The following is a 57671-nucleotide window of genomic DNA, read 5'->3' on the forward strand; positions in this document are numbered from 1 at the left end:
AGTACCTATCTGTCCCCGAATTCCGACTTTGACGGCTATATATTCTTCTATACGCTGGACGGTGAGCTTATAAACGGCTGGTTGTATAAGGGTGGAAAAGTAACAGGAGGGATTAACTTTTCAGGAGAAGGGCCAAGGACAAAGATATTGGTAGCCGCAGAGATGGTTGTCAGGTCATGCCATGGAATACAGGGTATGGCGGGAATTGAATGCGGGTGGGGTCCGGAAATCTATTATTATGATAACGGTGTTCCCTATGTGAATGGTAATCCGGGAGTTAATATTCAATATCCTTATATAGGTGGTGGAGGAAATGGTAGCAATACGGGTAATAATAAGCCCAAACTGCCGTTAAAGCCAACTCCTTTAGATAGGGATGCGGATAATATACCAGAGAAGCGTACCGATTGCAGCGGAAGTGCTACGCAGAATGCTAATGATGCGCAAAATGCTACGAAGAGTCCGGATGTACAAGTGGATATGAGCCTTCTCAAAACATATGCAGCAGGGAAAGATAATGAATGGGCTACGTTAATTGATTTTCAATCCAATAAGTATAAGACATCACAGTTGAAAGAAGGGAGTACCGGTTCTGTAAAACCGTATCCTAATACTAATACAGTATATGATGTACATACACATCCTAATGATACAAGGGAAGGGTATCGCAATCTTACCGGTTTTTCAATGGGGGATATTTATGGTGCTTTATATACAGGTGGGGATGCCTATTATTCTATCTATAAGGGTAGTATAGTTATAGCCTACGATGGTAGCGAATACCTGCTGGCAGTAAATGACCGCGCAAAAACACAAAAGTTTTGGGGTAATGATGCAAACAAAGAGTTGTTTAAATCTGGGGATAATACTTATTTCAAAGATCCAAAAATGAATACTGAGTATAGAGAGATAAGAAATAAATTGGAAGATAAAGGATTTTCTATAGACGATGCCAATGATTATGCCATGTCTTATCTGTTAGACAAGTATGACACCGGGCTAAAAATATCGAAGAAACAAAAAGGTGAAAGTAGTTTTAAAGAAATGAAAACAGAAAAGAGTACCACAACAAATGATTATAAACCAACAAAATGTCCATGATTATGAAAAAGATAATTTTAATAATAGCTTTTATTAGTATAAGTATGTTAGGGAAAGCACAATGTAATTTACCCTATAAACCTTTGTCAGCTTTTGGGACAGATACTACAGCCTTTATAATCTATAATTTTATGGATAGAGCAGACTTTTATAAGGGGAAAACACTAAAAGAGGTAACAAAGGACTTAGATATACCTATTAAATATTATGTACGAATAGACCTATCAAGAGGAACACTTTTTTCGGGAATTGGTATATATATTTATGATGATATTACTGTGTCTAAACTAATGGATAGTAACAAAGATTATAATGTGATTGATATCTATTGGGAAACTCCGATAAATGTTCTTCATCCGGACCACAAAAGACTTATAGGTATTAGCTGGAATAAAGCTTATGAATATCTGAAAGACATGAAGATTAAAAGGATAGAAGTAAGTATTCCAAGATACAGCAAATACTACGAAAAGTATAAACAGAAAGAAACAAAGTCCTACGACCCCAATAAAAGAAAAGAAGGAGATTGGTAGTATATTGTAATATTCTGAGGTAGGGCTTCGGCCCTGCCTGTTTAGGAAAGTTAAGTTATGAAAAAGATTATACTATTGTTATTATTGATAATAACATCATTAAGCGTAAAGTCCCAGTGTAATTTACCCTATAAACCTTTGTCAGCTTTTGGGACAGATACTACAGCCTTTATAATCTATAACTTTATGGATAGAGCAGACTGTTACAAAGGAAAAACATTAAAAGAGGTAACCAAAGATTTAGGAATGCCTGTTAAATATCATGCAAAAATATTATTATCCAGAGGAGCTCTTTTTTCAGGTATAAATATATATATATATGATGATATTACTGTGTCCAAATTGAGAGATAGTAATAAAGATTATAATGCAATAAGGATCTATTGGGAAAAAGAAATAAATATACTAGACCCGCAATATGACAAAGTCAGAATATCCGGTTGGAATAAAGGATTCTATGATTATGTAAAAGATATGCGAATTAAAGAATTGGAGGTAAGTATTCCAAGATACAGCAAATACTACGAAAAGTATAAACAGAAAAAGACAAAGTCCTACGACCCCAATAAAAGAAAAGAAGGAGTTTGGTAGTATATTGTAATATTCTGAGGTAGGGCTTCGGCCCTGCCTGTTTAGGAAAGTTAAGTTATGAGAAAGATTATATTATTGTTATTATTGATAATAACATCATTAAGTGTAAAGTCCCAGTGTGAATTACCCTATAAACCTTTGTCAGCTTTTGGGACAGATACTACAGCCTTTATAATCTATAATTTTATGGATAGAGCAGACTGTTATAAAGGGAAAACGGTGAAAGAAATAGAAAAAGACTTGCAGATACCGATTAAGGATTATGTTAATATAATAAGGAACGAATTTGCTGGACTAGGCCTTTGTATGTATAATTTAAATGAAAGATATAAAAAATGATGATGGAGACTATAATTATACAATATGTATTAATTGGGAAGATAGTATAGGTGTTACTAGTCCTAGATTTAGAACTTATCAAGAAAATAATGCGAAAAGGTCAGATAAGAAACCCAGATGGAAATTTATCGATTATGATTTTATTAAGGATCTGAAAATAAAAGATGTGTATGTTGATATACCCGGGGATAGTAAATACTATGAAAAATATAAAGAGTAAAAGAGAAAGTCTAGGATAAAAGGGGCTCGTTATTTTACCTTCTAAATAAAGAGGTCATGCACTCGTCCTTAGTGGTTTGGAATCAAAGAAGGGCGAATGTGTTAGGATCTCTAATCAGTGTAAACTTTATAAATAGAAAAAATGAAACAAAAATTATTATTGTATTTTGCCTTATCCATTTCATTTATGGCGCAGGGATTTTCACAGCAATTGGAAGTTACTTCCCGCTACGAAGGAAGGAATGTTGTTTTCGACGCAACATTCAATGGTTCTGGCTCCTATACTTTGGTCTTGTCATTCTCGGAGTTACAGGGGTACAAAAGTCTTTCAGGCCGTAAAGCTATTATCAACATTGCCCCGCCTTTTTCAGGTAATTCGATTTACAAACTGACAGAGATAGAAGGGTCTAGAGCTTCTACTTATCGTTATTCTTATCAGTATTTTCAGGGAAAATATAATGCTAAACCGGATATGGATTTTCCATATCTGCTTCCTGTAAAACCGGGAGAGAATGTCCGTACATTCTGGCTCGAAAACATAGAGGCGACACTAGGAAAGTCTGTTACTGACAAGATCTTGGGTGTAACTTTCAGCTACACTGGAGTCGATACGGTATATGCTATACGAAGCGGGCAGGTCGTACGTGTAGAGAACAGCACACGCGACAGGATAAAACCGGAGGCAGGCACTGTGTATTATGACGAACCCTCCCGGAGCCATATAGAGGTAGAGCATAAAGACGGAACTATTGCCCGGTATGTGTGTATGACGTCAGGAAAAAGTCTGCAGGAAGAGGGGGACAGGATAATTGCCGGACAGCCGCTTGCTGTTTTTACACAAAAGGATGATAATCAGGAAATGAAGGTGGGAATACATCTTTTCCGTTTGGGAAAGAAATTCGAGTATGAGGTGATTATGCCGAAATATTATACAGATAGCGGACTGATACAGCCTGAATACGGGAAAGAATATGTTGGTGCTTCTGCTAAAGAAATAGTGGAAAAAGAATTGACGAAAAAGGAGAAGAAAAATCTGAACTTGTAGATGTACCCTTCTTTATTTTATAACGGCTAGCCTTTTCTTCATCAATTTTCATTTACTTTATCTATGTATATAGCTGTTCGTTCTTTGAATTGAAAATCGGCGGAGCCAAATGTTGGATTTATAATTTAAAGATTTAATATTTAATGATTGATTAGGAAAATTAATGGAAAAGTGTAACCATTGTTACCTTCAGTGTAAAATATGTCAACTTTGTCAACTTTTTATTCTCTCCAACCTCTTAGATGGCCGGGGGGGACTCGAAAAACGGCTGACGCCTTCTGTAAGTTTAAATAGTTTCGTATATTTGTGAAAAACGTTATTATTATGAGATTACTATTAATCAGCAATTCGACCAATCCCGGAGAAGCTTATCTGGATTATCCGAAGTACAATATCAAAGAATTTTTAGGAGAGAAACCGGTTAAGGCATTGTTTATTCCCTATGCGGCAGTGACTTTCTCATATGATGAGTACGAAGAAAAAGTGAATAACCGTTTCAAAGAGATAGGACATAGTGTGGTTGGTATTCATCATTATGATGATCCGAAGAAAGCTGTGGAAGAAGCTGAAGCTATTATAGTCGGCGGTGGAAACACATGGAAGCTCGTTCGTATGATGCGTGATAACGGATTGATTGACCTTATTCATAAAAAGGTAAAGGCCGGAACTCCGTATGTCGGCTGGAGCGCGGGTTCGAATGTAGCTTGTCCTACGTTGCGCACAACGAATGATATGCCTATTATCGATCCTAAAGGTTTTGATGTAGCTAATTTAGTACCCTTCCAGATCAACCCTCATTATCTGGACGACCACCCTTCCAATCATGGAGGAGAGACAAGAGAGGTGCGTATAAATGAGTTTATTACCGAAAATCAGGAGGTATATGTTGTAGGGCTACGTGAGGGTACAATGCTTAATCTTGAAGGAGATATATTGAAGCTGATAGGAAAAAGGCCGGCCCGTATATTCAAATATGGTCAGGAGCCTCGGGAATTAACCGGGAAGGATGATTTCAGCTTCCTGTTAAGATAAGGATAATATAGTCTGGGGGATCAGTTCTGCTCCTCCAGACAAACCATAACAAAGTCCGGTTCCACTTTATAATAGGCTTTGAACTGATGCCCTGAGCCTGTACGGTATTCCGATGCTTCGAATATACCTTTCTGTCCGGGGATAAAATTTCCGACAAACAGATGTTCCCTGAAATCAATACTGTCCGCGTCCAGAAATTTGAACATAGCTTCTTTGGCTGACCAGTGCAGGAGGAGATGTACCAGTTCGTTATTCTTATCTATATATTCACCTTTGCCTATGACACGGCTTTGTACACGCTTTATCTTATCGGATATTTGTTCTATATCGAGTCCTATGGGTTTTTCTTTATTGATGGCTACAGCAACGAACTTTTTGGTATGGGATACGCTTATATGGAAGGACTTGTCTGTCAGGTAAGGTTTTCCCGACGGATTATAATATACCTGTTTTTCTTCACCGGATAGTTCTTTGATCAGCAGACGGGCAGACAGTATTTCCAAAACGCGGGATTCGGATTTGATAGAATATATGTTTTCAACCCAGTCGTGGTGCGACAAAGCCGATAGGAGCTCCTCCCTCGTCTCTTCTATCTTCCATACACCTATCAGTGTGGTTGCGGTTATATATTCCTTATAATAAAGCATTATGGCTTCAAAGGTAAAACTTTTTCCATCAACTCGGTAAAAATGGCTGCCATACGTTGTTGAATATATTTATCCTGTCCTTCGTAGGGATGCCAGCCAAATTCTTCTCCGTTAATCACCTCATTGTTATGGGCGTACAATATACTGTATTGCTTTCCGGTAACCGGATGCAAATGGTTTCGTGAAAAGCCTATGTATTTGTCGAATTTTACAATAGGAAAGCCCCATCTTTCTCCCAGCTTGCGGATTGCCGGATTGAATATGGTACGGGCATCGTGCCAGTGAGTGCACATGACGATTACAGCAGGCTTGCCGCTCTTTGAACCGTAGTATTTAGAGTTCTTGTCGAATTTCAGATTATAGCATTCTGTAATGTAGCGTTTGATTACATAATCGTATGCTGCCGCGTAGTTAGAGCGGTCGAACGGAACGGGATAATCCTTGTAATTTTGCTTGAGTCCGGCTGTATCGGCTACATTCTCGTCGTGAACATGCATGATAACGAATGCGTCTATGTCCTCAAGTTCTTGTTGCGTATATAATTCCCCTTTTGCCATCCGGTTTGCGGCATCGGCGATTGCTGTTCCTCCTATAGCTGTGTTGATCGGCTTTGCATTCAGTTGTTTACAAGCCAGTTCGAACCAACCGTTGTTAGATGAGGCAAAGGATGCTCCGGTCAATAAAATGGTATATTTGCTGTCAGATTTGCTATTTAAAGAATCTCCCTCTTTGTTTTGGCATTGTGTGTTTGAGAATGCCAAAAGAATGAATGACAGACAAAGCAATACTTTCTTCACTGTTGTTTGATTTAATTATGTGAGCGATAAAAATAGAAAAGGAGCTCTATTGTTATAAAACCCCTTTCCCAATATAGTTATTAAATATTAGTCAACGTATGCTAATACCTGATTCTTTTGAACCTTCGCGCCTTGCTTGGTTTCTATCTGGAGAATCTTACCGGAAGAAAGAGCTTTCACTTCTTCTATGCCATAGTAAGTCTGAACGAAACAAACAACATCACCTTCTTTTACTTCCGTACCGATAACAGGAGCAGTGGATACATCGTCTACGTCCACCTGCCAGATCACCTGACCGCTTACAGTAGCCTGGATTGGTTTTGCATCAGGATATTTCGCCTGGATAGCTTCTGCGTCGAATGCAGGAACTTCAACTACCTGACGTGTAACGATAATAGGGGCGCCGGCTTTTTCCTTCTGTTTCTCCAAATCTTCATTGAAACGTTCTTTAGCCAGACCGGACTTGTAGTCACGGTATTGACGGTCGTGCATCGCAAGTTCGAATAACTCTTCATCATCCTGACCGTAGTCCCATCCGTTGTCGTCCATTTCCTTGCGGTATGTATCCAACGCATCAGGATATTCGTCCTGAGGATTACCTGTATAGAATTCAAGATTCTTAGACTTGGCAAGAGCTATGATTTCATCATCCAGTTTGCCCGGAAGTGTACCGGTTTTACCAAGTATCATGTTCCAGCTGTCCTTGTCGATATTAGAGAAACGAGGTTGTCCCTGAGCCATTGCGAAGATGTTCATCAGTGCGATATTCTTCACATATTGGCTGAATGGTGTTACCAATGGCGGATAACCAAGCTTAGGCCATATATATTCTACTTCTTCGAATAGCTGAACCACAAGGTCGTTCAACGTTACTTCGGCTTTTCCATTGTTGCGAAGAGCCATATTGATAGCCGAATGCATTCCGCGAAGGTCAGCCATCATAGAGCCCATCATACCACCCGGAAGTCCACAACCTACAAGCAGAGAATTCAGGAACTTGTTTGAAGGGTCGATCCAGTATCCTAAGAAATCGTCGATGAAAGACTGTGTCAGGGCACGGGCTTCCATATATGCATTCATGTTGATATCAGGAACAGAGAAACCTGCATCTTTCAGCATAGCCTGTATTGTGATAACGTCAGGATGTACCATTCCCCATGCTAGAGGTTCGATAGCAGTATCCAGGTAATCAGCCCCTGCTCTTGCGACTTCGAGCATAGAAGCTACGGAAAATCCGGGGCCTGTATGTCCGTGGTATTCGATAGGGATATTCGGATGTCTGTCCTTTAATGCTTTTACAAGTTTGCCGAGAAAAGCAGGGCGTCCCACTCCGGCCATATCTTTTAAGCAAATTTCGTCTGCTCCGAAATCAATCAGTTTATCGGCGAAATTTACATAGTAATCAACAGTGTGAATCGGGGAATGTGTAATACAAAGGGCAGTCTGGGAAATCATGCCTGCTTCTTTTGCATATTTTACTGACAATTCCAGATTTCGGGGGTCGTTCAATCCGTCAAAAGAGCGGGAAATGTTTGTTCCCTGAGCGTGTTTTACTTTAAACATCAGGCGACGCACATCCTTCGGAACCGGATACATGCGCAGAGCATTCAGTCCGCGTTCGAGCATGTGAGTCTGTATTCCGACTTTGTTGAACGGTGCAGTCCATTCGCGAACCGCTCTATTCGGATTTTCACCATAAAGCAGGTTTACTTGTTCGAACGCACCACCGTTTGTTTCAACACGGGCAAAACAGCCCATATCGATGATTACAGGTGCAATTTGTGTTAATTGGTCAACACGCGGCTGGTACTTTCCGGATGACTGCCACATGTCACGATAAACGAGGCTAAATTTAATTTCTTTTCCCATGACTGTTTTTAGAGTTATATTGAAAAAGAGTAGCATAAAACGGCTTATGCAGACTCTAAAATCTATTAATTCATCAACTGTATATCAATCTATTGATTGCTTCACAAATTTAAGTTTTTATATCTGAATAAAAGAATAAAATAATTATTAAAATTATCAATTTGTCATAAAAAAAGCGTAATCTTTCCGTTTTTTGTCTGCTATCTATATAGGTTGCACAAAGAAGGTAAAAGTGAGCAGTCTTTTTGCTTGATAAATCTTATTTTTTGATCCGTAGGGGGCTGTAGTGAATAGAGAGGATAATTGCTATCTGGTTTTATTTCAGCTTACAGTATAGCTGTAGTTTGAAAAAGTAACAAAGGTAACAGAAACTAATTAAGAATTAAGAATGAAAAATTAATAATTAGCTTGTCATGCTGAGCAGAGCGAAGCATCTCGCCAGTTAACAGTGAATAGTCATCAGTCATCACTCGTATCTTGTCTACTCGTATCTCAAAAAAAGTAACAGTTTTTTCAGTGAACAGTTAACCGTCATCAGTTAACAACTGGTATCTCGTATCTTATCTACTTGTAACTATTCCCAAAAAAGTTACAGCTTTTACGCATTTTAATTATTGAATCCTTAAACATTAAATTTTTAAATCCTAAATCCAACACATCAAAGAGCTATAAGCTAGTAGCTAAAGGCTAATAACTTACTGTATAGATAAATTTTTTTAAAAAAATAATTTTCGTGTGGTTGCCTTAATTGAGGCGTGTAGTATACAAATAAAAAAGAGATTATAAATTTCTTTATAACCTCTTTTATTTTGATTTTCTATTTTGCTTAATTTCTTAACGCCTTATCCATTGCTGCTGCAGCTTTACGTCCGTCGCCCATGGCAAGGATTACGGTTGCTCCTCCGCGTACAATATCTCCTCCGGCATACACTTCAGGTAAGGCTGACTGCATCGTATCCTGATTGACTATAATTGTTCCCCATTTGGAAACTTCAAGGCCTTTGAATGTGGATGGGATTAATGGATTCGGTGAAACTCCCACACTGACAATTACCTGGTCTACATCGAACCACTCGGTTGCACCTTCGATAGCAACCGGTTTACGGCGACCCGAAGCATCAGGCTCACCCAGCTCCATCTTTTGAAGAAGCATACGCTGTACACGTCCGTTCTCGTCCCCTTCGTATCTGAGTGGATTGTGCAGGGTATGGAATATTATACCTTCCTCCTTGGCATGTTTCACTTCTTCGATACGTGCCGGCATTTCTTCTTCCGAACGACGATATACAATATATGCCTTTTCTGCGCCTAAGCGTTTTGCTGTACGTACGGCATCCATCGCTGTGTTTCCGGCTCCGATAACAGCAACTTTTTTGCCCATCTGCACAGGAGTGTCGCTTTCCGGATTTGAAGCGTCCATAAGGTTTACGCGTGTGAGGAATTCATTACAAGACATCACGCCGATAAGGTTTTCACCCGGGATATTCATAAAATTAGGTAATCCTGCACCACTGGCGGCGAATATTCCTTTGAATCCGTCGCTCAGTAAATCCTCACGGGAAATAGTTTTGCCTACGATACAGTTGTTGATGAATTTTACGCCCATTTCGCGAAGGACGTTTATCTCAACATCCACTATCTCGTTAGGAAGGCGGAATTCAGGTATACCATATTTTAATACGCCTCCGATCTCGTGTAATGCTTCGAATACAGTGACATCATATCCCAGTTTCGCCATATCTCCGGCAAAAGCCAGACCGGCAGGGCCTGATCCTACTACTGCGATTTTAATACCGTTGGCAGGGGCTAGTTCAGGTAAGGACATTTGTCCGCTTTCGCGTTCATAATCTGCAGCAAATCGTTCCAGATAACCGATAGCAACAGGCTCTTTTTTCATCTTTTGTATATAGATACATTTTGCTTCGCACTGTTTTTCCTGTGGACATACACGTCCGCAAACGGCCGGCAAAGCGCTGGTCTCTTTCAGCACTTTTGCAGCTTCGAGGAACTCTCCCCGCTCAATATTTTTAATAAATGAAGGTATCTGTATGTTAACCGGACAGCCTTCCATACATGTAGGGTTGGCACAATCGAGGCAGCGCGCAGCCTCAAACATTGCCTGCTCCTTTGTTAATCCCAGATTAACTTCTTCTTTCAATGAATGGCTTCTGTATTCGGCATCCAGCTCCGGCATGTGTACGCGCGGCCTCTCGCCACGCTCTTTGGCTTTCATGCCTCTGCGTAGTTCGTCTCTCCAGGGCTCGCTACGTCTTGCCTGTATGTTCTCTTGTTCTGTCATTTTTTTAGTTATAAGTTTTAAGTAATGTGTAATAAGTAACGGATGTGAAATGAAAGAAGTAAAACCCCTTCTTAGTCCTTTCAACTTTTTACTTAATACTTAATTGTATGCTTTCAATCTCATCAACATTTCATCGAAATCAACTTCGTGAGCATTGAATTCAGGGCCATCAACGCATACAAACTTGGTTTTACCTCCAACGGTGATGCGGCATGCACCACACATTCCTGTTCCATCGACCATTATGGTGTTTAAGGAGGCCATTGTAGGTATATTATATTTTTGAGTAAGAAGGGATACGAATTTCATCATAATGGCAGGTCCTATAGTTACGCACAGATCTACCTTCTCCCTATTGACTACCATCTCGATGCCGTTTGTAATCAATCCTTTATGTCCATACGAACCATCGTCTGTCATAACAATTACTTCATCAGAATACTCGGCGACCTGCTTTTCGAGGATTACCAGGTCTTTTGTACGCGCTGCTAGAACTGAGATCACTTTATTCCCGGCTTTTTTCATCGCTTCTATGATAGGCAGCATAGGAGCAATACCAACACCACCGCCTGCACATATTACGGTACCGTAATTTTCGATATGGGTAGCTTGTCCCAAAGGCCCTACAACATCTGTGATGTAATCACCTGTGTTGAGGTTGCAGATCTTTTTAGAAGATGCGCCTACAGCCTGTATAACTATAGTTATCGTACCCTTAGCCACATCAGAAGCGGCAATTGTGAGAGGAATACGCTCTCCTTTTTCGCCTACCCGTACAATTACAAAGTGTCCGGCTTTACGGCTTCGTGCTATCAGAGGTGCTTCTACCTCAAACTTTACTACATTTTCAGAGAAATACTCTTTGTCTACAATTTTATTCATTCCAGAATATTAGTTTAAGAGGAGACTTAAGGTCACGGACCTGTTCATCATTTTATTAAGTTTAAATACAAGAAGTAATTAGATTGAAAATGGATCATTAAATGTTTTCTTCTACTTATTCTTGATTTTATGGTTAGTTTTTTTAGTGTTATCAACAGTTTATCTTTTTACATGTTATATTAAAAAAATAGAGAATGGACTGTTAAAATGTCAAAATGCAGCCTTTTCATCGAAAAAATATGTGATTAGGGTTTAAAAGAATTCTTTTGTCAAGATATTTTTCAAACCTGACACGCAAAGTTACGACAAAGTTTATTTACTAAGTAATTATCTGCTATAAAATATCATATAATTTGTTAGTTTAAGTTTTTGTGGAAAAATTCGACAATATTTCCATAACCTTCTATTTCCAACTTTTTGCGAATAACGGACTTCTTCATCTGGATGGTATTGATACTGAATTCTAATATGACAGCTATTTCGTTATTACTAAGTCCGGCATATTCAAGGCAACATATACGGATTTCAATCTCGTCCAGTTGAGGATACTTTTTTCGGATTGTATCCGGAATGCCTTTATATAGCTGGTTCATTATATCGAATAGCTTATTCCAATCAAGGTTTTCCTGGTTGTAAACAATTTCGTTTACCTTTTTCAATAGTTTCTGTCCATGTTTCTTTTCTTCCCCTTTCAATTCTGTTTTAAGTAAAGCGACCTTCTTCAAGATGTCGAAGTGCTGGAATAGAACTTTTCTGAAGGAGTTTTCTTTCTCATCTATGTTATCGGCCATCTCCTGCATTTGAAATATTTTTAGATGAGCAGCAGCCAGTGCCGCTTTGTATTTAGCTCTCTTCCGGTAAAAAACTAAACCCATTATCAGAATAAGTATAAATAACAGGACTATAATAAGGAACACTATTCGTCTTTCGATGAGAAGACTGTTGTTCTCATTCTGTATCAGCTCGAAGTCATACTTTTTCTGGATATCAAGAATTATCTGGTTATTTGTGCCCTTGAGCATCTTTTTCAAGAGTGCAGCATATTCTTTATAATCGGTTAATGCCTGTTGATAGTTCTTGTCTTTTTCCGCAGTTTTAGCCAATAATTGAAAGAGTATTAATTTCAATGGATGGTTATCATGTCCCTTTATCAATGTAAGTGATTTATTGATATAGAATAATGTGGAGTCTTTGTTCTGCTCTTCATCGAATGAATAAGCTATGTTAAGATAGTTCCTTGCTACCTCTTCGTTGTCACTTAAGTAAGGTATGGAATGCCTGAAATAAGCTCTGGCCTGATCCCGTTCCCCAATGCTGCCGAGGGCAAAACCCATGTTTCGAATAATAAAGGCTTGTTCTGTAGAGTCATTGTGTACCTTGGCCAGAGATAAACCTTTGTTATAATAGTAAAAACTACTGTCCGTATTCCCTTTCATAAGCAGATTAGATCCTATTTTGTCATAGGCTATAATTTCATTTTTATATTTTCCTGCTTTATTGAAATACAGAATCGCTTGTCTGTATCTGATAATCGCTTCATCGCTTAAAAGCTGGTTTTGGTAGAGGTCTCCTATATAGAATTCTATCAGGCCTTTAAGAGCATTGTTGCTGCTCTCCTTTGCGTGGGTTTCTGCATTTAAGTAGGTGCTCATAGCCATCTGTGTGTTTCCCCGTGCAGCTAAAATATATCCGCTGTATAGAGAAGCGATAACTATATTTTCCATTTCACCTTTTTCTTCGTAATATCTCTTTGTCTCAAAGATCAGAGTGTCATTAGTTATGTCCTCCAATGCTTTGTCTTTGGCTTGGATATGCAGCAGAATATATTTGTTGTAGGCCTCTTTGTCCAGATTTTTAGGATCAATCCCGTTGTTGAGTATCTGTAGCGCCTCTTTCGGGTTTTGCTCTAAAAGGATTTCCGCCCTGCTTAGTGTTTCTTTTGCCTTATTTCCATTTAGATTACAAGCTGAAAACACCGTGCATAGTATGAAAATGAACCCCCAATTTTTATACATAATTTGAATCATTAGAAGCATAATTATTGAAAATGACTTCATAGTTAGCTAAAAAAAGGTTTCAAAACAAGAAATATAGTATAATTATTCTAAGAAAAAATCTATATAAAACAATATATTTGTAAATGTAATTATTTTATTATTAATTATATATAAAAAACAGGACTTGTAAAAATCTATATCATTCAAAAAAACATTGCATTTGTTTATTTCATCCATTAGTTTTGTATCAGACTTACAGAGAAAGACGACCTTGCAATTCCTTGTGGCTATGAGAAAGATTTATCTGTGTTTTTTGGTTTTGGTTGTTTCATTTATTATAAACACGTATATGTATTCGTTCAATAGTAAGAATAGTTATTACATCCTAAGTGTGAATGATGATGTTGACTGGGAAATTACAGTAAAGATCCTCACAGGATCCAATAGACCAAGGATGGCAGATGCCGGCAAGACTGTATCTCTGTTTAAGCCTGTACAGATTTATCGAAGCAATTTTGGTTTGAAGGTCAATCTGTTCATTTACGGAAAGATAAATATCAAGATTGTTGATAATACAGGTATGCCGGTTTATTTACGTCAATTCACACCGGATGGTGTTAATACTAAAGTTGAAATAAATACCTCCGGATGGAATAGTGGTAGTTATACTATTACTCTATCAGATGCAGCAGGAACAAATATTGCTGTCGGAGAATTCGATATACGTTAGGTTTATTAGGCAAAGATACTTTTCCCGCAAGACTTAGCTTACTTACAATTACAATTTATTATTGGGGAAGTCTTTTGCAACAGCTACTTGCAAATAGCTATGGAAAGGGTGAATCTGGACAGATTTGCCCTTTTACATTTTTAGAAAACGAAGCGTATCCAGCAATAGGAAAGGACGGCGATTATGATCCATAAGACTATACCAAGCAGAAATGTGTTGACTCCGGTTTCCTTTACCTCTTTCATGTTTATGGATGTTCCTATAAAAAACAATGAGACCATCATCCCTTTCTTTCCGAGCCAGCTGAGATGATCGTTAGTTTCGGCCATTCCCGGTATATAATTACCTATAATGATAGCAACTACGAATAGGAAGATGAACCAGGGGATATTTATCTTAGATGCTTTGTTTTTATTGAAGAATGCTATACACAAAGCTAAAGGAATGATCCATAATGTACGGGTAAGTTTTACTGTAGTACCTACCTGCAAGGCCTGTTCACCATATGCGGAGCAGGCTCCGACTACAGAGCTGGTGTCGTGGATGGCAATGGCGGCCCAATAGCCGAAATGTGTCTGGTCCATTTGTAGTAAATGCCCAATTACGGGAAATATAAATAGTCCCACAGCATTTAATACGAATATTACAGCCAGAGAAAAACTTATTTCGTTGTTTTTTGCGCCTAATACAGGTGCTATCGCTGCTATGGCGCTCCCTCCGCAAATAGCGGTTCCTCCCGAAATAAGCATAGTCGTATTTTTCTGTACCTGAAGAAATCTGCCGAGAATAATACCGCAAATCATGGTAACGGCGACAGAGACAACGGTGATTATAAATCCTGTTTTTCCGGTTTGCACAACATCGTGCACCGACATGGAAAATCCCATGCATACAATTGAAGCCTGTAGCAGATATTTTGTTAGTTTCCCTGTTTTCACTACCTCTTCCCCTTTGTAGAAGATAGCAAGCAATATGCCTATAAACAGGGCCAGAGGAGCAGAGAAGAATGGAAAAAGACAGCAGATAGGAATGATATAATATAATTTACCCAGATATTTTTGCATGATTTTATTCCTCCAGCATTTTTAGCGCTTTGTTTTCGCACTCAGTCATAAATTCGCGTTCACCGGGGCCTTTATCATTGATCCCGCACAAATGAAGGATTCCATGTATTATAATCCGGTGAATTTCTTCATCATAATTTGTCTCAAATTGTTCGGCATTGCTCTTTACCGTATCCAGGCTTATGAATATATCTCCGGAAATAATTTCGCCCTCGGTGTAGTCGAAAGTAATTATGTCCGTGTAGTAATCATGCTGTAAGTATTGATTGTTTATTTCCAGAATCTTTCTGTCGGAACAAAAAATGAAGGAAATATCCCCGACTCTTTTTTTATAAGAAGCCGCTACGGATTTTATCCAGTTTGTAGTCTCACGCTTTTCTATAGAGGGTAGTTTTACCTCTTCCGCCTGATATAATATAGCCATAACCGGTTTTTGATTAGAGAAATGATTCTACAAAGGTAAATTATATTAAGTAACTGTTTAAATTTTATTTGGTAAAATTTAAACAGTTATTCGTATCAGTTGTAGAAATTAAATATTCTATTGTTATCTATTTCGTCCCATCTGAACGTTCATTTTGGCATTGCCATTACCCGCAATAAACAGAATATTCGAATGTTTGTATAAGATAATCTCCTTTGCTGCGATTTGCAAAAGGTAACAACATTATCAGTAAACAGTCAACAGTTATCAGTAAACAATTAGAACTCCTTTATACTTATTACTCAATACTTATTACTTGCTAAAAGGTAACAAAAGTAACAGATATATCAATCAACAGTTAGCAGTTAACAATATCGTGGCTTGTCATGCTGAGAGAAACGAAGCATCTCGTCAGAGAGTAGTTAACAGCTTGTATCCCATGTCTTTCTCCAAAAAGGTAACAAAGGTAACAGTTTTTTCAGTGAACAGTTAACAGTCATCAGTTAACAACTGGTATCTCGTATCTTGTCTACTTGTAACTAAAAAAGTAACAAAAGTAACACTATTTACAGTAAACAGTCAACAACTGGTAAGATGTAAAACCTTTGCGTCTCTGCGTCTTTGCGTGAGACAAAATAAAGTATCTTGTAACCCGTAACTGTCCGCAGGGCGTAGTAACTTGTAACTTTCTCAAAAGGTAACAAAGGTAACAGCCTTTTCAGCTTTTAAAATTTTTTTATTCTTTCTTTTCCCCTTCGGGGGCCGGGGGCCTGTTCAATCTTTCAAAGAGCTATCAGCTAACCGTTATTAACTATTAGCTGTTACATATAGATAAATATCTTTTATATTCCTTGTGCTATACCTCACAAATTCTTGTAACTTTACAAGTTAATATGTTTCTTGACAGGTAAAATGACTGATTTTTCACAGACCGATATAAAGTTTTTAGCAGGGGTAGGTCCTAAAAAGGCCGAGATACTAAATAAAGAACTTAATGTGTTCTCGGTAGAAGACCTCCTCTATTACTTTCCCTATAAGTATATCGACCGCAGCCGCATCTATTTCATCCACGAAATAGATGGCAATATGCCCTACATACAACTCCGGGGTAGAATAACAGGCTTTGAAACACATGGCGAAAGACATAAAAAGCGACTTGTAGCTCACTTTACCGACGGTACGGGATACATAGATCTGGTTTGGTTTCAGGGAGCAAAATTTATAGAAGATAAGTACAAACTGAATTTACCCTATATTGTTTTCGGCAAACCGACCATGTTCGGCGACAAGTTCAATATCGCGCACCCCGACATAGATCCATATATAAACGAAGAAGAGCGGCCGACCGGTCTGATGCCGTACTACAACACTACGGAAAAGATGAAAAACCATTATCTGAATTCCAAAGCGATTCAGAAAATGATGGCTGCTGCCTTTACCTCCATTATAAGGAACCTGCAGGAAACGTTGCCCGAAAAGGTAATACAGGACGCTCGTCTGATGGGTTTAAGGCTGGCTATGCGCAATGTACATTTTCCCGAAAATGCTACTTTGCTACGGGAAGCCCAGTACAGGCTTAAATTTGAAGAACTGTTTTACATACAGCTAAATATACTGAGGTATACTGCCGACCGTAAGTCAAAACTGAAAGGTTTTGTATTTACAAAGGTGGGTGGCTACCTCAATACGTTCTACGAAGAGAACCTCCCATTCCCGCTGACCAATGCCCAGAAACGCATTATAAAGGAAATACGGCAGGATATGGCTACCGGTGAACAAATGAACCGCCTTCTGCAAGGTGATGTAGGTAGTGGTAAAACACTTGTAGCGCTCATGCTTATGTTGATAGCTTTAGATAATGGTTTTCAGGCTGCGATGATGGCCCCGACTGAAATATTGGCTACACAGCATTATCATACCATAAAAGAGTTCCTTGCTGGGATGGACGTCAATGTGGAACTACTGACAGGCTCTACAAAGAAAAAAGACAGGGAACGTATACACAGTGCCCTGCTCACCAACGACCTGCATATACTGATAGGCACACACGCCCTGATAGAAGATACCGTACAATTCGGCAATCTGGGACTGGTAGTGATAGACGAACAGCACCGTTTCGGCGTCGCCCAGCGGGCAAAACTTTGGACAAAAAACACCAATCCACCGCATATACTGGTAATGACGGCCACACCGATCCCGCGCACACTGGCAATGACGGTATATGGCGACCTCGATGTCTCTATAATAGATGAACTGCCTCCGGGACGAAAACCAATCCAAACCATCCACCAGTATGATAAAAAGCGGGGCGCGCTGTACGAATCCATCCGCAAACAATTACAGGAGGGAAGACAGGTATATATAGTGTATCCACTCATAGAGGAAAGTGAAAAGCTGGACTTAAAGAATCTGGAAGAAGGCTTCGAACATATAAAAGAAGTATTTCCCGAATATACGGTATGTAAGGTTCATGGCAAAATGAAGCCGAAAGAGAAAGATGCCGAAATGCAACGCTTTGTTACCAACGAAGCACAGATAATGGTTGCCACCACAGTGATCGAAGTTGGCGTAAATGTGCCTAACGCCTCGGTTATGGTAATAGAATCGGCACAGCGGTTCGGGCTTTCGCAGTTGCACCAGTTACGAGGGCGTGTAGGACGCGGAGCCGACCAGTCTTATTGTATTCTGGTAACACCTTACGAACTTGCGGCTGATACCCGCAAGCGTATCAATATTATGGTAGAGAGCAACGACGGATTCGAGATAGCCGAAGCCGACCTTAAGCTGCGTGGCCCGGGTGACCTTGAAGGTACGCAACAGAGCGGCATCCCGTTCAATCTGCGGATAGCCAATCTGGTACGTGACGGTGAAATAGTACAATATGCTCGGGAGATCGCACAAAATATACTGGATGAAGATCCGTTGATGGAAAAGCCTGACAACCTCATCCTGCGAAAGCAGTTACGCAAACTGGGAGGAAACAGGTACAACTGGGGGCAGATCAGTTAAAACGTTTACTTCACTATTTCTTTTTCCAATTTGGAAATATGAAAATCGAGATGTTTTACTTTAAACTCTGTTTCTTCGATTTCTTTAGGTTCAACATCTTCTTTCTTTCTGAGATTTGAAAGATAGTTACCCAGACTGACCTTATATAGTCTGAAATACTCTAAAGCTTTAGGTTTATCTTCGAGGTAATTTTCTGCAATATTCCCAATCATATAATAGAGATTCATTTGCTGATTTTCTCCGCCATATGCCAGGGCTTTGGTATAGGAGTCCACAGCTTTCTGATAATGCGAACCTTTATCATATGCCGAACCCAGATTGCGATAATAAAGATATAGGGTCAGGTCGGGAGGGATAGTCCTGTCTAAAAGCCGTAAAAAGTGAGGGATTGCTTTTTTGTGTTCACCCATATCATTACAGGTCACAGCCAGGCAATAAAGTACATTGTTATTCGTCGTATCCTGCTCATATGCCCTTTCAAGGAAAGGTTGCGCATTGTAGCTGTCGTTAAGTGAATAGTATGCCAATCCGAGACTGCGGTTTACAATCAGCGAACTATCTCCATTTTCGTAACACTTTTCAAATTTAGCTATTGCTGTTTCATAATCGTCTATACTATAATAACTAAGGGCATTCAGCAGATTCATCTGTTGATCGGTGGTATCCGTCTCCATATACACATCCGAATAGGTTACAGCCTCGAGCGACCGCCTGTTTTTCAGGCATAGGTTCACAAGGCTTGCAGCCGAGAATCCATCTTTCGGATTAACCTCCCATGCTTCTTTGAAATACATCATGGCACTGTCGGGCATATTCATCTTCTCGAAGCACTGCCCAATCCTTTTCAGGGCGTTTGTCATCAGATGCTCTTTGCGGATATGGCGGAATAGTTCCAACGATTCTTTATATTTTCCCTGCTGATATAGCAAATCGGCTTTCTGCATCTTGAAATATACATTTGCAGAATCGAGGCGGATCAGTTCGTCATAACAATCAACGCTCGCTTGTCGCTGTGAAAGGGCCTCATAGCAAACAGCCATTTCGGTTATAATCTGCAGATCGGCAGCATATTCTTTCGATAAAGGATATAATATTTCCAGCGACTTCTGATAATTACCCAGCGCTTTATAGCATAATGCATTTTGGATAAGTAATTCCTTTGTCTGCTCCTGCGTTTCTATATAATCCAATGCCTTCTGATATTGATAGTTGCGCAGATAATCAGACAATGTATTCCGGTTATCCTGAGAGAACAGATAACAAGAACAAAATAATAGGTAATACAGAATGGTTATTGATTTCTTCATCTTTAAAATATAATTCAAACAGCTTCTAAAAAGAGAGGCAGAAAGTGCTGGTCTCTGCCTCCGTCAAATAAGTAGTATTAATGGTCAGCCTTCACAGATCTTATTTTTTTAATTTGTAAACAATAGGTAATGTAAAATATACATCCACAACCTGCCCATTCTGCTTACCGGGCGTCCACTTCGGCATGGAATTAACTGTACGGATCGCCTCTTTGTCCATACTCGGGTCTATTCCGCGAATAACCGAAACATCACTTATCTCACCTGTACTCTTCACAATGAAGCGGACTGTCACACGTCCTTGGATACCATTCTTTTGAGCATCTTCCGGATATTTCAAGTTATTGCTGATATACTCATGCATCGCCGACTCGCCTCCGGGGAAAGAAGGCATCTGCTCCACTGTTACAAAAGGCATCATTTTATCATTTGGAGATCCCTCTTTTAAAGATGCAATTTCTACTTTTTTCTCTTGTGGTGCTCCATAACCGACCGCGACAATTTCATTCGGCTCACCGCCGGATTTCACCTTATTACTATTACTGCCTGCCAATCTGAAAACAATAGGTAATGTATAGTACACATCCACCGCTTTTCCTCCCTGCTTGCCGGGTTCCCATTTAGGCATGGATTTGACAATACGGATTGCCTCATTATCCAATAGAGGGTCGACACCTCTTATTACTTCGATATCGGATATTTCACCGGTATTCTTTACCACATAGCGGATAGTGACTCTCCCCTGAATACCTTTAGTCTGTGCCTCCACAGGATATTTCAGGCCATTCGCGATAAAGCGCTGTTGAGCGTCTAATCCTCCGGGAAACGAAGGCATCTGTTCTACTGTCACATATACATCCCCTTTCTTTTGAGGAGCCTGATCGCCATCCATCACTTCGGTTATTTCATCAATCGAAAATTTATCTAAAGATGTAGTTGCCTGTACTGCATTGCCTAAAAGCAATGTTGCGCATACCGGAACAACCAGCAGGTATTTTACGGACGTAAATACTGAGCTTTTCTTTTTATTCATCATCATAATGCGTTGTTTAAGTTGTGATACATTGAAATTATTAATAAGTGGTATACCGGTACTTCTATTTGATACTTGTAATAATATATATTGATATTCCTTCGAATCGAACCCTGATTCCAGCACACCTTTATCTGCCAGATATTCGAGGTTCAGCTTTATTTCTTTCTTCAGTAACCACGCGAACGGGTTCCACCAGAAACAGATACATAAGATTTCGGATAGTACGACATCGATGGAATGATACTGATTCACATGTACCTGCTCATGTGCAATTATCTCGGCCAGTTCGACCGGATTATGAACATCGGAGTTAATAAAAATCCAGTTAAAGAAAGAAAAAGGGGACGTCCGCCTGTCTTTCATTTTTATGATACGGTATGTAGATAATTTTTCAGTCTCATTTGCCACCCTTAGCTTCACCAAACTGAATACTTGCACAAAAAACTTAATCGCACGAAAAAATGATACGGCTGCAAGTATAATTAAAACAATAACCCACATGCTAACTGCCGCCTCCGCCGAAGCCTCTGCGTTAACTGCGCTCCCGACTTCAATATCCGACAGCCAATATGTAGGAATCTGTACCGGAGTATTACCGGAAGCAGATAATTCTATCGTAACGGCAGGGAATAACAAAGAAAAAAACAAGGCTGATAAGAAGTAGATTCTCCTCAGTTTTAGAAATGTGTCCCTCTTCAGGCAAAGAATATATAGTCCGTAAAACAGCGCCAGAGCAACCGACACCTTGACAAGGTATATTAAAATTGTGTGATCCATGGTAGCTTCGTATTTATTGTTAACCTTTCCCCTTTTCTATCATCTTCATTATTTCCTGTAATTCCTCCGGAGATATTTTTTCTTCTTTCACAAAGAAGGAGACAAGTTCTTTATATGAATTTTCAAAATAACTTTTTACCACATTCGACATAAATGCTTTTTTATACTCATCTTCCTTGATCTTCGGAGTATATACCCATACGTTACCATATTTCTTGGAATTCAGGTAACCTTTCTGCTCCAGGTTGCGGACAATAGAAGCAACAGTCGTATAGGGAGGCTTGGGAGCATCCATCTCATTTATAATATCTTTTACTACGCACTCCTTTAGCTGCCAGATGTGCAGCATAATCGATTCTTCCTGATGAGTAAGCTTTTCCATATTTTACATATTTGGCGTAAATCTACTATTTTTTCGTAAATATACGGATATTTTTTTATTTGCAAAATATATAAGACTTTTTTAAGTATCTGAAATGTTAAAAATCAGCAGTAAAATTCTCAACAATGAATTATTTAAAAAGATAAATCACACACCAGTTTAGTCAAAAGTAGCAGAAGCACTATTAACAGCATCGGCCTGACAATCTTCAGTCCGTTCTTAATAGCCAGTCCGCTGCCGATATAGTGTCCGGCGATAGCGCATAAGGCCGCAGGTATTCCCACAACAAAAAGAACTTTTCCCTCTATAAGAAATACAATTAACGATGCTAAATTCGATGTCAGATTAACAAGCTTCGCATTCCCCATACTCGTCAGCAAATCCAGTCCCAGAACCGAAGTGTAAGCCAATATGAGAAAAGTACCTGTCCCGGGGCCGAAAAAGCCATCATATCCGCCAATAACAAAGCCGATCAGAGACGACAGCGTGATTATTCTGGCTTTCGAAAACTTTTTCGGAGCTACGTTCGAAAAATTCTTTTTCTTAAAAACGACGACGGCAATAACCGGAATGCCGGCAATAAGGATATATTGCAGAACTCTGGCATCGAGACAAACCGCAATTTTAGAGCCTATGGCAGAACCTATAAATGCAAATAAAATGGACGGTATTACACTCGTCAGGTCATAGCTCTTATTCCTGACAAAGCGCATCGTGCTGAAAAATGTACCGATACAACTGCTGAACTTATTTGTCCCTAATGCAAAATGAGGAGACAGGCCCGCAACATTATACGCCGGCAGCGATATCAGACCTCCCCCGCCTGCAATGCTGTCGATAAATCCACTGATAAATATTAAAGGACAGATTATTAGCAACTGCTCTACATAATCCATTATCCCGGTGTATAGTTTGTAGTCATTTGCATACAAGATAATCAGCTAATAATTATTAACTATCGGAAATATTACTTCATTTCTTTCACATCGGTCAACACCTTATTCTTAGGAGTAGTAGCTACAAATTCTTTCAGATAGAAAGGTTCGAAGTAGGCGACATCTTCAAAATCTCCGGCTGCGTAAGCCTCCTCAGCCAGACTAATCATATCCAATGCACGTGGATAGATATTGTCTAAAAACAAAGCTGTTTCACCTTCCAATACAGCCTTACATTTTTCTGCACCATTACCAAAGAAAAGAATCCTGCCTTTATTCAGATAATCAGCAAACGATTTTTCGTCAATGATATCAGCACTAACAGGGCGAACTTCCTGTAATTCTTTATTTAACAATACATCATACACTTCCATCCGGCGGGCATCTATCATCGGACAAAGCAACGTATAATCCTGTAAACCTTTTATTTTCGATACGCCGTTTGCCATTATTTTTAAAGAATTCAGAGCGATCAACGGGATATTCAGCCCAAAGCAAAGCCCTTTCGCCTCCGACACGCCGATGCGGAGTCCTGTATATGAACCGGGACCGCAACTTACCGCCACAGCATCCGGTTGCAGATTCTGCGCGCGAAGCATTTTCATTGCTTCATCAACAAATGTACCCAGTAAAACCGCATGAGAAGGACCCTTCGTTTCTTCTTTTTGGAAAATTACCTGTCCATTTACGGACACCGCTACGGAACACACTTCTGTAGCAGTTTCTATATTTAATATGCAAGGCATAATCTTATATTTCATTTAATTCAAAAACAAAATTACATAATTTCTGACAAAAGTATTTCATTCACAAAGAATCAGATGTACAATTTAATTCTTTTTTGTACATTTGAAATTCCGAATAATAACCGGGATAATAACATTCCAAGCCCGTTAATGTTTGTCCGGCAATAGAAATTAAAGAAATAGATTATATATGAGTAAGAACAAAGCTCCGCACAAAACCGATAAGAGAAAATCAAAAGCAGATATAGTAAACAGCGTCGTAAATTTTTTCAATAGAAACTCAACGGAGTTTTTCAGCCCGAAGCAAATTACAGAAAAGCTGGGATTCAAAAAACCTGCTGAAAAACAATTAATCACCAACATACTTTACAACCTGCTCGAAGATGACTTCATTGTAGAACCTGTACGTGGAAAATATAAATCGAACAATCGCGGTCTTTTTCTCGAAGGTACATTCGAAAGAAGGAGTAACGGAAAAAACTTTTTCAAACCGGATGACGAAAGCAGTAATATCTTTATAGCCGAACGCAACTCGGCACATGCCATGAACGGTGACCGTGTAAAGATACAAATGCTGGCCAAACGCAAAGGACGTGATGCTGAAGGTGAAGTTCTGGAAATACTCGAACGCAAACAAACAACTTTCGTTGGTACACTGGATGTACAGAAACAATTTGCTTTCCTTGTGATGGACAGCAAAATACTGGCTAACGATATTTTTATACCTAAAGACAATCTGAAGGGAGGAAAAGACGGGGACAAAGCTTTGGTAGAAATAGTGGAGTGGCCCCAGAAAGCAAAGAACCCGATAGGGAAAGTATTGGACATACTGGGACAGGCCGGAGAAAACAATACGGAAATGAATGCCATTTTAGCCGAATTTGGCCTGCCATATAAATACCCGGAAAAGATAGAGGCTTTTGCCAACAAAATACCGGATGAAATCACTCCGGAAGAAATCGCGAAACGTGAAGATTTCAGGAATACACTCACATTTACAATAGATCCGCGCGATGCGAAAGACTTCGATGACGCTCTCTCTATCAAACAGATAAAAAATGGCCGTTGGGAAGTCGGAGTGCACATTGCCGATGTGACGCACTATGTGCAGGAAGGCGACATTATAGACAAAGAAGGCGAAAGCCGGGCCACATCTATTTACCTGGTCGACAGAACTATTCCGATGCTTCCTGAGCGGCTCAGCAACGGACTGTGTTCGCTTCGTCCGCATGAAGACAAGCTATGTTATTCCGCTATATTTGAACTAGACGACGATGCGAATATAAAGAAGAGCAGGATTGCCCGCACAGTCATACATTCCGACAGACGCTTCACATATGAAGAAGCGCAGGATATTATCGAAACCGGTGAAGGCGACTACAAAGATGAAATGTTGAAACTTAACGACCTTGCTAAAAAGTTACGGGCAAAACGTTTCGATAACGGAGCAATCGCGTTCGACCGCCATGAAGTCAGATTTGAAATAGACGAAAAAGGAAAGCCAATCAGCGTATATTTTAAATATGCCAAAGATTCGAATAAGCTGATCGAGGAATTCATGCTTCTGGCCAACCGTACCGTTGCCGAATTCATCGGGAATGTACCGAAGAATAAGAATGCAAAAACATTTGTTTACCGTATCCACGACCTGCCGAATGCAGAGAAGATGGAAAACCTTTCTGAATTTATCCGCCGGTTTGGATATAAAATAAAGGTGGACGGATCGAAAACGAATGTATCAAAATCCATCAATCACCTGTTGGACGAGGTAAGCGGCAAACCGGAAGAGAATCTGATCTCTACCATTGCCATACGCGCCATGGCCAAAGCAATATATTCTACGGTAAACATCGGACATTACGGGCTGGCATTTGAGTATTACACTCACTTTACGTCCCCTATCCGCCGTTATCCCGACATGATGGTTCACCGTTTGCTGACCCGCTATATGGATGGTGGACGCAGTGTGAGCAAACAACTTTATGAAAGCAAATGCGAACATAGTTCGGAAATGGAACAACTGGCCGCAAATGCCGAAAGAGCATCTATAAAATACAAACAGGTAGAATATATGTCCGACAAACTGGGACAGGTGTTTGACGCTGTTATTTCAGGGATTACAGAATGGGGGCTATATGCCGAAATCAATGAGAATAAATGTGAGGGAATGATTCCTATCCGCGATCTGGATGATGATTTCTACGAATTTGACGAAAAGAATTATTGTTTACGCGGACGCCGCAACAAGCGAACCTACAGCTTGGGCGACCCTCTGAAAATAAAAGTGGCCCGGGCAAATCTTGAACGTAAACAACTGGATTTTGCCTTAGTAGAGTAAATACATAAAGCAGCACGCCATTTTGATGTTAAAACCGGCGTGCTGCTTTGCAGAAATACTTAAAATGGCTATTTTCGTAATCTGCATACCGTTAACATTATTTCTAACAGATACATAAGAAAATGACACAAAAACCCTCAGGAAGACTATTGTCTCTCGATGTACTCCGTGGCATCACAATCGCCGGAATGATAATGGTAAACAATTCCGGTTCAGGAGAGTACACCTATGCCCCGCTAAAACACGTTGCATGGGACGGACTAACCCCTACCGACCTCGTATTTCCGTTCTTTATGTTCATCATGGGAATATCCACTTATATTTCCCTGCGGAAATTTAATTTTGAGTTTAATACTCCGACACTTCTCAAGATCCTCAAACGTACCATTGTCATATTCTTAATCGGGCTGGGACTTTCATGGCTCGGATTATCATTCCGTACATACCATATGCTGGAACCGGATAATCTCGGGTTCTGGGAACGCTTCTTCAGGGCAATAACAGACTTTGGGCACCTCCGTACGCTAGGGGTTATGCAACGGTTGGCCTTGACTTACGGTGCTGCATCCATTGTAGCTATTACTGTAAAGCATAAATACATCCCGTATATAATCGGTACAACATTGATCGTCTACTTCCTGCTTCTTCTATTTGGAAACGGGTTCGAGAAAAGTGAAGACAGCATTGTATCCATAGTAGACCGGGTTATATTGGGCGTAAATCATATGTACAAAGATTCGGGACTGGCTATAGACCCCGAAGGGCTGTTAAGCACCATACCGGCCATAGCTCATGTCCTTATAGGATTCTGTTGCGGTGCGCTTATTATGAATACCAAAGACAATGATAAGCGGATATCACAATTGTTTATTGTTGGCACAATACTCACTTTTGCCGGATTTCTGCTCAGTTACGGATGCCCTATCAACAAGAAGATATGGACACCTACATTTGTCTTGGCTACATGTGGTCTGGCCTCTCTGCTTCTTGCTTTATTGATATGGATAATCGACATAAAAGGGCATAGAAAATGGAGTGTATTCTTCGAATCGTTCGGGGTTAACCCTCTCTTTATCTATGTTATGGCCGGAGTACTGGGCACATTGGCCTATCAGGCGGTATTTCCTTACAACGGAGAATATATATCGGCGAAAGGGTATATATATTCCGTTCTGCTCCAACCATATCTGGGTGACTATTTCGGCGCATTGATATATGCTCTCATTTTTGTAGGCATTTGCTGGATTGTAGGAAACATTCTTTACAAGAAAAATATTTATATAAAAATATAATTGTGATATTTTTCAAAAAGAAACTTAGCTAACAGATAGTATTATTTTCATGTTTAGGATAATTTCTCTATTTTTAGAGTTTTTAATAAGTCCCGGCTAAGGAGGACTATTAGTATATTAATTTTTAAAACTTTACACTATGAACAAGTATTCGATTAAGGCTTTCATTGAAGAAACAGCACAAGACGAGTCAAAAAATGACTTTTTCCAATTAGAAAGTCCATATATGCTCGAACTTAATATCAACAACCAGACTGTAATGTTGAAAAAAGGAGCAATGGTAGCTTATACCGGAAACGTGAAATTTGAAAGAGAAGGTATGCTGAGCAAGGGCATCGGTAACCTCCTTAAAAAAACCATGTCGGGAGAAGGTACCACAATGATGAAAACAACAGGTACAGGACGCGTCTATGCAGCCGACGTAGAGAAAAGAGTGCGTATCTTGTATCTGGAAAATGAATCTATTAACGTGAACGGCAACGATATCCTTGCACATGAAGAAGGAGTTAAATCGGAAGTGAAAATGATGAAAAGTGTTGCCGGTATCATGGGTGGGGGCTTATTCCAGGCACGTCTGAGCGGAACCGGACATATTGCCATCACAACTCACGGCAACCCGATGACACTGATCGTTAAACCGGGGCAACCTGTCTTTACAGACCCTAATGCAACAGTTGCATGGTCGGGTAATCTCGCTCCTCAGATGAAGACTGACATTTCTCTTAAAACATTTATCGGACGTGGTAGCGGCGAAAGTTTCCAGATGATGTTCGAAGGTGATGGATGGGTAATTATCCAACCATGTGAAGAAGTATATGGAGCTTCACAGTAAGTATTCATTCACGTAGTTATAAGAACGGGAGAACGATAGTTTTTCCGTTTTTCATTTTTTAGATATTTAAAATATCTCCATTATGATAGACAATTAACTGATTTATGCTACTTTTGCACTTTAATAACAATTTAGAGTAAAATCATCTATGAAAACGGTGACTATTAAGGATAAAGAATTTGATCTTTTTCTCACGGAAGAAGTTATAGAAAAAGCGATTGACAATGTAGCTGCCAGATTGAATAAAGATTTGGCCGGCAAAGACCCTTTATTCATTTGCGTGCTAAACGGTTCGTTTATGTACGCCTCTGAATTGATGAAGCGTGTATCTATTCCTTGTGAAGTATCTTTTGTAAAGATGTCGTCTTATAAAGGAACTTCTTCGACAGGGAAAATAAAAGAAATATACGGGCTGGAAGAAGATATTAAAGGCCGTACAGTTGTCATTGTGGAAGATATAGTAGATACAGGTTATACAATGTCATTAATGCTGGAACAATTGGTTTGCGACGAACCGGAAGAAATACTGGTAACCACACTTTTGCTCAAACCCGATGCTTTGAAGCACGATATCAAACTGGACTATGTAGCATTGGAGATACCAAGTGATTTTATTGTTGGTTTCGGTCTCGATTATGACGGATACGGACGTAATCTTCCCGATATATATAAAATAAAGAACTCTTAAATATAAATCTTACAGGTCTTACTCTTACAATCGTATAAGTCGTAGCCTGTAACATGTAACTTAATTAATATGTTGAATATTATAATTTTTGGAGCGCCGGGTTCAGGAAAAGGTACTCAAAGCGAGAACCTCATCAAGAAATATAATCTGGCACACATCTCTACGGGCGATGTTTTACGCGCCGAAATGAAGAACGGTACAGAACTGGGTAAGTTGGCAGAAGGTTACATTTCGAAGGGGCAACTTGTACCCGACGATGTAGTTATCGGTATGCTGGCAAATGTGCTGGATAGTAAAAAAGATGCTTCCGGAGTTATTTTCGATGGTTTCCCCCGTACCATTGCTCAAGGCGAAGCTTTGGAAAAGATGCTGAAAGAAAGGGGACAGGATGTGTCTGTTGTCGTTAGCCTCGAAGTGGACGAACCGGAACTGATAGACCGCCTCATCAAACGCGGACAACAATCAGGGCGCTCAGACGATAATCTGGAAACAATCAAATCCCGTCTCGACGTTTATAAAAATCAGACATCCCCGTTAAAAGAACATTATAAAAACACAGGTAAACTTGCATCTATAAAGGGTGTAGGCACTGTGGAAGAAATCTTCGGTCTTATAGCTGAGGCTGTAGACAGAGTGAAATGATATTCTCCAATATAAAAGGAAGTTATAGGAACTATCTTATAACTTCCTTTGTTATCTAAATACAAATCAATAGTTTCCCTTACAAGCAGGAGACAACCAAAACAATATGGCAGATTCAAATTTTATAGATTACGTCAAAATTTATTGCCGTTCGGGCAAAGGTGGTAGAGGATCGACTCACTTCCGTCGTGAAAAATACATACCTAAGGGTGGTCCTGACGGTGGTGATGGTGGCGACGGTGGCCATGTGATATTGCGGGGCAACCGGAACTTATGGACATTGCTCCATCTGAAGTTTCAACGCCATATTCTTGCAGGACACGGTGAAAGTGGTTCCGGCAGGTTAAGTTCCGGCAAAAAAGGCGAAACCAAGATAATCGATGTCCCTTGCGGAACAGTGGCTTATGATGCCGAAACGGGAGAATATCTATGTGATGTAACCGAAGATGGCCAGGAGGTTATCATGCTGAGAGGGGGTAAGGGCGGCCGTGGAAACAATCACTTCAAAACCCCTACCAATCAGGCGCCACGATATGCTCAACCGGGAGAACCATATCAGGAACGCAGAGTGATATTAGAGCTCAAAGTATTGGCTGATGTGGGACTGGTCGGATTCCCGAATGCGGGTAAATCTACTTTGCTTTCGGTAATGACTGCTGCAAAGCCTAAAATAGCTAATTATCCGTTTACTACGCTGGAACCGAAGATAGGAATTGTCAGTTACCGTGACTACAAATCGTTTGTAATGGCCGATATTCCCGGTATTATAGAGGGAGCAAGTGAGGGGAAAGGCTTGGGACTTCGCTTCCTGCGCCATATCGAGCGAAATTCATTATTATTGTTTATTATAGCTGCCGACGCGGACGACATTCATCAGGAATACAGGATTCTGCTCAACGAACTGGCTCAGTTCAACCCCGAATTACTTGATAAACGGCGGGTATTGGCCATATCTAAATCCGACATGCTGGACGAAGAACTGATGGAAGCTCTGGAAGCCGATCTTCCGGAGATACCTCATATCTTTATTTCATCCATTACAGGGTATAACATCATGCAACTGAAAGACCTGCTTTGGAGAGAACTGAATGCTGACGGAGAATATCAGAAATCATTCAATATAACACATCGCAATTTGGATATAAAGACGGTAGAATTTGATGAAGAAGACGACTCTATACCGGAAGATGATTACGAGGAAGAAGACTGGGATGAAGAAGATGAAGTGGATGGATTTTTCTACGAGGAGGAGGATGAAACAGAATAAGGGTACAGACTTTTGATCCGTCTGTCTTATGATAAAATAAGGCCTGCCGAAAACATTCGGCAGGCCTTAACTTTTACTTCATTATCAGGAAAAAGCGTTTTTTGCAGACTTTTTTTCTCTTTTCAACGATTCTTTCTGCGATTTATAGGTATCTTTCAAAGACTCTAATCTTGCTTTTTTCTCTGACTTACTCAAATTGTCATTATCTTCTATGGCGTCCTTTTCTGATTCATAACGTTTTTTGAGCGCCTCCAGTTTCTGCTCATAAGTATCTCCGATAATATCTTTCAGACCGCCTTTTTCTGACATTTTCCCATACTTTTTCTCAAATGTATTAATCTGGTTTTTAGTTAATATTTTCTCTATATCCGATTTATGCTTTAGGGCCAAAGCACGTTTACGCTGCCCTTTCTCATAACCTGAAATGGTTCTGTCCCGGCCAATTGCCTGAAACTGTTTTTTTACATCTCTCTTCAAATCCTTGATTTGCGCGGTTTGTTTAGATGAAAGCTGCAAATCTTTATAGACCTCTATATTGTTATAATATAAAGATTCATCTTCTGTTTGTGCATATGTCACAGATGAAGAGGCAAGAATAAATAATAATAACAAAATCTTTTTCATAACTTTATGTAGTTTAATAAATTCATTATAAACAAATAAAAGAAGGTATTTAGTAGAACATTGTTTAGATATAACTGGCTGTTGTTCTTTTAGATACAAAAAAATAATAGGTCTGCGACCTTAAAAGAAAGCATTTAACCATGGAATATTTCTCTTTAAATAATATCGGACTCTTTCGTTTCTCTATATTTCCCAACTCTAATCTGTTTCATTTTTCGTCCAGCATAAAAGGTGGGGTTAGTACGGGCGAATATAGCTCTCTTAATCTTAGTCTGTATTCAGGAGACAATCCTGACCATGTGAAAGAAAACAGAGAACGTATTGCAAATGTAACAGGCATTTCTGTAGAAAATCTGTATATCCCCTATCAAACCCATGATGACAGAACATTCATTGTAGACGAACAATTTTTAAATCTTAGCGATGAGGAAAAAGAAAAAAAGTTACATGGTATCGATGCCCTTATCACTGACCGGAAAAATATATGCATAGGAGTTACTACTGCCGACTGTGTACCGGTGTTGATATACGACCCGCACAAAGAAGTATTGGCAGCTATCCATGCCGGATGGAGAGGTACTGTTGCGCGGATTGCGGAAAAGACTGTGATAAGGATGACTGAATATTTTGGTTGCAATCCCAGAGATCTGCTTGCCGGGATAGCTCCATGTATATCGCAGGAGCGCTTCGATGTGGGCGAAGAAGTAGTAGAAACCTTTCAGGAAGCAGGTTTTCAAATTGAGGATATTGGTTATCGGAACACCGAAACCGGGAAAATGCATCTGAATCTGCAACAGGCAAACAAACTTATTTTAAATGATGCAGGCATACCGGTTCAGAATATTGAAATTGCAAATCTCTGTACCTATTCGAATCCTCAGCTATTTTTTTCTGCGCGGCGTCAGACTATTCATTCAGGACGAATGGTTACAGGTGGTATATTAAGATAATTATTTTGTATTTTTGCTATCTGATAAACATTTTAGAATAAAAACGAATGGCTCACCCTATACTTTTACCTCCCGAATGGTATCCCCAAAGCGCCATACAACTCACATGGCCTCATATTGGCACCGACTGGGAATATATGATCGAAGATGTAACCGCCTGTTATGTAAACATAGCATATGAAATACTAAAGAGGCAAAAACTTGTCATTGTATGCTATAGTGCCGAGAGTGTAAAGTTTGAGATGAGAGAGCACAAAGAATTATTTGACAATCTCACTTTGGTTGAATTACCTGCAAACGATACCTGGGCGCGTGACCATAGCGGCATATCGGTTATTAAGGATGGTAAAAAATATGTATATGATTTTACGTTCAACGGATGGGGATTGAAATTTGCATCTAATTTCGATAATCAGATAACCAGAGGATTATTTTCAAAAAAGATATTTGCTTCCGGTGTAGAACTGATAAACAAAAAAGATTTTGTACTCGAAGGCGGAGCAATAGAATCGGACGGAAAAGGAACTCTGCTCACCACATCCGAATGTCTATTATCTCCCAATAGAAATTCATACCTTTCGAAAGAAGAAATAGAAGAATACTTGAAAGAAGGATTTGGCTTCAACAGAGTATTATGGCTCGATCATGGCTATTTTGCCGGGGATGATACGGATAGCCACATCGATACACTCGCCCGTTTTTGTGATGAGCATACAATAGCCTATGTAAAATGTGAGGATACATCGGACGAACATTATGACGCCCTTGCTAAAATGGAAAAGCAACTGGAAACATTTACCGATTATCTGGGAAACCCATATAAACTGATTACTTTACCTATGGCAAAACCTGCATATGACGAGGATAATCAAAGATTACCCGCAACATATGCCAATTTCCTTATTATGAACAATGTGGTATTGCTACCGTTCTATAACGATAAGGAAAGGGACGGAGAAGCCCGGAAGCAATTGCAAAAGGCTTTTCCGGCAAGAGAGATTATTGGTGTGGATTGCTCGCCGCTGATAAGACAGCATGGTTCTCTACATTGCATTACAATGCAGTATCCCGAAGGTTTTATCTAAATACTATTCAGATGAAAGATCAGAAAGCATTATTGTTCAGATGCATAAAGAATGATGTTCCTGCAATGGTATTTTCGGGGAATGATATACTGTTCCTCCCTCTACTGAAAAAATATTACGAAGATGCAAAACAAGCCGGATGCACACAGGAATTTCTGGACGATATACAACTGCGAATAGAAGAATTCGGGAAACATATAGAGATGTCGCCTGATACAATTAAATTGCCGGATTGATTACTGATTTGCCAATTAGCAAATATGCCAATGTACCAATGGTGCAAAGCCATATGATTTATAATTTGTAACTCACATATAAAATGAAAATAGGATTAATACAACAGGCCAATACACCCGATATTCGGAAGAATATTGAAGGGCTCAAGAATAAAGTAAAAGACGCCGCAAAACAAGGCGCGCAACTTATCGTTTTGCAGGAGTTGCATAATTCATTGTATTTCTGTCAGGTAGAAGATACTAGTATTTTCGATCTTGCCGAAACAATCCCCGGCCCGTCGACTGATGAATTTGGAGCACTGGCAAAAGAACTGGGAGTAGTTGTTGTACTCTCCCTCTTCGAGCGCCGCGCACCGGGCTTATATCACAATACGGCTGTGGTAATGGAAAAAGACGGAACTATTGCCGGAAAATACCGCAAGATGCATATTCCCGATGATCCTGCCTATTATGAAAAATTCTATTTCACTCCGGGAGACATAGGATTCAAACCCATTGAAACATCTCTGGGGAAACTGGGTGTACTGGTTTGCTGGGATCAGTGGTATCCCGAAGCTGCCCGCCTGATGGCAATGGCAGGAGCCGATTTACTTATTTATCCTACTGCCATAGGATGGGAATCGACCGACTCGCAGGAAGAAAAAGAGCGCCAGCTAGGAGCATGGGTAATCTCCCAGAGAGGACATGCCGTAGCAAATGGTTTACATGTGGTATCAGTTAATCGTACAGGTTACGAACCCGATCCGTCAGGACAAACGAATGGCATTACATTCTGGGGAAACAGTTTTGTGGCTGGTCCTCAGGGAGAAATACTATGGCAAGCCCCGAACGACAAAGAAGAAGTCCGGATTGTGGAAATAGATATGAAACGCTCCGAACAGGTAAGACGCTGGTGGCCGTTCTTTCGCGATAGACGTATCGATTCTTTCGGGGATATAACAAAGCGGTTTATAGATTAACCGGAAATGCTACGAAGCTTTGCAATACTTACACTCTCCCTTTTGTTCTCCTGTTCCTCTAAGGCAAACAGACGAGAGGATAATGTGAATATTAAAGAAGTGACAGAAGTTCAACAATCTTTGGAAACAAGGCATCTTTTCAGAAAGGAATACGAGACGAATAAAAACAGTAAGGAAAGGCAGAATAGCATTCTGAGCCAAGCGCAAAAATATTTATTAGCTATCTCAGAAGTTGTGGATACTAAAATAATGTCGATTATTTACTCCTGTTTATCCGGACTAAGTTCTTTTCATGTATTTATTTCGGATCGCTTTTTAGTATATTTTACATTTAAAACGATTATTCTTATGTAAAAATGTAATCTCTAGTTTGCATTTTTAGTATATTTGCGCACGCGTAAAATGGCGTGGTATGCCGTTTGCACAAGAACACAAGTAAAAATATCTATTATATGGACTTAATTAAACAAATTGTAGAAAGGGCCAAGGCAAACAAACAACGTATTGTCCTTCCCGAAGGAACAGAGGTAAGAACTATTACAGCTGCCAATCAGTTATTGGCAGACGGAGTCGCTGAAATTATTCTTATAGGGAATACAAAAGAGATTAAGGAGCTGGCAGTAAGTCTGGACCTGAAAAATATAGACAAAGCGACAATTCTTGACCCTCAGAACTATGAGAAGAAAGAAGTTTATACAAATCTCCTTTTCGAATTGAGAAAGGCCAAGGGCATGACAATCGAGCAGGCTTCTAAACTGGCAGAAGATCCATTATATATCGGTTGCCTGATGATAAAGAACGGAGACGCTGACGGAGAGATAGCCGGCGCACAAAATACGACAGGCGATGTGCTTCGTCCTGCACTTCAGATTATAAAAACAGCACCCGGAATCAGTGTGGTCTCAGGTGCTTTTTTAATGTTTACGACTCAGAAACAGTACGGTAAAGACGGATTACTTGTTGTGGCCGACTGTGCTGTTACACCTGACCCTACTGCATCTCAATTGGCTGAAATTGCAGTTGCTACAGGTCGGACAGCCCGTGCATTGGTCGGAGAAGAGCCTCAAGTAGCCATATTGAGCTTTTCTACAAAAGGAAGTGCGAAACATCCGATGGTGGACAAAGTAATAGAAGCGACTCAACTTGCACAGAAAATTGACCCGACAATGAATATTGATGGGGAATTGCAGGCTGATGCAGCTTTAGTGCCATCTGTCGGTCAACAAAAAGCACCCGGTAGTAAAGTTGCAGGACATGCCAATGTACTTGTTTTCCCTTCACTCGAAGTGGGAAATATTGCATATAAGCTTGTTCAGCGTTTGGGTAATGCGGAAGCCGTTGGTCCTATTCTGCAAGGAATGGCAGCTCCGGTAAACGACCTTTCGCGCGGATGCTCAGTGAGTGATGTTTATAACATGGTGGCTATAGCGGCAAATCAGGCCATAGCGGCAAAGAATAAGTAACAATCAATAAATTATATATGGCAGAAATCATAGAACCTATTGAAGAATACGGGTTAAGCAATAAACATAAGAAAAGGTCTCTTTTCTCCAAAATCGGAGTTGTAGGCTGTGGACGTGATGGCAGGCATATTGTTAGTCTTACGGCTTTGTCGGGAATGGAGGTTGTTTTTATTGAAGTTTCGGAAGAAAGAATTCAGGAAGCACTTAAAGATATTGGCCACGGACTGGATACCAAGATTGAAAACTGGGGTTTGACTCAGAGTGAAAAACGTGCTACTATGGGGCGTATAAAGGGCACACTCAACTACAGTGATCTTAAAGGATGTGACTTTGTGATAGAATGTATCCGTTACGAAGCAAACGGAGAACGCAGTACCGAACTTCGTAAGGAGGTTTTCAGAAACCTGGAGCTGGTGCTTGCTCCGGATGCGATTATTGCCACGAATGCCACTACTGTCATTATAAGTGAGTTGGCAGCAGAGTTGACGCATAAAGAACGCTGCATAAGTCTTCATTTTCCGATTACACATACCGATGCCCGTTTGCTGGAAGTAGTAAGGGGTACATTTACATCACAAGAGGCGGTAGATAAGATATATCTGTTTGCCAATATGATTAAATATACACCGATTCCGGTGCATGAAAGCAGTGGCCTTGTGAGCTTCCGCCTGATGATAATAATGCTGAACGAGGCATGTAATATCTGGATGGAAAATGTGGCGTCACTCGAAGATATAGACAAAGAGTTTACTATTATTTACGGCCAGCGTTATGGAATTTTTCACCTTGCCGACATCGTAGGCATTGAGAAACTGGTTATGCTGATGGAAGATATGTTCCATGAATACGGGGACAAAAAATATAAGGCAGCTCCGATTTTGTGGCGCTTATATCGTTCTAAGCAGTTAGGCGTATCTTCGGGAAGAGGATTCTATGTCTATGATGAAACAGGAAAGCAACTTGGTCCAAACAATTTAATTTAACAGTATGAAGATATTAGTATTGAACTGTGGTAGTTCGTCTATAAAATATAAGCTTTTCGATATGGAAAGCAAGGAGGTTTTGGCTCAGGGAGGTGTAGAAAAGATAGGACTGAAAGGTTCCTTCCTTAAATTTCCTGCCGCCAATGGAGATAAAGTTGTCCTTGAAGGAGAAATACTCGAGCATCAGGCTGGTATAGAATATATCCTCGGAGTTCTTCTTAGTGAAAAATATGGCTGTATAAAATCATTAAATGAAATAGATGCTGTAGGCCACCGTGTAGTGCATGGGGGGGAAGAATTCAACAGCAGTGTATTTATCACTGATGAGGTGATTAAAAAGATGGAGGAATGTATAGAGCTTGCTCCGTTGCACAATCCGCCCAATTTGGCCGGTATCTATGCTGTAAAGGAGCTGATGGGGGATATTCCTCAGGTTGGTGTATTTGATACAGCTTTTCATCAGACAATGCCGCCAAAGGCATATATGTATGGTCTGCCATATTCACTTTATCAAAAGTATGCTATCCGTCGCTACGGATTCCATGGTACGAGTCACCGTTATGTTTCGCGTAAGGCTTGTGAATCGTTGGGTATCCCATACGGGGAGCAACGGATTATTTCAGCACATATCGGTAATGGCGGGTCTCTGGCTGCTATTAAAGGAGGCATTTCTGTGGATACATCGATGGGAATGACCCCGGTCGAAGGCTTGTTGATGGGTACACGCTCGGGAGATGTGGATGCAGGTATAATCTCATTCATAATGGAAAAAGAAAATATTGGAACGCAGGCAATCTCTACTCTCGTAAATAAACATAGCGGTTTGCTGGGAGTTTCAGGCGTTTCATCTGATATGCGTGAAATCAGGGCTGCTATTGCCGAAGGAAACGAAAAAGCCAAATTAGCTTATGATATGTTCCTCTACCGTATCAAGAAGTATATCGGAGCGTATACAGCAGCTTTGGGTGGTCTTGATATTTTACTTTTCACAGGAGGTATAGGAGAAAATGCCGTTTACCTTAGAGAAGAAATATGTCTCGACTTAGAATTTCTGGGAATAAAACTCGATACGGAGAAAAATCTGAAGATTTACGGAGAAGAGGCGGTAATCACCACACCGGATTCTAAAATAAAAGTGATGGTTGTGCCGACCGATGAGGAATTTATGATTGCTTCAGACACTATGGATATTGTTAATGGATAGTGCTTGTGGTTTATTATCAGTATATTATATAAAAACGGCTCAGTTATGAGCCGTTTTTATTTGTTTATAATACGCAAGGTTATTTAACAATTCGGCTGGTATTCCGAAGATCTCCGTTAAACAAATTTAAACTGTTAAAATAACACTTGGTATTGTTTGGAATATTCCCGAACGCCTCTTATCTTTGTAATGTGTTTTTCATAGTATTAGATTTAAGGTTAACAATGAAGATTGGTTGTCGTGATGACAACCTTTTCTTTTTTATAGGTGCTGAACAGATATTTTAGTACTTTTGGACCTTAAATATGAACCTGAAGAAATACTCAATCTTATGTTAAAACTACCATATAAAAGAATAAATACATCCAATTACTTATTAATCGCGATTATACTCATCATCACAGGCTTTATATTCTTATTCAATTATTTATATCCTGCGGTTGAAGATGACTGGTATTATACATTCATATGGAAACCGACAGGAGCAGAATTGGCCGGGCGCAGAATAACCAGCCTTCATGATTTGTTCGAATCCCAGTATGCCCATTATATGCAATGGGGAGGACGAACAGTGGCTCATGTAATAGCTCAATCTTTATTGAGTATCGACATGATATGGCAGGATATACTCAATACATTAGCATATGTTTCCCTTATGTATATGATGTACAAGTACTCAAATATTGGGAAAAAGACAAATGTTTCAGCGTTTTTGCTCATTTGTACTATCTTCTGGCTTTTTCAGCCCATATTTGCTTCCACCATGTTCTGGATTACCGGCAGCGCAAATTATTTATGGTGTACACTGATCATTCTTTTGTTTGTCTATCCATATTATTCTTTATATATGAGGGGGGAGAGCAAAAGCAGTACGGCAAAATCTATAGGCCTGTTTCTGTTTGGCATTATAGCCGGATGGACTAACGAAAATATGGTAATTGCAGTGATTTTCTTTATTGCAGTCCTGCTTTTATTAATGAGAAGACAACAAATAAGGATTCCCGTATGGGCTTATTTAGGATTGGCCGGATTTGTTATCGGTAGCTTATTCTTGCTCCTATCACCGGGAAATGCGGTTAGATATAGCAGAGAGTTAGTCGCCGAAGGCGTTTCCACTTCAATATTTTCTGTCGATAGCTTAGTTTCCCGTTTAGACCACATGTGGAATTTCTACCGGAAACTTTTGCTTGTATACTCTATTCCATCTATTGTCGCCATAGTCTATTATTATGCGAAAGGTAAGAGTGAACAAAAAAGTAAAATCGCCCCGATGCTCTTGCTTTTATTTGTATCGGCTCATATAGCCCTTGCAGCCATGATAGCCTCCCCTACGTTTCCCGAAAGAGCGATGTTTGGCCTTATATGTATTCTCATTGTCTTGCTGGGGTTGGCATTTGCTAATCTGAGTATGGGTAATAAATGGGTACGGGCTGTAAGCATTCTTCTTATTGTGGGATTGACGGTAGCATCCGGAGTTGAATATTACAAGAAGTATGTAGTTGTATGCAAAATACATCACGTTGTCAAAGAGCGTGAGGAGATCATGGAAAAAGGGAAAAAACTGGGTATAAAAGACTTTGTGTTTGACAATCAGTATGTTATTTCCCGAAGATATCATTTCCATGAATGTCCTAATGATCCGGAAGATGGTAAGGCAATAAGTTATTGTTATTACTACGGAATCAATTCAGCGATCGTAATAGATCGTTGGCAAAAAGACACCATAAGCCAAAAACATCTTGAACTTAAAGCCCGGCAGGATTCAATATTAAATGCAAATTGAAAATATTAAGATATAAAATATATCATTAAATTATATCCGTTTCTTAATTTCCTTTTTCTTATTTTTGTACAACCATTATCTTATCTAAAAGATGGAATTCAGGACAAAAATAGAGATACCCAAATCCGGATTGGCTATTTCTCATAAAAGCAGTATGTTAATGTTTGGCTCCTGCTTTATAGAGAATATTGGAAAATTGCTTATCGACAATAAATTCAATGTAAATCTCAATCCGTTTGGTGTACTTTACAATCCCAGATCGATCAGTCAGGCTTTGAGGCTACTCATCGAAAAAAAGAAATTCACCGTAAACGATGTTTTCGAATACAAAGGACTTTATCATAGTTTTTACCATCATGGTGTATTCTCCAATATAGATATAGATAAATGTATCGGGGAAATAAACACAAAAATCGAAAAATCTTCTGCTGATTTACGGCAGACAGATATTCTGTTCATCACATTCGGTACGGCATACGTCTTCCGTTCGAAGAAATGTAATATGGTTGTAGGCAATTGTCATAAACTGCCCGCATCGGATTTTGACAGATACCGTCTTTCTGTTGATGATATTGCGGGTGACTGGGAATCTTTGATAGGTGAATTGAAGCAGATAAACCCGGCCCTTCAGATTATATTTACGGTAAGCCCCATTCGTCATATGAAAGATGGAGCGCACGAGAACCAGCTCAGTAAATCGGTCTTACTTCTTGCGATTGACAAGCTAAGAGAAAAAACGGATGGGTTACACTACTTTCCCTCCTATGAAATTGTCCTTGATGAACTGCGTGATTACCGCTTCTACAATGACGATATGACACATCCGAATACGATGGCGATTAAATATATATGGGAACGGTTTTCCGATACATATTTTAGTGCCGAAGCCCATCCGGTAATAGACGAATGGAGCAAGATATATCTTGCTCTCAATCATCGGCCTTTCAATGCTGAAACCGATGAGTATAAGCATTTTTTAAGGCAAACTTTGTTAAAGATTAAAGCCTTCAACGAGAAATATCCATACATTTGCTGTAGTGCCGAAGCCTCTGAATTAGAGAGTCGACTATAAATAGAAAGAAGAGAAAAATGAAATATTCCATTCATAAAATAGCCAAAATACTTGATGCTATTGCTTCCGACCTGAATGATGCGGATATAAGCATATTACTGACTGATAGCAGACAGGTGTTTTATCCGGCCGAAACATTATTCTTCGCCTTATCCACGAAGAATAACGACGGGCACAAATACATCAATGAACTGTATGAGCTTGGTGTCCGCAACTTTGTTGTTTCGCAGATACTTCCCGATTGGGAGAATTATCAGGATGCGAATTTCCTTGTAGTAACGAATACCTTGACCGCATTGCAGCGTATTGCGGCATATCATCGCAATCAATTCGATATACCTGTTATTGGTATAACAGGTAGTAATGGAAAAACTGTAGTGAAAGAATGGTTGTATCAGATACTTCACCAGGACTTTAATATAACCCATTCACCCCGTAGTTACAATTCCCAGATAGGCGTGCCTCTGTCGGTGTGGCAAATGAACGACCATACGCAACTCGGTATTTTTGAAGCAGGGATTTCCCAGCCGGAAGAAATGTCGAAACTGGAGGCGATTATCCGTCCCACTATCGGTATTCTTACCAATATCGGGCAAGCCCATCAGGAAGGCTTTAAATCCATGAAGCAGAAATGCTTGGAGAAACTGGAATTGTTTATCAACTGCGATGTTATCATTTGCGAAGAGGAAAATGAACTGATAGATGAATGTATGGAAATTGCATGCCTCTCGCATAAACGGTTGACATGGTCACGCCGAGGTTCAAGCAAGAGCCCGCTGTATGTTATGAAAATAGAGAAGCAGGAAAAATCAACTACTATTCATTATTCTGTTCTGGGTATGGCGTCTAAGCTGACGATTCCTTTTTCTGACGATGCTTCTATCGAAGATGCTATCCATGTTCTGGCTACAGCTTTCTATCTTCATATGTCACTTCCGGATATAAATGGACGTATGGCTACTCTCGAACCTGTAGCGATGCGGCTCGATGTACGTCAGGGGAAAAATAATTCTACCCTGATTAATGACTCGTACAATTCGGATATCAATTCCTTGAATATAGCTTTGGACTTTCTGGTACAACGTGCTACCGCCAATGAACAGAAAAAGGTACTTATCATATCCGATATTCCGCAATCAGGGCTTATTCTGCGAGAACTGTACTATCTGGCTGCCAATTTGGTTTTGAATAAGAAAATAGACCTTCTGATAGGTATAGGACAGGAGATATCAGATCATAAAGAGATGTTTAAAGATACCGAAAGTCTGTTCTTTAATACTACCGAAGACTTTATACACTCCAACATCTGGCACGATTTCCACGATATGTTCATACTGTTGAAAGGGGCGAGAAGTTTCTCTTTCGAGAGTATAAACAAGCTGTTGGAAGTGAAGACTCATGAAACCGTATTGAATATAGATTTGGATGCTATTGTCCACAACTTTAAGTTCTATCGGTCTAAACTGAATCCGAAAACAAAGATGATCTGTATGGTTAAGGCTGATGGATATGGCACAGGCTCGTCCGAGGTTGCTAAAACACTCCAGTACCATAAATGTGATTATCTTGCTGTGGCTGTTGCCGAAGAAGGCGTAATTCTGCGTAAACAAGGGATAAAAGTTCCTATTATAGTTCTCAATTCGGAAGTCGGAGGTTTTGAGGAACTCGCCACGTATTCTTTAGAACCAGAGGTATATAATTTCAGAATACTGGATGCTTTTATCAAAGAGGCTAAATTGCAGGGTATCACCAATTACCCGATACATATAAAAATAGATACGGGTATGCACCGCCTTGGATTTACAGAAGAGGACATACCAGAATTAATGGATCGCGTCAAAGGGCAGACCGGTGTACGGATACAATCTGTATTCTCTCATCTGGCTGCCAGTGAAAGCTGGAACTTTGATGATTTCACCCTCCAACAGATCAAGACATTTAAGAAGATAGCCGGAGAAATTGAAGAGAGTTGTCATTATCCGGTGATGAAGCATATTCTCAATTCGGCAGGAATAGAACGTTTCCCGGAAGAACAATTGGATATGGTACGCTTGGGTATCAGCTTGTATGGAGTCAGTGCCAGTGGCTTGAACGGGCTTCGCAATGTATGCACGCTGAAAACCACTATTTTGCAGATAAAGCACATTAAGGCCGGAGAAACCGTTGGTTACGGGCGTAAGGGGCATTTCGACCACGATGCTACAATAGCCACTATCCGGATCGGTTATGCCGATGGTATCAGCCGTCAGTTTGGGAATGGTGTAGGGGTTGTCCTCGTTAACGGGCATCAGGTCTCTATTGTAGGTAACATATGTATGGACCTGACAATGATAGATGTTACAGGTATAGAAGTTAAAGAAGGGGATATTGTTACTATCTTCGGAGAAAATCTTCCGGTGACCGATTTGGCAAAAAAAATAAATACGATCCCTTACGAAATATTTACATCGATATCCAACAGGGTTAAGCATATATATTATAAAGAATAATCGGCTTTTCTCTTGAAGGGCAGGATGGCGAAAAACTGACAAAGTTGACAACTTTTGTATACTTTTTATTTATCAATTTTTAAATACAATTACAATTTTTCAAAGAGCTATAAGCTAATAGCTAAAGGCTGCTCTATTTATAGATAAACTTATTTGGAAGAAATATGTTAAATAGGTAGGCTTCTGCTAAAACTTCTTAAAAACGTATCTGTTATATAAAAATAATTACCTTTGTAGTTGAAATGAAAAAGTTTGGTCAGACACTTATATTATTGATTGCTGCCGCAACTGTATTTTTCACAGGCGCAGGAGTGACAATTATGAACTACTGCTGTACTACTTGCAGTGGCCAGACTCTTTTTATGACCGAGCAACATATATGCTGTGCACAGGCTAGTCAAACTGAAGAAGTTTCAGGCTGCTGTTCCGTTAAAGACACAGCACATCACGATACGTGTGAAACTTCGTTTAAACGTGAGGCACATTGTTCGGCATCCCGGTTGTCTATAGATATAGATGCCTCATCATTCCGTCCTCAGGTGGCGATTCCTTTTGTATGGGTCTCGGATGCTTCATTGGCTGTTACTTCGAATGTTTTGCCCGAAAAGGTAGAATATACGGATGAATATGCTCAGTTTGAATCACCACCCGAAATTCCTCCGAGGGATTACCTGTCCCTTATCAGGGTACTTATCATTTGATTTTTCTACGTTAGTTATGTTTACAGGATATTTAGATAATCCTGTACCTGATACTTTGTACTTACCACTAAGTACTTCTTAACTCATTACTAATAAAGAGAATCAAATGAAAACGATAAAACTATTTATAATATTAATACTTCTTCCCACTCTGGCTTTCAGTAAAGACATACTGAAAGGATATGTTTATGACGCTCAGAAACAGCCCTTGATAGGCGCCAGCGTACATTGGGAAAATTCCAAAACAGGTGTGATCACAGATGAAAAAGGCTACTTTGAAATAAGCGGTACGCCCCATAAAGATCATATGCTCGAAGTGAACTATATCGGCTTTAAAAGTAAGGTCGTTCATATTCATGATTTTGCGGATATGCAGGATATAACACTGGATGAAGATAATGAACTGGGCGAGGTCATTATAGAAAAGACCCCTCCGGGAACTATTAAGTCCCGCACCAGCCTCTTGAATACCGAGAAGATAACAACCAAGGAACTGCATCGTGCCGCATGTTGTAATCTTTCCGAAAGCTTTGAGACCAACCCCTCGGTAGACGTATCGTTCAGTGATGCTGTGACAGGGGCAAAGCAAATCCAGCTTTTAGGCTTGGCGGGAACATATGTACAGACCCTTACCGAGAACTATCCGAACTTTCGCGGGCCGGCTTCTATTTATGGTTTGGATTATATTCCGGGCCCGTGGATGGAAAGCATACAGATATCCAAAGGAGCAGCATCTGTGAAAAACGGCTATGAATCTATTACCGGACAAATGAATGTGGAATACAAGAAGCCTAATAGCGCCGATCCTCTCAGTCTGAATCTGTTCGCGAGTGACGCAGGCCGGTATGAAGGAAATGCGGATGCAGCCTTTATATTGAATGATAAACTGAATACAGGTGTATTCCTTCATTATTCGAATGAGTCGGCTTCACATGATGATAATGACGATAGTTTCCTGGATGCCCCGAAGAAACATCAGTTTAATCTGATGAACCGCTGGCATTATATGTCGGGACGCTATGCTTCTCAATTTGGCGTGCGTTTTGTGCAGGATTACCGTACCAGCGGACAGACAATGCATACCCTGACTCCTTCGTCCCTGAATAAGGATAATCCTTATGAGATAACCGTGAATGCAAACCGTGGAGAGTTTTATACAAAGAACTCTTATATTGTCGATGAAGAAAGAAATGGCAATGTGGCACTGATATTCACAGGATCATATCACGACCAGAAATCACAGTATGCAGCCAATAAATATAATGTGTACGGTAACAACCTGTATGCCTCATTGATGTATGAAACCGGGCTTGGAAAGGAGCATCAGTTAAGCGCAGGTCTCAGTATGAACTGGGATAAATACAGCCAGTCCATATATCTGGCGCAGCCTATTACCAATCAGCCGGATCAGGAAACTACAACAGGCGGTTATCTCCAGTATACTTTCAACAAGGATGATAAGTTTATCGCGCTGGCAGGTCTGCGTACCGATTACAGTTCCCTGCATGACAAAATGTTTGTAACGCCGCGCCTGCATCTGAAATATATGCCAGTAGAATGGCTGAACATGAGAGCTTCGGCAGGCAAAGGCTACCGGACTGTATTTGTTATGCCGGAGAATAGTTTCTATCTGGCCAGTAGCAGAAAGATAGAGATAGCCGATAATCTGAAGCAGGAATCGGCATGGAACTACGGTACAAGCATATCTTTCCATATCCCGGTCAAAGGCGAAGAGCTTACTATTTCCGGAGAATGGTACCGTACCGACTTCGATAATCAGGTAGTAACAGACGTGGACAGCAACCCTCATGCAGTACAATTCTATAACCTACAGGGCAAATCATACGCCAATAGTTTTCAGGTAGAGGCATCCTATCCCTTATTCAAAGGCTTCAATATACTCGGAGCTTACCGTTGGACAAACGCGAAGACGAATTATGGCGGCAAGCTGATGAAGAAGCCCCTTGTCAGTGATTACAAAGCATTGGCTACTGCTTCATATGAAACTCCTTTAAGGAAATGGGTATTCGACCTCACTGCCCAATTTAACGGTGGCGGACGTATGCCTACTCCCGATGCAGCAAATCCGCTGTGGGATACCAGGTTCGATTCGTTTACTATCCTGAATGCTCAGATTACCAAGAACTTCCGAAACTGGAGTGTATATGTAGGTGCGGAAAATATAACTGACTTCAGGCAGAAGAATCCTGTCATATCTTCCGAAAATCCATTCGGAGATGATTTTGATGCTACAATGGTCTGGGGCCCTACAATGGGGCGTAAGTTCTATGCCGGCCTGAGATATACTATAGGGAAGTAAACGAGCCCCCTCCCGGCCTCCCCCTTGGGGAGGTGTCCGGTATAGAGTCTCTCATGAAGCCCCTCCTTCGGAGGGGTTGGGGAGGCTATAATACTCAAATTCGAAAGCCAGACTATTATATGCTTCTTGCTTTATCAAGTTGCTATCGTCTTTATATATAGATAGCTTGTCCAGTATTATACCGGCTTCCGTTTTCGATTGCCTTCCTGTATGTTTCAATGCCAACGACGCAGCATTGCGAAGAAACATATTATCTGAAATAACATCATTCCATATAAAGGTATAATCATTTGCAGACTGTTTGCCGGTTTTCTTTATTAGAAACAGGCGGGCAAGAAGCCAATAGCCTGTTGTGCGGATACTCTCGTCTTTGTTGTTACCCCATTCCAAAGCCAGTTTGCCGGCAAAAGGAAGGATTTGTAATAGATTAAGGGAAAGTTGCTCCCTTATCTCCTGATTCGGAATCTCAGTAACCCATTTATTGGCAACGACCTCTGTAAAGTTATCAGCAGGATAGAGGAGAGTCGCCAGTATTTTTAGTTCACGGGTATCTTCTTTCCAGAGTGTTTCAGCTAGCTCTGCATCAGGTTTGTAACGGCCCGATAACTCTTTTATCTGCTGGATATTCAGCCCGAAATTCACTTTGTAAGATATGCCCCGCTGCCGCATACTGGTAGATGCAATACCGTTCATGGCTTTGCGGCAACGCTGACGGATATCCCTTATTATTTCTTCTTGTTGCATTTTATCCCTCGTAATCTACCGCTTTTCTGTCCATAACCGCTTCCCTGATAAACGGAAGGACTGCCTGATGCAGGGGATGATTCTGATAGATATCCAGCGCTTCTTTGCTTGATAACTCGGAATAGAGTACTACATCGAAATTCCCTCCTCCCAGAAAATCGATACCGACTTCTATTTTTAATAAGCCGTCGATCTTTCCGCTCAGGGCTTCCAGTTTTTCTTTTACCAGTCCGGCATTAGTTGCTTTGTCGTTTCCGTGGGCCTCGTCTTTGAGCTTCCACATTACAATATGCTTGATCATTATAGTTGAATTTTGTTTTATGGTTATTTAATATAGTCTTCCGGCATCAGTTTTACTTCCGCGAAAAGCTTTCCGTCCATTGTGTAATATGCATATATCAATGTCATTTTATCATCTTTGAACATATCCAGATCTTTTCCTTTAGTGCTTTGCAAAGCAAGGGTGAGAGCAGGCTTTGTATTTCTTACAAATTCTTCGGCCGTAACAGCCGGAGTCTGAGTAAATGTATAGTAATACTTGAACTCATTTTTAGATACCGCTTCCGCTTTGTCCATCCTGATACCTCCGGGTAGCGGCATCGGCATGCTCTTATTCGTTTCTTCGGCCAGCTTTACAAATTTAGATTTTGGAGCTTCTGCTTTATTTTCTGTTTTCACCGTTTCGGCCGGGGTTTCTGTTTTTGCCTTCGGTCCGCAACTTGTCGATACTCCTGTTATCAGAGTATAGCAAAGGATAAATAATATAATCTTTTTCATATGCTTCTATTTTATAAAATGGGATAGGATTACGGCCTTAAAGATAGGTATTTGGTAATAAAGTAGCAATCTTATCCTTATAATTTGATGTCTGTAAAAAAACTTGCGAGTAAAAGTATGTTGAGGAATGTTACAATAGATGCTATACCGTACAGCCATATCTTAGTCCGTAACGAATTCGCGTATTTACCCATTACCTTTTTCGATGACGTGAGCCGGACTTGTAAAAAGACGGTAACAGGAAGCTGCATACTCAGTATTGCCTGCGATATAATCAGCCCTTTGAACGGGTCGCCTATCATAAATATTATAAGTAAAGCTGTGCCTAAGGAAATAAGTATTCCCATGCGGGAGTGTATGTCTTTTATATTGTATGGTTCGTTGTACATCCCTGCAAAGATAGAGCCGGCGGCGATACCCGATGTCATGGATGACGATATTCCGGCCAGCAACAGCGCGACAGCAAATATAACAACGGCATTACTGCCCAACAAGGGTTGCAGAAGAGAATGCGCCTGCTGCAAATCATCGACAACTATTCCCTGTTTGAAAAAAGTAGATGCGGCCAGCAATATCATGGCGCTGTTTATTGCCCAGCCGATAAGCATCGAAAAAAACGTATCGAAAAACTCGTATTTCAGTTGTTTCTCCATCACTTTTTCGTCTTGCAGGTTCCATTGGCGGCTCTGTATAACTTCCGAGTGCAGGAACAAGTTGTGTGGCATCACTACGGCTCCGAGTACACTCATGATTATCAGCATACTCCCTTCCGGTACAGACGGTACGACCCATGCTTTTGCCGCCTCACCCCATTCAATATCAACAAGGAACAGTTCGTATATAAAGGAAAGCCCAATCATGGAAACAAAGAAAATGATATAGCGTTCTATCTTCTTATAGGAATTGGAGAACATCATTATAAATACAAAGACCGCGACAAATACTGCCCCTATTTTAACGGGTACATCAAACAGCATATTCAAGGCTATTGCCCCTCCCAGAATTTCGGCCAGTGATGTGGAAATGGATGCACCGATCGCAGACCAGAGTACAATGCGTGAACCGGTCTTCGGCAAATATTTATTTGCGGCTTCCGATAGGCACAATCCTGTAACAATCCCCAGATGGGCGACATTATGCTGTAAAATAATCAGCATTATGGTGGATAGTGTAACCACCCACAATAGAGCGTAGCCGAACTCTGACCCCGCCGCAAAATTTGAGGCCCAGTTACCGGGATCAATAAAGCCAACGGTAACCAGAAGTCCTGGTCCGATATATTTCAATACCTCAAGAAGTCCCGATTTCTGTTTGGGATTGATTGTATTATAATCTTTTTTTATCTTCTTAAACAGGTTTTTCATTTTCTTTCTCCACCTATTATTTTTTTATTCTGTGTTTAAAAATCCTTTGTAAATATGCAAAAGGTAACAGGGATATCAGTTAACAGTTATCAGTCATCAGTTAACAACTTGTATCCCGTATCTCATATAACTTTCAACTTATTACTCAATACTTACTACTCGTTAAAAGGTAACAAAGGTAACAGTTTCTTAGCCTTTGTGCCCTTTGTGATTCCCTTCGTGTACTTAGTGGTTGAAAACTCTTTACCACAAGGGGCACAAAGATTTACACAAAGAACATTATACAAAAAGTAACAAAGGTAACAGATATATCAGTTAACAGTCAACAGTTAACAGTCAACAGTCAACAGTTAGCAGTTAACATCTTGTATCTCGTATCTCGTTTACTCGTATCTTGTTTACTTGTAACTTGTAACTGCCCGCAGGGCGCAGTAACTTGTAACTGTTAAAAGGTAACAAAGGTTACACCTTTTCATTCATTTGCTAATATGCTAATTTACTAATCATTTTTTCAAAGAACTATAAGCTAACAGCTAAATGCTATTGGCTATATACATAGATAAACTTTCCGGAATGCCTTTACACATCTTTCTTCTTCCTATCCCTTGCCGACGAGGCGTATACTCCGAATAAACATAATACCAGACAAATAACAAATGTTATCCGCATACTGCCGATAAATTGAGACGACAGGGCAGGGGACATCTTCACATTTCCTATCATTATCGAAATAGCCATAATAGCGATACCCATACTGAATGCCTGCCCCGTGAGACGCATTGTTCCCATAGTGGCCGAGGCCAGGCCGTAATGTTTCTTCTCTACCGAACTCATAATGATATTGGTATTCGGTGAAGAAAAAATACCGAATCCCAGTCCTAATAATATAAGTATGCCTCCCAGATAATATAAGTTGGTAGTTTCGGTTATAAAACATAATCCGACCAATCCTACAGCTATAATTCCCATACCTAGTGTTGCCAGAAATGTCGCGGACATCTTGTCCGACAGACTTCCCGATTTAAGAGAAGCTACCGCCTGTATCACCGATTGCACGATAAGTATCAGTCCGGCATCGCGGGGCGACAGACCACGCACATATTGCAGATAGAGACTGAGCATAAAGGATATGGCAAAAGTTGCCGAATAGTTGATTAGTGCCGAGAGGGAAGATAAACGGAATACCCTGTTGTCGAGGAATACCCTGATATTGAATACGGGGAATTCCTGCTTTTTCTCATATACAGCAAAGCAAAGGATAACAACGATACCGATGCCGATAAAAATGAATCCGCTGACATGTGGAAGTTCCGAAAAACCATAGATCAAAGATGAAAGAGCCACGGCAAATAATATAGCCCCGACAGTGTCGAATGTACTTTTCCCGTCTTCCTTCCAGTCGTCTTTAATTATCAGTATGCCGCCGACAGCCACAATCAGACTGAGAGCCGCCGATACAAAGAATATGCTGTGCCAGTTGAAATACTGGGTAAGTATTCCTCCTATAAACGGACCGGCCGCGAGGGAGAAATATACGGCCGCGGCAATCATACCCAGTGCTTTTCCGCGTTTTTCGGCGGGAACAGATGAGGTCAGTATGGCTGTGCTTGTGCCGAACATCATCGCGCTGCCCACTCCGGCCAGAAAGCGGTATATGATAAGGCTTGTACCCGTAGAGGCAAAGCCGCTTAAAACAGAAAATACAGTAAGCACAATGACGCCCCATACAAAAACCTTCCTGCGGCCTATCATATCGGCGATACGCGCGCAGGGTATCTGAAGTATGGCCGTAGACAGCATATAGGAAGTCGGTACCCATCCGGACATGACGGCATCAAGAGATAAATCGCTGTTTATATATGGTAAGGCCAGGTTCAGAGCCGAACCCATGAATGGAACCAGAGAGGCCGACAGGCAGATGATGAATATCAGCGCGCCTGTGCCTGTATTACGTGTTTTCTGTGTCATATATTTTCAATAAACTTGTCCATCGCGGATTTTATCATCCGGTTGCATTCCTCTATATAATGAGTATTATTTCGTATATAATTTTCTGTCTGAATGTATTTTCCGTCCGTTAGTTCGTCTAATCCGTTGTCCAGCATTTCCGCATAACTTTTTTCTGTCACTTCGAAATGAAATTGCAAAGCCAGAACATTGTCCTTGTACAAAAATGCCTGATTCTTACACGCTTCACTCGAGGCCAGCAACTTTGCGTTAACAGGAAGGTCGAAGGTATCTCCATGCCATTGGAAAACGATTGGTGATTTATCCTTAGAAGCGAATAAGGCTTGCGCCTGGGTATCGGTGAGAGTAACAGGCAGCCAGCCTATTTCTTTTTCCTTGTTCGGATATACTTTCGCCCCTAATGCATTGGCTATGATTTGTGAACCCAGACAAATACCCACAACAGTCTTGTCTGCATTTATAGCCTCCTTCACAAATGCTTTTTCTTCTTTCAGCCACGGATATTTATCCTCTTCATATGTGCCCATAGGGCCTCCCATAATGATGAGAAGGTTGAATTCCGACAAATCGGGAAATTCGTAGTCTTCGTACATTTTGGTTGTGGAAAGGGTAAAATTGTTTTCATCTATCCATGTTTCAATATATCCGAGCCCTTCGAAAGGGACATGTTGTATAAAATGGACTCTGTAATTACTTTTATTTGCCATAGAGATAGTATATGTTATTTTATAAGAATGTATTTAAGCCGCGGGAGCAAAAGCAAAATTTATTTTGATTATTCCGGGTCACGAAAACGCTTAATGTAATTGAACTCATAAAATTATCAAATTGTTTATACTTAAAAGAAATTTAATCGGATATTCTTCATTTCATCCTGTAAATCTTTGTTCTACCTCATAACAATCCCTTATCTTTGCAATCTTAACGTTTCAGAAGAATAATGACCGAACAGAATATACTACTTGCATTTATACTTACAGCTATTGCGGGGCTATCGACTGGTATAGGCAGTCTTATAGCGCTGATTGCCAAACATACGAATACAAAATTCCTGTGTGCATCTCTGGGCTTTTCGGCAGGTATAATGTTGTATGTCTCATTTATGGAGATGATGCCGCAAGGTAAACTGGAACTGGTATCGGTCTATGGTGAAAAAATGGGAATGCTCTATCTCATACTTGCTTTCTTTGCCGGCATTGCCCTCATAAATATGATTGACTTTGCAATTCCCAAGTCATTAAATCCACATGAGATTCAAGGTGTCGAAGATATGGATAAAAAACGTTCTCTGAAACGTACTGGCATTGTTGTCGCCCTTTCCATTGCCATACATAATTTCCCCGAAGGTATCGCGACTTTTACGTCTGCGCTTGGCTCCCTCGATGTTGCCATACCCATAACTATCGCTATTGCCATACATAATATTCCCGAAGGTATTGCTGTCGCCGTACCTATCTATCACGCTACGGGCAGCCGCAAAAAAGCATTCTGGCTATCGTTCGCTTCCGGGTTGGCCGAACCTTTCGGTGCGTTGATCGCATATTTCTTCCTGATGCAGTTCTGGACACCCGCTATGAATGGGATTATTCTTGCTGCCGTGTCGGGAATTATGGTATTTATCTCCCTCGACGAATTGCTGCCTAGTGCCGAGAAGTACGGAAAACACCATATTTCTATCATGGGATTGGTAGCAGGTATGCTGGTAATGGCTTTTAGCCTGTATTTGTTTGTGTAGTTAATAAATTACATGAAGCCATATGGCCATTTCGTCACCGGAAAAGGCAACTTCCTACAATTACTCCTTTTAGCCTTCTGCTAATCGCAAATATTCTTTTATATTTGTGAATTAGTATATAATAAAATCGCATCGGACACAAATAAATATAACTATGAAAAAAAATCTTTTCCTCATCCCTGTTTTTCTTTTATCGTGTCTTTTTATAGTGAATTCATGTAAGAAGGGCGGTACCCGTGAAATTAATTCCGAGTTTGCAAAATACATTGCAGCATTCACCTACGGAAAAGTTTCATCTTCTTCCGAAATACAAATCGAGTTGACGCAGGATATTCCGACTGTGGAATTGAATAAGGAAATCGATCAGAAGCTGTTTGAATTTTCTCCGTCAATAAAAGGGAAAGCTTACTGGTCAAGTTCCCGCACCATAAAATTCATCCCTGATGCCGGAGAACTGAAGCAGGGTCAGGAATACGAAGCCTGGTTCAAACTGGATAAGGTGCTGAAAGTAGAGAGCGAGTTTAAAGAATTTTATTTTCATTTCCATATTCCGGAACAGAATTACAGTGTCAGCCTGATGCCATACTCTCCTATCAAAGAGACTGACCTTAAATGGAACGCTGTGCAGGGAACCATATTGCTGGCCGATGATGCGCAGCTTGATAATGTAACTAAAATGTTTTCACTATCGGGCGGAGATAAGGCCAAAGACGCGAAGATAAAGATTACTCCGACTGAAACAAAAGGGCGTTTCAGCCTTTTAGTAGATAGCCTATACCGGGACAATTCAGATATTGAATATACGCTTCATGTAAAAGGGGATGCCATAGGATTGAAGAAGAACGAAGATATAAAGATCGTCATTCCTAAAATATCACAGTTTGAAGTAATAGATGTGGGTATGGAATACGATCCGCAGGAGTGTATTCGCGTTACATTCAGTGATCCGTTGTCCCTCAATCAGAATATACAGGGGCTGGTTAAACCCGGTACCGTAGAAAGTTTCTCATTCGATATAGACAGGAATGTGTTGAGGTTATATCTGGATAAAACAACCCGGGGATCGAGTGTCGAGCTCAAGATATTCAAGGAAATAAAGAGTGTGGCGAATATGCGCCTCAAGGACGATTATACTTACAGTGTCAATTTCCGGAAAAATAGTCCGGAGATAAAAATGGTGGGTTCGGGAAATATTCTCCCTAATTCCGATAACCTTATAATTCCGTTTCAGGCAGTCAATCTATGGGCAATAGACGTAAAAGTGATTAAGATATTCGAAAATAATATATTGGGCTATCTGCAAGCCAACGATTTTGGCGAGAGTGATGAGTTGAAACGCTTCGGCCGTCTTATATTAAAGAAACGTATTCGTCTGGACGAAGATCCTACAATGAAACTCGAAGAGTGGAACAACTTCTCCCTCGATTTGGCTACAATGATTAAGCAAGATCCGGGAGCTGTCTATAAGGTGGAATTTTCGATGAAGAAGGAATATTCATTATTCCCTTGTGGCGGCATAACTCCTCAGATACCCGAAGAGGCCAGTCTCGAACGATTCGATAATAAACTGACCGAAGAGGACGAAGCCCAATGGGACAGGCCGGGATATTACTATTCCGATGACTGGGATTGGGATAATTACAACTGGGCTGAAAGAGAGAACCCGTGCGACCCTACATTCTATATGAATAAGACGTATAGTTGTGTGGTGCTGGCATCTAATATAGGGATAACAGCAAAACTGGGAGCCGATAAGAAAATGTTTGTCGCGCTGACCGATATTCTTACCACTAAACCCATATCGGGCGGAGTAGTAGATATCTATAATTATCAGATGCAGCGGATAGGTAGCGGAAAGACTGATGGAGACGGATTCGCCGATATAGACTATAAAGGTGGCGTGCCATTTGTCGTAATTGCTTCTCGCGAGAAGGAAAAAGGCTACTTGAAAGTAACTTCAAATCTTTCCCTTTCATTGAGTAATTTCGATGTAAGCGGTAAAGAAATAAAGAAAGGACTGAAAGGTTATATCTATGGCGAACGCGGTGTGTGGCGTCCGGGAGATTCCATATTTGTAACGTTCATTTTGGAAGATAAGGCCAAGACCCTGCCGAAAGAACATCCGGTATCACTCGAACTTTATACTCCTCGCGGGCAAATGGCCCAACGATATACAGCTACTTCGGGCAAGGATGGCTTTTATCCGTTCCGTATGGCTACGGATGCCAATGCTATTACCGGTAACTGGCAGGCAAGAGTGAAAGTGGGAGGTGTTACATTCTATAAAACATTAAAGATAGAGACGGTGAAACCAAACCGCCTGAAAATCCGTCTCGATGTAGGCGATATGATTAATGCCGGTTCAGGCTCATTCTCCGGTTCATTATCTTCACAATGGCTGCATGGCGCTCCGGCTGTAAATCTGGCGGCTAAAGTGGAGATGACGTTGAGTTCGGCGCGCACACCTTTCAAGGGGTATGAGCAATATGCGTTTAATAATCCCGCGTCAAACTTTGCTTCGGATACATATACCGTCTTCGATGGCAGGCTGGATGCTTCCGGCAATGCGACTGTAAGGGCGAATCTTCCTCAGGCGGCAAGTGCACCGGGAATGTTGAGGGCCAATATTGTTTCGCGTGTTTTCGAATCGGGAGGCGATGCCAGCATATATACGCAGACTGCGGCTTATTCTCCGTTTTCGGCTTATATAGGAATTAAATCTCCGACCGACACTCAATACGGATGGCTGGAGACCGATAAGGACAATATGATAGATATCGTTACCCTTACACCTGAGGGTAAGCCTCTCAACCGGTCTGATCTGGAGGTCAAGATATATAAACTCGACTGGTACTGGTGGTGGAATTCCAACGATAATTTATCTTCGTATGTAAATAACACATCTACAAAAGTTATCCTCGACCAGACCATCTCTACTTCAGGAGGGGGAAAAGCGAAAGTGAAGTTCCGTGTCGATTATCCTGAATGGGGACGCTATCTGATTATGGTAACCGATGGACAGGGAGGGCATACATCAGGCCGTTTGTTATATGCCGACTGGCCGTCGTGGCGTGGCCGTTCCGATAAGCAAGACCCTAGCGGACTGACAATGCTTTCGTTCACAACGGATAAACAATCATATAAGGTAGGGGAAACAGTTACCGTCATCCTTCCTAAGAGTTCTGACGGACGGGCTTTGCTAAGCCTGGAAGATGGTTCCCGCATCATTTCCCGTGAATGGGTAACCACCACGGCCAAAGAAGATACCAAACACACATTCAAAGTAACTGAGGAGATGGCGCCTAATTTCTACATCTTCGCCAGCCTGTTCCAGCCTCATGCGCAGACGGATAATGACTTGCCTATCCGCATGTATGGCGTACTGAATATAAATGTAGAAAACAGCGAGACCAAATTGTCTCCTGTAATAACGATGCCTGACGAGTTACGTCCTGAAAAAGAATTTACTGTGTCCGTATCTGAAAAGAACGGCAAAGATATGACCTATACTCTTGCCATTGTAGATGAAGGATTACTCGATCTTACTTCGTTCCGCACGCCGGATGCATGGGATGAATTCTATTCCCGTCAGGCTCTGGGTGTCCGCACATGGGATATGTTCGATATGGTGGTAGGTGCCCAAACAGGAAAGTTGGGGCCACTATTGAGCATAGGAGGGGACGAAGCACTGAAGCCGGGTAATAATACAATGAGCCGTTTCAAACCGGTAGTGAAATATCTGGGGCCTTATACGCTCGGAGGAGGTAAAAAGGATACGCACAAGATAACCTTACCTCCGTATTTTGGTTCGGTTCGCGTGATGGTTGTTGCCGGAAATGCAAAGGGGGCGTATGGCAACGCAGAGAAGGCAGTCCCTGTTCGCAATCCGTTGATGATACTATCTACCTTGCCGCGCGTGGCAGGGCCTGATGAAGAAATACTTCTTCCTGTCAATGTATTCGCAATGGATAAGAAGATAAAGAATGTAAGTCTGACAGCACAGTCTACAGGCCTGTTCCAGTTCACAGAGGGAACTTCCAAATCGGTAACATTTACCCAGACAGGCGACAAGATGGTTTATTTCAAAGTGAAAGTAGGGAAGAAGACCGGGTTTGAAAAGATAGTAGTCAAAGCTACAGGTAATGGAGAGTCGGCAACAGAAACAATTGACATAGAAGTGCGGAATCCGAATCCGCCGGTACTGTTATCTTCTCAGGCATTGGTTCCTGCTAATGAGACTGCTGAACTGGAGATCGCTTTCGAATCGTTGCGAAGCGAAGATTGGGCAAAGATGGAGGTATCGCGTATGCCGGGAGTGGATCTGAACAAGAACCTGTCTTACTTGCACGATTATCCTCACGGATGTTCCGAACAGGTGACATCCAAGGTATTCC

General features: G+C 40.6%; 48 protein-coding genes (1 of these 48 running past the window's edge). 28 read left to right on the forward strand and 20 right to left on the reverse strand.

Annotated features, from left to right (window positions below; translation table 11 throughout):
• The 6 genes from B3317_RS11985 to pepE all read left to right on the forward strand — a co-directional run.
• The coding region (locus tag B3317_RS11985) for a hypothetical protein (protein ID WP_291111780.1) at window positions 1-1101 on the forward strand (1101 nt) is incomplete at its 5' end.
• A 2-nt stretch (window positions 1102-1103) separates the two neighbouring features.
• Complete coding sequence (locus tag B3317_RS11990; RefSeq protein ID WP_291111782.1) at window positions 1104-1634, forward strand: hypothetical protein; 531 nt, start codon at window positions 1104-1106, stop codon at window positions 1632-1634.
• A 57-nt stretch (window positions 1635-1691) separates the two neighbouring features.
• Window positions 1692-2225: a hypothetical protein gene (locus tag B3317_RS11995; protein WP_291111784.1), complete on the forward strand. Its 534-nt coding sequence runs from the start codon at window positions 1692-1694 to the stop codon at window positions 2223-2225.
• Between the two features lie 319 nt (window positions 2226-2544).
• A complete protein-coding gene (locus tag B3317_RS12000) occupies window positions 2545-2784 on the forward strand; it encodes a hypothetical protein (protein ID WP_291111786.1) in 240 nt (79 codons plus the stop codon).
• A gap of 141 nt (window positions 2785-2925) precedes the next feature.
• The gene (locus tag B3317_RS12005; protein ID WP_291111788.1) at window positions 2926-3828 is read left to right on the forward strand and encodes a hypothetical protein; all 903 of its coding nucleotides are present in this window, start codon (window positions 2926-2928) and stop codon (window positions 3826-3828) included.
• Window positions 3829-4152: 324 nt separating this feature from the next.
• The gene (gene pepE, locus B3317_RS12010) at window positions 4153-4860 is read left to right on the forward strand and encodes a dipeptidase PepE (RefSeq protein WP_291111791.1); all 708 of its coding nucleotides are present in this window, start codon (window positions 4153-4155) and stop codon (window positions 4858-4860) included.
• 20 nt (window positions 4861-4880) lie between these two features.
• Here the strand turns inward: pepE and B3317_RS12015 are convergent, their stop codons facing one another.
• The 6 genes from B3317_RS12015 to B3317_RS12040 all read right to left on the reverse strand — a co-directional run bounded on the left by B3317_RS12015 (window position 4881) and on the right by B3317_RS12040 (window position 13369).
• Window positions 4881-5507 carry a 4'-phosphopantetheinyl transferase family protein gene (locus tag B3317_RS12015; protein ID WP_291111793.1) on the reverse strand — a complete coding sequence of 209 codons (627 nt, stop codon included), beginning with the start codon at window positions 5505-5507 and terminating at the stop codon, window positions 4881-4883.
• Window positions 5507-6304 (reverse strand): DUF5040 domain-containing protein, encoded by a 798-nt coding sequence (locus B3317_RS12020; protein WP_291111796.1) that lies wholly within the window; start codon window positions 6302-6304, stop codon window positions 5507-5509. Before B3317_RS12020 ends, B3317_RS12015 begins: the two co-directional genes overlap by 1 nt.
• 87 nt (window positions 6305-6391) lie before the next feature.
• On the reverse strand, window positions 6392-8173 hold the full coding sequence (locus tag B3317_RS12025; RefSeq protein ID WP_291111799.1) for a biotin/lipoyl-containing protein: 1782 nt from the start codon (window positions 8171-8173) through the stop codon (window positions 6392-6394).
• An 826-nt stretch (window positions 8174-8999) separates the two neighbouring features.
• Window positions 9000-10472, reverse strand: a complete 1473-nt coding sequence (gene gltA, locus B3317_RS12030) for an NADPH-dependent glutamate synthase (RefSeq protein ID WP_291111802.1) — start codon at window positions 10470-10472, stop codon at window positions 9000-9002.
• A gap of 99 nt (window positions 10473-10571) precedes the next feature.
• A complete protein-coding gene (locus B3317_RS12035) occupies window positions 10572-11354 on the reverse strand; it encodes a sulfide/dihydroorotate dehydrogenase-like FAD/NAD-binding protein (protein ID WP_291111804.1) in 783 nt (260 codons plus the stop codon).
• A 356-nt stretch (window positions 11355-11710) separates the two neighbouring features.
• Window positions 11711-13369: a tetratricopeptide repeat protein gene (locus B3317_RS12040; protein WP_291111806.1), complete on the reverse strand. Its 1659-nt coding sequence runs from the start codon at window positions 13367-13369 to the stop codon at window positions 11711-11713.
• 271 nt (window positions 13370-13640) lie between these two features.
• Here B3317_RS12040 and B3317_RS12045 point away from each other — a divergent pair, with 271 nt between their 5' ends.
• The gene (locus B3317_RS12045; protein WP_291111809.1) at window positions 13641-14081 is read left to right on the forward strand and encodes a hypothetical protein; all 441 of its coding nucleotides are present in this window, start codon (window positions 13641-13643) and stop codon (window positions 14079-14081) included.
• 140 nt (window positions 14082-14221) lie between these two features.
• Here the strand turns inward: B3317_RS12045 and B3317_RS12050 are convergent, their stop codons facing one another.
• Complete coding sequence (locus tag B3317_RS12050; RefSeq protein ID WP_291111811.1) at window positions 14222-15145, reverse strand: YeiH family protein; 924 nt, start codon at window positions 15143-15145, stop codon at window positions 14222-14224.
• A gap of 4 nt (window positions 15146-15149) precedes the next feature.
• On the reverse strand, window positions 15150-15569 hold the full coding sequence (gene ybeY / locus B3317_RS12055; protein ID WP_291111814.1) for an rRNA maturation RNase YbeY: 420 nt from the start codon (window positions 15567-15569) through the stop codon (window positions 15150-15152).
• Between the two features lie 912 nt (window positions 15570-16481).
• Between ybeY and recG the strand changes: the two genes are divergently transcribed.
• Window positions 16482-18578: an ATP-dependent DNA helicase RecG gene (gene recG, locus B3317_RS12060; RefSeq protein WP_291111817.1), complete on the forward strand. Its 2097-nt coding sequence runs from the start codon at window positions 16482-16484 to the stop codon at window positions 18576-18578.
• 5 nt (window positions 18579-18583) lie between these two features.
• Here recG and B3317_RS12065 read toward each other — a convergent pair whose 3' ends face one another.
• From B3317_RS12065 to tsaB, 5 genes are all read right to left on the reverse strand, one after another.
• The gene (locus B3317_RS12065) at window positions 18584-19885 is read right to left on the reverse strand and encodes a tetratricopeptide repeat protein (RefSeq protein WP_291111819.1); all 1302 of its coding nucleotides are present in this window, start codon (window positions 19883-19885) and stop codon (window positions 18584-18586) included.
• 100 nt (window positions 19886-19985) lie between these two features.
• The gene (locus B3317_RS12070; protein ID WP_291111823.1) at window positions 19986-21698 is read right to left on the reverse strand and encodes a M56 family metallopeptidase; all 1713 of its coding nucleotides are present in this window, start codon (window positions 21696-21698) and stop codon (window positions 19986-19988) included.
• A gap of 19 nt (window positions 21699-21717) precedes the next feature.
• Window positions 21718-22080 (reverse strand): BlaI/MecI/CopY family transcriptional regulator, encoded by a 363-nt coding sequence (locus B3317_RS12075; RefSeq protein WP_291111825.1) that lies wholly within the window; start codon window positions 22078-22080, stop codon window positions 21718-21720.
• Window positions 22081-22214: 134 nt separating this feature from the next.
• The gene (locus B3317_RS12080) at window positions 22215-22976 is read right to left on the reverse strand and encodes a TSUP family transporter (protein ID WP_291111827.1); all 762 of its coding nucleotides are present in this window, start codon (window positions 22974-22976) and stop codon (window positions 22215-22217) included.
• Between the two features lie 71 nt (window positions 22977-23047).
• The gene (gene tsaB / locus B3317_RS12085) at window positions 23048-23761 is read right to left on the reverse strand and encodes a tRNA (adenosine(37)-N6)-threonylcarbamoyltransferase complex dimerization subunit type 1 TsaB (RefSeq protein ID WP_291111830.1); all 714 of its coding nucleotides are present in this window, start codon (window positions 23759-23761) and stop codon (window positions 23048-23050) included.
• Window positions 23762-23951: 190 nt separating this feature from the next.
• Between tsaB and rnr the strand changes: the two genes are divergently transcribed.
• From rnr to obgE, 6 genes are all read left to right on the forward strand, one after another.
• Window positions 23952-26099 carry a ribonuclease R gene (gene rnr / locus B3317_RS12090; protein WP_291111832.1) on the forward strand — a complete coding sequence of 716 codons (2148 nt, stop codon included), beginning with the start codon at window positions 23952-23954 and terminating at the stop codon, window positions 26097-26099.
• Window positions 26100-26221: 122 nt separating this feature from the next.
• Window positions 26222-27391 (forward strand): acyltransferase family protein, encoded by a 1170-nt coding sequence (locus tag B3317_RS12095; protein WP_291111834.1) that lies wholly within the window; start codon window positions 26222-26224, stop codon window positions 27389-27391.
• Between the two features lie 139 nt (window positions 27392-27530).
• Window positions 27531-28223 (forward strand): AIM24 family protein, encoded by a 693-nt coding sequence (locus tag B3317_RS12100; RefSeq protein ID WP_291111836.1) that lies wholly within the window; start codon window positions 27531-27533, stop codon window positions 28221-28223.
• Window positions 28224-28371: 148 nt separating this feature from the next.
• The gene (gene hpt, locus B3317_RS12105) at window positions 28372-28911 is read left to right on the forward strand and encodes a hypoxanthine phosphoribosyltransferase (protein WP_291111838.1); all 540 of its coding nucleotides are present in this window, start codon (window positions 28372-28374) and stop codon (window positions 28909-28911) included.
• Window positions 28912-28980: 69 nt separating this feature from the next.
• Window positions 28981-29553, forward strand: a complete 573-nt coding sequence (locus B3317_RS12110) for an adenylate kinase (RefSeq protein ID WP_291111841.1) — start codon at window positions 28981-28983, stop codon at window positions 29551-29553.
• A 106-nt stretch (window positions 29554-29659) separates the two neighbouring features.
• Window positions 29660-30820: a GTPase ObgE gene (obgE, locus tag B3317_RS12115; protein ID WP_291111843.1), complete on the forward strand. Its 1161-nt coding sequence runs from the start codon at window positions 29660-29662 to the stop codon at window positions 30818-30820.
• 84 nt (window positions 30821-30904) lie between these two features.
• On the opposite strand, the gene B3317_RS12120 is transcribed toward obgE, so the two are convergent.
• On the reverse strand, window positions 30905-31444 hold the full coding sequence (locus B3317_RS12120; RefSeq protein ID WP_291111846.1) for a hypothetical protein: 540 nt from the start codon (window positions 31442-31444) through the stop codon (window positions 30905-30907).
• A 140-nt stretch (window positions 31445-31584) separates the two neighbouring features.
• On the opposite strand from B3317_RS12120, the gene pgeF reads away from it, so the two are divergent.
• The 12 genes from pgeF (at window position 31585) to B3317_RS12180 (ending at window position 46689) form a co-directional block, all read left to right on the forward strand.
• Window positions 31585-32394, forward strand: a complete 810-nt coding sequence (pgeF, locus tag B3317_RS12125; protein ID WP_291111849.1) for a peptidoglycan editing factor PgeF — start codon at window positions 31585-31587, stop codon at window positions 32392-32394.
• Between the two features lie 47 nt (window positions 32395-32441).
• Window positions 32442-33479, forward strand: a complete 1038-nt coding sequence (locus tag B3317_RS12130) for an agmatine deiminase family protein (protein WP_291111852.1) — start codon at window positions 32442-32444, stop codon at window positions 33477-33479.
• A gap of 11 nt (window positions 33480-33490) precedes the next feature.
• On the forward strand, window positions 33491-33715 hold the full coding sequence (locus B3317_RS12135; protein ID WP_291111854.1) for a hypothetical protein: 225 nt from the start codon (window positions 33491-33493) through the stop codon (window positions 33713-33715).
• 83 nt (window positions 33716-33798) lie between these two features.
• Window positions 33799-34674, forward strand: a complete 876-nt coding sequence (locus tag B3317_RS12140; RefSeq protein ID WP_291111857.1) for a carbon-nitrogen hydrolase — start codon at window positions 33799-33801, stop codon at window positions 34672-34674.
• Window positions 34675-35126: 452 nt separating this feature from the next.
• Complete coding sequence (pta, locus tag B3317_RS12145) at window positions 35127-36137, forward strand: phosphate acetyltransferase (RefSeq protein WP_291111860.1); 1011 nt, start codon at window positions 35127-35129, stop codon at window positions 36135-36137.
• Window positions 36138-36154: 17 nt separating this feature from the next.
• Entirely contained in the window at window positions 36155-37120 is a 966-nt protein-coding gene (locus B3317_RS12150; protein ID WP_291111862.1) for a 3-hydroxyacyl-CoA dehydrogenase family protein, read from the forward strand.
• Window positions 37121-37124: 4 nt separating this feature from the next.
• Window positions 37125-38324, forward strand: coding sequence for an acetate kinase (locus B3317_RS12155; protein WP_291111865.1), 1200 nt, complete (start codon window positions 37125-37127; stop codon window positions 38322-38324).
• A gap of 331 nt (window positions 38325-38655) precedes the next feature.
• Window positions 38656-40107, forward strand: coding sequence for a DUF3329 domain-containing protein (locus B3317_RS12160; RefSeq protein WP_291111868.1), 1452 nt, complete (start codon window positions 38656-38658; stop codon window positions 40105-40107).
• A gap of 91 nt (window positions 40108-40198) precedes the next feature.
• Window positions 40199-41179, forward strand: a complete 981-nt coding sequence (locus B3317_RS12165) for a GSCFA domain-containing protein (protein ID WP_291111870.1) — start codon at window positions 40199-40201, stop codon at window positions 41177-41179.
• Between the two features lie 17 nt (window positions 41180-41196).
• Window positions 41197-43668 (forward strand): bifunctional UDP-N-acetylmuramoyl-tripeptide:D-alanyl-D-alanine ligase/alanine racemase, encoded by a 2472-nt coding sequence (locus B3317_RS12170; RefSeq protein ID WP_291111872.1) that lies wholly within the window; start codon window positions 41197-41199, stop codon window positions 43666-43668.
• Between the two features lie 242 nt (window positions 43669-43910).
• Window positions 43911-44369, forward strand: coding sequence for a hypothetical protein (locus B3317_RS12175; protein WP_291111874.1), 459 nt, complete (start codon window positions 43911-43913; stop codon window positions 44367-44369).
• A gap of 106 nt (window positions 44370-44475) precedes the next feature.
• Window positions 44476-46689, forward strand: coding sequence for a TonB-dependent receptor (locus tag B3317_RS12180; protein WP_291111877.1), 2214 nt, complete (start codon window positions 44476-44478; stop codon window positions 46687-46689).
• A 51-nt stretch (window positions 46690-46740) separates the two neighbouring features.
• Here B3317_RS12180 and B3317_RS12185 read toward each other — a convergent pair whose 3' ends face one another.
• From B3317_RS12185 to B3317_RS12210, 6 genes are all read right to left on the reverse strand, one after another.
• Window positions 46741-47433 (reverse strand): DNA alkylation repair protein, encoded by a 693-nt coding sequence (locus tag B3317_RS12185; protein WP_291111880.1) that lies wholly within the window; start codon window positions 47431-47433, stop codon window positions 46741-46743.
• Window position 47434: 1 nt separating this feature from the next.
• On the reverse strand, window positions 47435-47734 hold the full coding sequence (locus B3317_RS12190) for a Dabb family protein (protein WP_291111883.1): 300 nt from the start codon (window positions 47732-47734) through the stop codon (window positions 47435-47437).
• A 23-nt stretch (window positions 47735-47757) separates the two neighbouring features.
• Window positions 47758-48210 carry a hypothetical protein gene (locus B3317_RS12195; protein WP_291111886.1) on the reverse strand — a complete coding sequence of 151 codons (453 nt, stop codon included), beginning with the start codon at window positions 48208-48210 and terminating at the stop codon, window positions 47758-47760.
• A 77-nt stretch (window positions 48211-48287) separates the two neighbouring features.
• Entirely contained in the window at window positions 48288-49574 is a 1287-nt protein-coding gene (locus B3317_RS12200) for an Nramp family divalent metal transporter (RefSeq protein ID WP_291111889.1), read from the reverse strand.
• Window positions 49575-50153: 579 nt separating this feature from the next.
• Window positions 50154-51542 carry an MFS transporter gene (locus tag B3317_RS12205; RefSeq protein WP_291111892.1) on the reverse strand — a complete coding sequence of 463 codons (1389 nt, stop codon included), beginning with the start codon at window positions 51540-51542 and terminating at the stop codon, window positions 50154-50156.
• On the reverse strand, window positions 51539-52249 hold the full coding sequence (locus B3317_RS12210) for a type 1 glutamine amidotransferase (RefSeq protein WP_291111894.1): 711 nt from the start codon (window positions 52247-52249) through the stop codon (window positions 51539-51541). The genes B3317_RS12205 and B3317_RS12210 overlap by 4 nt, the downstream gene beginning before the upstream one ends.
• 233 nt (window positions 52250-52482) lie before the next feature.
• Between B3317_RS12210 and zupT the strand changes: the two genes are divergently transcribed.
• Together zupT and B3317_RS12220 are read left to right on the forward strand one after the other, a co-directional pair.
• Complete coding sequence (gene zupT, locus B3317_RS12215) at window positions 52483-53277, forward strand: zinc transporter ZupT (protein WP_291111897.1); 795 nt, start codon at window positions 52483-52485, stop codon at window positions 53275-53277.
• A 154-nt stretch (window positions 53278-53431) separates the two neighbouring features.
• Window positions 53432-57671, forward strand: the 5' portion of a protein-coding gene (locus tag B3317_RS12220; RefSeq protein ID WP_291111900.1) for an alpha-2-macroglobulin family protein. It continues 1325 nt past the right edge of the window; only the first 4240 of its 5565 coding nucleotides appear in the window; the start codon lies at window positions 53432-53434; the stop codon falls past the right edge of the window.

The sequence above is a fragment of the Dysgonomonas sp. UBA7710 genome (assembly GCF_002482385.1).
Lineage (GTDB): Bacteria > Bacteroidota > Bacteroidia > Bacteroidales > Dysgonomonadaceae > Dysgonomonas.

Excerpts from the sequence above, each read along its gene's own strand:
- B3317_RS11990 (WP_291111782.1), top strand. The coding sequence starts at position 1,104 with ATGAAAAAGATAATTTTAATAATAGCTTTTATTAGTATAAGTATGTTA.
- B3317_RS11995 (WP_291111784.1), top strand. The coding sequence starts at position 1,692 with ATGAAAAAGATTATACTATTGTTATTATTGATAATAACATCATTAAGC.
- B3317_RS12000 (WP_291111786.1), top strand. The coding sequence starts at position 2,545 with ATGAAAGATATAAAAAATGATGATGGAGACTATAATTATACAATATGT.
- B3317_RS12005 (WP_291111788.1), top strand. The coding sequence starts at position 2,926 with ATGAAACAAAAATTATTATTGTATTTTGCCTTATCCATTTCATTTATG.
- pepE (WP_291111791.1), top strand. The coding sequence starts at position 4,153 with ATGAGATTACTATTAATCAGCAATTCGACCAATCCCGGAGAAGCTTAT.
- B3317_RS12015 (WP_291111793.1), bottom strand. The coding sequence starts at position 5,507 with ATGCTTTATTATAAGGAATATATAACCGCAACCACACTGATAGGTGTA.
- B3317_RS12025 (WP_291111799.1), bottom strand. The coding sequence starts at position 8,173 with ATGGGAAAAGAAATTAAATTTAGCCTCGTTTATCGTGACATGTGGCAG.
- gltA (WP_291111802.1), bottom strand. The coding sequence starts at position 10,472 with ATGACAGAACAAGAGAACATACAGGCAAGACGTAGCGAGCCCTGGAGA.
- B3317_RS12035 (WP_291111804.1), bottom strand. The coding sequence starts at position 11,354 with ATGAATAAAATTGTAGACAAAGAGTATTTCTCTGAAAATGTAGTAAAG.
- B3317_RS12040 (WP_291111806.1), bottom strand. The coding sequence starts at position 13,369 with ATGTATAAAAATTGGGGGTTCATTTTCATACTATGCACGGTGTTTTCA.
- B3317_RS12045 (WP_291111809.1), top strand. The coding sequence starts at position 13,641 with ATGAGAAAGATTTATCTGTGTTTTTTGGTTTTGGTTGTTTCATTTATT.
- B3317_RS12050 (WP_291111811.1), bottom strand. The coding sequence starts at position 15,145 with ATGCAAAAATATCTGGGTAAATTATATTATATCATTCCTATCTGCTGT.
- ybeY (WP_291111814.1), bottom strand. The coding sequence starts at position 15,569 with ATGGCTATATTATATCAGGCGGAAGAGGTAAAACTACCCTCTATAGAA.
- recG (WP_291111817.1), top strand. The coding sequence starts at position 16,482 with ATGACTGATTTTTCACAGACCGATATAAAGTTTTTAGCAGGGGTAGGT.
- B3317_RS12065 (WP_291111819.1), bottom strand. The coding sequence starts at position 19,885 with ATGAAGAAATCAATAACCATTCTGTATTACCTATTATTTTGTTCTTGT.
- B3317_RS12070 (WP_291111823.1), bottom strand. The coding sequence starts at position 21,698 with ATGGATCACACAATTTTAATATACCTTGTCAAGGTGTCGGTTGCTCTG.
- B3317_RS12075 (WP_291111825.1), bottom strand. The coding sequence starts at position 22,080 with ATGGAAAAGCTTACTCATCAGGAAGAATCGATTATGCTGCACATCTGG.
- B3317_RS12080 (WP_291111827.1), bottom strand. The coding sequence starts at position 22,976 with ATGGATTATGTAGAGCAGTTGCTAATAATCTGTCCTTTAATATTTATC.
- tsaB (WP_291111830.1), bottom strand. The coding sequence starts at position 23,761 with ATGCCTTGCATATTAAATATAGAAACTGCTACAGAAGTGTGTTCCGTA.
- rnr (WP_291111832.1), top strand. The coding sequence starts at position 23,952 with ATGAGTAAGAACAAAGCTCCGCACAAAACCGATAAGAGAAAATCAAAA.
- B3317_RS12095 (WP_291111834.1), top strand. The coding sequence starts at position 26,222 with ATGACACAAAAACCCTCAGGAAGACTATTGTCTCTCGATGTACTCCGT.
- B3317_RS12100 (WP_291111836.1), top strand. The coding sequence starts at position 27,531 with ATGAACAAGTATTCGATTAAGGCTTTCATTGAAGAAACAGCACAAGAC.
- hpt (WP_291111838.1), top strand. The coding sequence starts at position 28,372 with ATGAAAACGGTGACTATTAAGGATAAAGAATTTGATCTTTTTCTCACG.
- B3317_RS12110 (WP_291111841.1), top strand. The coding sequence starts at position 28,981 with ATGTTGAATATTATAATTTTTGGAGCGCCGGGTTCAGGAAAAGGTACT.
- obgE (WP_291111843.1), top strand. The coding sequence starts at position 29,660 with ATGGCAGATTCAAATTTTATAGATTACGTCAAAATTTATTGCCGTTCG.
- B3317_RS12120 (WP_291111846.1), bottom strand. The coding sequence starts at position 31,444 with ATGAAAAAGATTTTGTTATTATTATTTATTCTTGCCTCTTCATCTGTG.
- pgeF (WP_291111849.1), top strand. The coding sequence starts at position 31,585 with ATGGAATATTTCTCTTTAAATAATATCGGACTCTTTCGTTTCTCTATA.
- B3317_RS12130 (WP_291111852.1), top strand. The coding sequence starts at position 32,442 with ATGGCTCACCCTATACTTTTACCTCCCGAATGGTATCCCCAAAGCGCC.
- B3317_RS12135 (WP_291111854.1), top strand. The coding sequence starts at position 33,491 with ATGAAAGATCAGAAAGCATTATTGTTCAGATGCATAAAGAATGATGTT.
- B3317_RS12140 (WP_291111857.1), top strand. The coding sequence starts at position 33,799 with ATGAAAATAGGATTAATACAACAGGCCAATACACCCGATATTCGGAAG.
- pta (WP_291111860.1), top strand. The coding sequence starts at position 35,127 with ATGGACTTAATTAAACAAATTGTAGAAAGGGCCAAGGCAAACAAACAA.
- B3317_RS12150 (WP_291111862.1), top strand. The coding sequence starts at position 36,155 with ATGGCAGAAATCATAGAACCTATTGAAGAATACGGGTTAAGCAATAAA.
- B3317_RS12155 (WP_291111865.1), top strand. The coding sequence starts at position 37,125 with ATGAAGATATTAGTATTGAACTGTGGTAGTTCGTCTATAAAATATAAG.
- B3317_RS12160 (WP_291111868.1), top strand. The coding sequence starts at position 38,656 with ATGTTAAAACTACCATATAAAAGAATAAATACATCCAATTACTTATTA.
- B3317_RS12165 (WP_291111870.1), top strand. The coding sequence starts at position 40,199 with ATGGAATTCAGGACAAAAATAGAGATACCCAAATCCGGATTGGCTATT.
- B3317_RS12170 (WP_291111872.1), top strand. The coding sequence starts at position 41,197 with ATGAAATATTCCATTCATAAAATAGCCAAAATACTTGATGCTATTGCT.
- B3317_RS12175 (WP_291111874.1), top strand. The coding sequence starts at position 43,911 with ATGAAAAAGTTTGGTCAGACACTTATATTATTGATTGCTGCCGCAACT.
- B3317_RS12180 (WP_291111877.1), top strand. The coding sequence starts at position 44,476 with ATGAAAACGATAAAACTATTTATAATATTAATACTTCTTCCCACTCTG.
- B3317_RS12185 (WP_291111880.1), bottom strand. The coding sequence starts at position 47,433 with ATGCAACAAGAAGAAATAATAAGGGATATCCGTCAGCGTTGCCGCAAA.
- B3317_RS12190 (WP_291111883.1), bottom strand. The coding sequence starts at position 47,734 with ATGATCAAGCATATTGTAATGTGGAAGCTCAAAGACGAGGCCCACGGA.
- B3317_RS12195 (WP_291111886.1), bottom strand. The coding sequence starts at position 48,210 with ATGAAAAAGATTATATTATTTATCCTTTGCTATACTCTGATAACAGGA.
- B3317_RS12200 (WP_291111889.1), bottom strand. The coding sequence starts at position 49,574 with ATGAAAAACCTGTTTAAGAAGATAAAAAAAGATTATAATACAATCAAT.
- B3317_RS12205 (WP_291111892.1), bottom strand. The coding sequence starts at position 51,542 with ATGACACAGAAAACACGTAATACAGGCACAGGCGCGCTGATATTCATC.
- B3317_RS12210 (WP_291111894.1), bottom strand. The coding sequence starts at position 52,249 with ATGGCAAATAAAAGTAATTACAGAGTCCATTTTATACAACATGTCCCT.
- zupT (WP_291111897.1), top strand. The coding sequence starts at position 52,483 with ATGACCGAACAGAATATACTACTTGCATTTATACTTACAGCTATTGCG.